Source organism: Prevotella sp. Sow4_E9_plate, assembly GCF_052116205.1.
Taxonomy (GTDB): Bacteria; Bacteroidota; Bacteroidia; order Bacteroidales; family Bacteroidaceae; genus Prevotella.
This window is the reverse complement of record NZ_JBQKLN010000023.1, coordinates 1-57,671: the sequence shown is the minus strand read 5'-3', so window position 1 is coordinate 57,671 and position 57,671 is coordinate 1. Positions and strand designations below refer to the sequence as shown.

Here is a 57,671-nt window from a genome sequence, read left to right as displayed (position 1 = left end):
AGGGCATCACATATACTTCTAAAGGTATAGCGTGCCTTATCAATCAAGATACGAATCATCCCAAATGGACACTTAGCTATGAAGAGATAGCTAAGCAACTCAATATATCTCTACCGAATGTTTCTACGATACAAATTGCCTTTACCAAAGTCCAGAATAATGGCCTTTGGCGCTTCGCCGTGTAGTTTGTCGGTCAAAAGGAAGGCAGCGAATATTCGATAGACGTAAATCCCGAGATAGGCAATATCGAATGGGTGATGAGTATTGAAGATATGCCTGATGGGGAAGTTACGCTGAAATTTGATTAATAGAATTGATGATTTTAATACTTTTTGATGATTACTCGATATCACGCTAAATACTATGCCCAACTGCTCTCGCAGAAATCTGTAGGCAACAATTTGCAGAATCTTTCGCAGTCTCTGCTTAATTCTGCTGTTGACATCAATCCACACCAGATTGATGCGGCTCTGTTTGCCTTTAAGTCTCCACTGAGTAAAGGTGTCGTCCTTGCTGATGAAGTGGGATTGGGAAAGACGATAGAAGCAGGACTTGTTCTCTGTCAGATGTGGTCCACAGGCAAGCGTAAAATCATCATTGTATGTCCAGCTTCTCTGAGAAAACAATGGAGTTTTGAACTTGCAGAGAAGTTTGGTATAGCTAGCGAAATCCTTGATGCAAAGGTCTTTAATGCGTATGTTGCGGAAGGTAAAAATCCATTCTCTTACAATCGGGTTATTATCTGCTCCTATAACTTTGCAGCCAAGAAGAAGGCAGAGGTATTGCGCCATGGCTTCGATTTGGCTATTGTGGATGAGGCTCATAAACTGAGAAATGTTTATAGAAAGTCTGCACGCACTGCAGCTGATGTTCGAGATGCCCTGGCAGGAACCAAGAAACTCCTGCTTACGGCTACTCCATTCCAGAATTCCCTGATGGAACTCTATGGTCTGACCACAGTCATAGACCCGAATTTCTTTGGCAGCGAAAAGACCTTCCGCCGTGATTATGGCAATGGTGAGAATATAGACGAGCTGAGATTCCGTATCAAGCCTCTCTTTACCCGTACACTTCGCAAGGATGTAAAGGAATATATCAATTATACCAAGCGTCTCCCTTTGACGCAGAAGTTTACAAGTACCGATGAGGAGTATGAACTGTATGAGGATGTTTCAGAGTTTCTGAGAAGAGAAGATATTTATAGTGTTCCAGCCGGACAGCGTAAGCTGACAACTATGATTATCCGCAAGATTCTGGCATCATCCATATTTGCACTTATCTCCACATTAACGCATATACGTGAACGTTTGGAAAGAATGCTCAAGAAGGAACAGATGGAACGTTTTGATGCCGATGAACTTCTCGGCGATGATGAACCTGATTTTATGGCTGATGTTGAGGAGGATACAGAGGATAGTTACGAAGAGACTGATATGTTTGATGAGGATGATGCTATCAGTATTCCTAAGTTAAAGGCTGAAATCGCTCTTCTCAATTCTTTCATAGCGAAGGCTAAGAAGATTCGCAAGGAGTCGAAGGCGGAAGCCCTGCTGGCTGCTTTGAAAGAAAGTTTCAAGATTCAGTCTAAGTCAGGCGCCCAGCGCAAGGCACTCATCTTCACGGAATCAACCAAGACCCAGGCTTTCCTCCGTGATAGCTTGGAAGCTAATGGATATGAAGGCAAGATAGTGCTTTTCAACGGCAAGGCCAGCGAACCGCAGACCAACGAAATATACAAGAAATGGTGCGATGCCCATCCTGACAAGGTGAGTGGTATCAAGGCTGCCGACAGGCGTGCTGCCATTGTGGATTATTTCAAGAATTCTGCCGAAATCATGATAGCCACCGAAGCCGCTTCTGAGGGATTAAATTTGCAATTTTGCTCCTTAGTCATCAACTATGACCTGCCGTGGAATCCTCAACGAATCGAACAGCGCATAGGTAGATGTCATCGTTATGGACAGAAATATGATGTGGTGGTGGTAAACTTCATCAATACTCGCAACTATGCGGATGTTCGCGTTTTTGATTTGCTTTGTAAAAAGTTTAAACTCTTTGATGATGTCTTCGGAGCCAGTGATGAAGTGCTTGGCAAGGCAGACAGTATAGACTTTGAAAGCCGCATCCTGCAGATTTACCAGCAGTGTCGTTCCAAGGAAGAGATTGATGCCGCATTTGAGAAATTGCAGAATGATATGCAGGAAGAGATTGATACCCGCATGGATGAAGTGCGTAAGCAGGTGATTGAGCATTTTGATATTAACGTGCAGGAACATTTGCGTACCACCAAGGATGCAACAGGTGCCTTTCTGAACCGTTATCAGCATATCTTCTGGGAATTGACCAAGTTTGTTCTCTCCTCTGAAGCTGTTTTCGATGATGCCAAACATACGTTCCGTCTTCAAGTACCGGTAGCTGGTTGTAAGAAGGGTGTTTACTGTATGCTGAATGCATCAGATTCCGAAGGTATTCCTTACCGATTGTCTCATCCGCTGGCACAGCATGTGCTGAATACGGCACTTTCGCTGGAAACGGAAGATGGTGCTGAAATCCATTTCTCAGAGAAGGCCATGCAGATGAATGCCACCTTGCCTGAATATCTCCAGGACCAGGAAGGTTATCTGATTATGGCGCAGCTGAAAGTTGCTTCGGTTGAAGAAGAGCAATATACTATCTTCACGGCCATGACAGAACAGGGCAGAACGCTTTCTCAGGATGACTGCGAAAAGCTGTTTTTGAATGGTGGTCGTGAATCGCCGGTAGAAGCTATTCCTCCTCGCATCCTCGACAGTTTGCAGCAGAACAGTGAACGCCGCTGCGCTGCAAAACTGAAAATGATAGATGAACGCAATCTCGGTTACTTCCAGCAGGAAGAGACTCGTATCTTCAACTGGGAACGTGATATGCTCAATGGATTGGAAGAAGAGTTGTCTACTGTCAAAAAGGCTATTCTTCAGGCAGAACGGGATGCCTTGCGGGCTGATAGCATACAGGCCAAGTTAGAGGCCCAGCAGCATGTGGATGACCTGAATCGCAAGAAGCGTCGCCTTCGTAACGAGCTGGATGACAAGGAGGATGATATCGGTATCATGCGTCGCAACATGATAGCAGAACTGCAGAAACGTATCATATCGCAGGCTGATTCTGCCAAGGTGTTTATCATACATTTTTCAACGAGAGTCTAAAAAATAAAAGCATATATGAATGAAAGAATGATAAGGTTCATTGAACTATTGAACCAGATGTTTGAATTGGATAAGTCTGATCTTGACTTCGGTATCTACCGAATCCTCAATATTCGACGCAAGGAAATTCAGAAGTTTTTTACCGAAGGGCTTCCAAGGCAAATCAGAGAAACACTAGAGCCTTTTGCTCAGGGAAATAAGGATGAACTCAGAAAGCAGATTGCTGAGATAGAACAGCAGGCTGCTGCCTTTGGTGCATCGCCTGAGAATAATCCTAAATACAAGGAATTAAAGGCTCAACTGCAGCAAGGCACAGATTTGAGTGCCTTGGAGAGTGACGTATATAGTGCGCTTTACAACTTCTTTAGCCGCTACTATGATGAGGGAGATTTCATCAGTAAGCGCCGCTACAAGGAAGGTGTTTATGCTATTCCTTACGAGGGTGAGGAAGTAAAGCTGTACTGGGCTAATCAAGACCAGTACTATATCAAGACGTCTGAGAATTTCAAGGATTATACTTTTACCGCTGGCGATTATACGGTTCATTTCCTTTTGGTAGATGCTACAACAGAGCAGAACAACAACAAGGAAGACAAGAATAAAAAGCGCGAATTCATGCTCTTTACAGAAGATGAAGAGAAGTATCCTGGCGTAAAGACATTCGAATATAACGAAGAGGAAAAGACCGTTAATATCCGCTTTATCTTTGATGTGCCTAAAGAAACAGAAGTGAAGACGGACGAGGAGGGTAAGAAGAAAAAGAAAGTAGATTATTCAGAAAAGAATAAAGTAGAAATTAAGCAGTGGCTCAGTACGCAACCAACTGCTGTTATGCTGGAATTGTTGCGAATTACGAATCCTGATGCCAAGGCTAAGGATCAGATTAGCTTCTTGGACAAGCACCTGAAGGCGTATGTGGCAAAGAACACCTTCGATTACTTTATTCACAAAGACCTGGGTGGCTTCTTGTCACGAGAGCTTGATTTCTTTATCAAGAACGAGGTGATGCACCTTGATGACCTTGATACAGAAAATGAGGCTCGTGTGGAGACTTATATCGCTAAGGTTCGTGCTATCAAGCAGGTAGGTCGTGTTATTATCAAGTTCTTGGCGCAGATTGAGAACTTCCAGAAGAAACTCTGGTTGAAGAAAAAGTTTGTCGTAGAGACTAACTGGTGTATTACGCTCGACCGTATTCCTGAGGAGTATTATGATGAAATCCGCCAAAATAAGGAGCAAGTACAGGAGTGGATTGATATGTATGCTATTGATGAAATTCAGCAAGATTTGGAGCATACAGAACCTTTCACCCCAGTACCTTCTGTGCTCTTTTTGAAGCAAAATCAGAACCTTATTGTGGATACCAAACACTTTAGTGAGGAGTTTAAGAATAGACTTCTTGCTGAGTATGATGATTTGGATAAGGAGACGGGAGGATTGATGATAAATAGTGATAACTTCCATGCGTTAAATCTTTTACAGACTAAGTATACGAATAGAGTTAATTGTATTTATGGAGATCCACCATATAATGCTAAGTCTAGTGAGATTCTATATAAAAATACCTTCAAGCATTCGTCTTGGATTACCATGATGCGAAACAGACTTGAATTAGTTTCGCCATTGAAGACTCAAAGAGGAGCGATTGTGACAGCAATTGACGAGAATGAAGGCTTTAATTTGATGAAATTATTGGATGAAATTTTCCCTTATTGGAATAAGACTGCGGTAACGGTTCTTCATAATCCTGCCGGTGTACAAGGGGATAATTTTTCTTACAGCCATGAATATGCATTTTTCCTTTTTGAGGATTATAAACATGTTATTGGTAAAGTTGAAAAGAAAGAAAAAACAACAGAACCATTTAGAGATTGGGGACCTACGGGTTTAAGAAATCCGCAAGGAAATACATTTTATCCGATTTTCGTCAATCTTTGTGGTGATAAGATTATTGGAATAGGAGAAGCTTGCCCTAGTAATTTCCACCCTGGTAAGCAAAATATTATTTGTGATGATAAAATTATAGTATATCCAATTGGAGAAGATGGAGTTGAAAAAAAATGGGTTTTTGCAAGAGATACCGTAGAAAGCATTATAGATGAATTATATCCGCAAGAGAAAAATGGTATAGTTCAGATAATGCGAGATAAATCTAAAGGAAGTTTTAAGACCGTTTGGTATGATGAAAAATATTATGCTAATGTATATGGTTCTAAACTTCTTAATAATATTATCGGATCTAAAAAGTTTGATTTTCCAAAATCTCTATATACAGTTAGCGATTGTGTTTATGCAATAAATGAAGTACAAAAAGGAGATTCTATAGTAATGGATATATTTGCAGGTTCGGGAACAACAGGTCATGCTGTCATAGATTTGAATAAAAAATTTCCAGAAGGCAATAGAAAATATATCCTGATAGAAATGGGGGCTTATTTTAATAAAGTGACTCATCAAAGAGTAAAGAAAATTATTTATAGCTCTGAATGGAAAAAAGGTAAGCCTTTATCACGTAATACTGGTGTTTCTCATATTATGAAGTATATGCTTCTCGAACAATACGAAGATGCTCTGAACAACATCCAGTTGAAGAAAGATGAAAGCTTGGCAAGCCTCTTTGGTGATGACTACACCATCAACTATATGTTTGACCTTGAAGCAAAGGGCAGCTTGTTGAATTTGGATGCATTTAAGGCTCCATTTAGCTACGAGATGAACATCACGGAGAAGAATGAGATGAAGCTTCGTAAGGTGGATGTCTGCGAGACCTTCAACTATTTGATTGGTCTTACTGTCAAGCATCAGGGCATCATCAGAACCTATGACAGCCTCCCTGCTGCAAAGCCAATGTACGAAGGTGCTGTAGATTTGGTAAAAGGTACCCAGTTTGCCTTCCGCCAGATAGAAGGAACGCTCCCAGACGGTCGTAAGGCACTGGTCATCTGGCGTACCATCAGCGATGATTTAATGGCCAGCAATGCAGCCCTGGATGCTTATTTCGAAAAGTATCGCATCAATCCGCTCGACCGAGAGTATGATATTATCTATGTAAACGGAGACAACAATCTGGAGAATCTTCGTACATCAGATGAATCATGGAAGGTGGTTCTGACAGAGCAGGAATTTAATAAACGTATGTTTGAAGAAATGTAATTATGGCTAGGACTAAAAAGAATCAGGTGCAGGAACTGCGCTTTGATGAAAAATTGGTACTCTTCAAATTCATGCAGCGAGAGTTGGGTATCACGGATATGAAGCAGCTGGCAAGACAGATGAACCTGCCGGAAGAAGAAGGTATCAATGAATCTACTGGTAACACCTTGTTCATTGAATACTTCTTCAAACTGCCTGGATGCAGAATACCGGAAACCAAACTGAGAGTGTATGATGAAAACATCAGACGATATACACAGAAAATCGGTGAAAACAGAGGCGGACTGACCTGGAAATATTTCCAGTATCTCAGCCTCCTTTTCACGGAGATTTACCTGGATCGTTGGTTTTCTGATAAGGAATCTTTCCAGCAGGAACTGACGGATTTCCTTCATGATGAAGATGACCGTACTTTGGGGCAGATTGGCTTCCAGGACTTCGATTTGGCAAAGATGAACAAACTTGCCTACATGTCGGCTACAGGTTCTGGTAAAACGCTGATTCTGCATGTCAATATCTTGCAGTTTTCATATTATCTGAAGCGAGCTAAACGCATCAATGCGAGCATAGATATCAATAATGTCATCTTGCTGACTCCGAATGAGGGCATGAGCCGCCAGCATCTGGAGGAACTGAAGATGTCGGGGATACCTGCCAAAATCTTTGTCAAGGAAGGGCCGTTAAAATTTGATGGCAATGAAGTACTGATTATTGATATAAATAAGCTTGATGATGTAGGCAAGGACAAGACGGTCAGCGTGGATAGTTTTGAAACCAATAATCTGTTGTTGGTGGATGAAGGCCATCGTGGTTTGGTAGGTGGAGAAAAATGGGTTGGCTACCGTCAGAAAATGGCTGAGGATGGCTTTACCTTTGAGTATTCAGCCACATTCAAGCAGGCACTGGCAGGCAAGAAAACAAATAAGAAAGACCGGGATATCGTGGAGGACTATCAGAAGGCAATCCTCTTTGATTACTCCTATAAGTACTTCTATAATGATGGCTATGGTAAGGATTATCGTATCTATAACCTGAAGGATGCCAATATCAGTGAGGATTCCCGTCTGCTTTACCTGACCGGTTGCCTTCTCAGCTTCTATCAGCAGAAGAAATGCTTCTTGGAATATGGCAAGGAGCTGGCTCCTTTCAGAATAGAAAATCCGCTGCTGGTGTTTGTGGGTAATAGCGTGAATAAGGCAAACAAGGATGAAAGTCTCACAGATGTTGAAGATGTCATCATGTTCATTGAACAGTTTGTTCGCTATAAGCGTCAAACTGTCCAGCGCATCAACCTGGTGGTGCAGCAGAATACGGGTCTTATCGATGCCAAGGGCATTGATATCTTCTCGCATGATTTCAATCCTCTCTACGAGTTGAATGGGGGTAATACGCCTGATGGACAGGTGCTCTATGAAGACATATTGCATCTGCTTTTCAATACGACGAGTCATGCAGATGAACCACGTCTTCACCTCGACCATCTGAGTAAGGCAGGTGAGATAGGCATGCGTATTGGCGAGGATGGTGATTACTTTGGCGTGATCAGTATCGGAGATACAACAAAGCTGATTAAATCCTGTGAAACCAAGGGAGTTGTTACGAAGAGTGAATCATTCAACAATGATTCGCTTTTTGAATCCATCAATCGCAAGGATTCCAAGATCAACGTCCTGATAGGTTCGAGAAAGTTTACCGAAGGCTGGAACAGTTGGCGAGTGAGCACCATGGGGCTTATCAATTTTGCCAAAGGTGAAGGTTCCCAGGCTATCCAGATGTTTGGTCGTGGTGTGCGTCTGAAAGGCTATAATGGTATGCTGAAGCGTAGCCGTGCTATCAATATTCCTGGTGTTCGGGCTCCAAAATACATTGGTAAATTGGAAACGCTGACTATCTTCGGAGTAAAGGCTAACTACATGGAGGAGTTCAAGGCATTCCTGGAGTTGGAAGATGTGCCAAGCAACGACCAGATTACGGAGATTACCCTGCCTACGGTGTCTCGTTATCAGGAAGCCAAAGCTAAAAAGCTCCGTGTAATAAGAGTTAAAAGCGGCAAGATATTCAAGAGAGATGCTGAACGCAAGCTGTTGGATAAGCCTAGCGAGAAATTCAAGAGTTATCTTATGAAGAATCCTATTTTGCTAGACTGCCGCAGCAAGGTACAGGCAATAGAATCCAGTGGCTCTATTGATATGCGCATAGAGGTGAATAACAAGCCTATAGATATGCCGGAAGAAAACATTCCGTTGCTTGATTATTATCGCATATTCGATGAAATCGAAATGTATAAAAATGAGAAACTCTACTTCAATATCACGATTGATAGAGACAGATTGCCTTCTATTCTTGGTGATAGAGAATGGTATCGCTATATCGTTCCTGCTGACTATCTGAAAATAGACAGCATCAAGCGCCGGGAAGAAGTAACTGACTTTGCGATTATGGCTTTAAAGATTTACATGGATAAATTCTTTAAGTTTGAGAAAGAGGCATGGGAAGACAAATACCTGGAGTATGGAGAGCTGGAGGCTACCGACAACAACTTTGTGGATGAATATAGAATCAATCTGACCGAAGAAGTGGGCGGCGATTGTGGTGAAGAACTCAACAGGTTCATTTCGGATGCTGCAACGATATTGGCAACAGATAGAGGTATATCGGAATATGAAAAGAGTACGCTTGCCAAACAGTTCGTTCTGTTCGATTTCCGCCATCATCTCTATGCTCCTTTAGTATGCGTAAAGAAGAACAATCTGAAGATACAGGTCTCTCCTGTTCAGCTGAATGAAGATGAGAAAACCTTCGTGGATCTTCTCGACTGCTACATGAAGAATCATGGTGCAGAATGGAAGGAAAAATCACTATTCTTGCTACGCAACAAGAGCAAGGTTGGTATGGGCTTCTTTGAAGCGGGTAATTTCTATCCCGACTATATACTCTGGATTGATACCGATGATAAGCAGTATATCAACTTTATCGACCCGAAAGGTTTGATGCATATTGTGCCTGAGAATCCAAAGATTAAATTCTATAAGAAAATCAAGGATTTGGAAGTACGTCTTGCGCCAAGTGCAGGCGATAAGCAGATTGTTCTCAATTCGTTCATCATGTCATCCACCCGAGGTGCCAATCTCAGGGAATGGTGGGGAATGAAGAAACCTTCAGAGCATGAAGCAATGAATGTCTATACACTTGACGATGCAAAATGTATTGAGAAGATGATTCAGAAAATCTTTCAGTAGATAATAATCGAGAGAGGAAGCGGAATATCAGAGAGCTTCCTCTCTTGAAAAAGCAATCAAGAAAAGTAATCATGTAAAGTGAACATCAAACCGATTAAGTATTTGGTGGAAGTTAATACAAAAGAACAAATTTAAATAGATAAACAGTTTACGGCTGTATAACTAACAGTAAAGTTGCGAGAGAGGTGGTATTCGCCACCTCTCGTTTTGAACTTTTTGTCGTAATATCGTGTTCAGCTCTCCTCTCTGTTAGGAGTATCTATAAAGACAGAGATCAAAGACTCAACTGGGCAAAGAAGAAACTGGTGAAGTACCTGAGAAGTAAAGGAGAAAGAGTACCTACGGGTATAACATTTACCAGGGTGGTAAATCTCATTACAGGAGAAGAATAAGCAAGGGGAGAAAGTGATGCACTTAATTGCGCACTTTCTCCCTTTTTTTGTATACTTTTCTGAGAATCATTAAAAAAATCATATACATTGTAAAAATTAAGCGTTTTCACGACTCTTGCAAATATCGAAAAAATTGTGTAACTTTGTACTCAAAATATAATAGACTATGGCAAGAGGTAATAGATATGATAAATCATACGCCGACAGGTATATGAGAAAGAAGCAGATCGAGAGGGTGGGACCACTTCTTGACCAGATGATCATTGATGATATCTCTCCTCTTAAATTGATGAAAAATGAGTTTGATATTGCAAATCCTACTGTCAGAAAACTGAGAAATATGAATCCCTCTGTATCACATAATACACTTAACAAATTCTGCTATATTATAGGTTATTATCTTCATCAGGAAACTGTGGCGGTGGAGAACTACCAGAAGCATGTTAAGGAACGGGAGCTATGGCTGAAAAAGCTCTTTGAGATGAAAGAAAGATACCATAAAATATATGGTGAATCGGCTGATGATGTAGGAGACTTGATTAGGAAGAAGATTGATTTGCGTAAGTTCGTAACGCAAGGAATCAAATAAATATAATATGTCGTCTCATACCAGCTATGAGCGGTAAGAGTTTAATAAACATATACTAATCTTTAAAATAATGGAACATTCATTATGTCTTTGGGGGCATGTCTGAGCTTTATGCCGTTCTATGTCCCCGATAGCAACGTCACCTTGTGAAAATCGCAGGGGCCAACTCCACTAACTTGTGAGGTAAGTAATGGTCATTTTTTCATGAAATTTTGTATATGAAAAAGATGGTGACAAGGTTCTTTCTCAGAACCTTGATTGCTCTTGCCAAGACGGGGGCAATCAGCCTAAGTGTAGTTATCGTAGTCTCTTTCAACGACAATTCTGCGTTGGAGATGACTACAAGTGCCCATAACCTTTTAAACCTAATGAGCTATGACAATCAAGATTGCAATTAATATAGAAAATGCACATGGTTGGCATATTGGTAATAACATCTTCGTTGGTACTTCTGGGAAGAAATCATCTGGTTCTTCATCAGAAGATAATCTCAATGATGCTGATTTTGAGGAGGTAGATGAGGATGAAAAAGGTGATGAACCTGATTATTCTCAAAAGGTTCCTTTAGGCCTTCCTTTTGCACCTCAGATACCTAAAGAATTGACTGGAGAGAAGGCTACACGAATCTTTTTGAAATTGTATAAGAAGGAGATTTTAGATGAGAATTTCCAACCTCTCCATCTCTCCGCCTGTAAGAAGGCGTATCTTGCTTATCAGATAGCCTGCAAATTGAATATAAATCATGTATGGAAAGTGTTTTCGGAATTTTGGCACATGAAGCCTTCTGTGATGAGAACACGATATAATGAAGCCATTTCTTCGCCTTCTATAGCAGAATTTTATGAAGAAATCAAAGAATGTTTACAATAATATGGATTTTTAGCAAGTAGTACTAGTACGACCGTACCTGGTACGTACTAGGTTCGTTCCAAATTTTTGCCGTATCTTTGCCCCGGAATTCAGAACCAACATGGTCTGGGTTCCGGGGCTTTTCCGTATATGGAAAATTGGTACCGCTTCCGGGGTACGGGATTTGGCGAATGGTCGCAGCTCCAACCAAGTTAATATATATAATGATGAAAGAAATGAAACCGTATTATTTCGAGCATCCTCAATATGGAAAAATGAGAGTGATGATGGTGGGAGACAAGCTCTTCTTCAACATGAGCGACTTGCAGCGTGTTTTCGACAAGACACCTAAGGAACTCTTTGAGATCGTGGCTGACACAGAGGGCGAGTTGAGAAACTTCCATATCGTGATGGAGCCAAAGGAGAGAGTTGAATTCAGAACCTTCTTCCTGGATCTGGAAATGAAGACTTCCAACCGCAGAAAGAAAAACGTTGCCGTGGATTATAACTTCTGCGACGAGGTGATGGTGGCAGATATGGTGAACCCACAGAAGCGTGGTGACAAGTTGGTTGCCAAGTGGTTGCTGGGATTCATCAAGAACAGTCTGAACAACAAGATGTTTGTGTATTGCTACAGTGCTGATGGTGTTTTTCTGCTGTCTGACAACTCAGAGGTTATGCCTACCGACGTACGTTTCAATGGCAGAGTCCTGACCATCAATGACCAGATTTTTGATTAATAACATATCTTTCTAAAACTTCAACATATATGAGCAAGAAAAGTTTTTCAGCAGCTGCTGAGGCTGCTACACAGGCGCTTTTGAACGCCCAGAGAGTAGATGCCAGTGTGATTACTGACGAGTGTGGTAACGTGGCTATCCGCAAGGCCCCTTGGAACGATACGGAGACTATTGCCGAGGAAGCCAAGGTGATTCCGGGCAGAATGGTATGCAGCGGAGGCGAATGCGGCGACAAGCTCGACTTCAAGCCTTATGCCGTGACGGGTGAGAAGAGATATACCGAGATTATCCATACTTCGCATGGCGCCCTGAGAACATCCCCTCAGCGTGTGTTCGCTTCCTTCTCCTTTCCTAAGGACATGAACAAGGCGGACATTATGAAGTATCTTTACAAGGAGGTGCTGGAAATCAAGGGCAAGGCTAAGCATTTCAAGGAGGAAGTGGCATGGGAACAGTACAAGTGATGGCATTGAATCCGGCTCGCAGGGGCAATATGGGAAGATTGAATTCTTCCCAGCCTCTGACGGTCTACGACAGCCTGACAGCCCAGAGGTGGCTGAAGGGCGTGATAGAACAGATACGTGGCGAGAAGCCGATAACCGGCATGGATGACGGCGACGGGACGGCGGTGAAGAAGGCTAGAGAGGCGCTGAAGAAGCAGTTGCCTATCCGTGCCATCCACTACTACAGGTTCAGAAACAACCACCGTTCTGCCGAGGATGCGGACCCTGAGAGTTTCCTCTTCCAGACCACCATCGATGTGGACGATATGGAGTATGTGGAGCAGGCGCTGGAGAAGGCGCGTGAGCTGAACTGCAGCGACAGCATCTGGAAAGGCAAGCTGCTGCATCTGGAGTATTCGGCAAGAAAGAAGCTGCATATCGACATCCGCATGCCGATGGGGATGACCATCGAGGAGACGCAGAAGGCGTATTGTGAGGCTGCCGGAATCCCGTATGATAAGAGCTGCATCACGCCCGAAAGAATCATCTTCATCACGGATAAAGGCTCCGAAATCTACCGTTCCAAGGACTGGTATGGGGTGCTGCCCGCAGAGGAGATTAAAGCCCGCAGAGAGGCTTTTCTGAAGCGTGGCCTGACGATTGACGGCAGGGGGACGGCTCGCTATAGCTTGCTTGCCGGGGATTGCAAATCCCCGGAACGCCTGGTGGGGGACTTTCAGGGGCAAGTACCTAATGATAGTAATCATAAAGTTCCAAGTTCAAATCTCAAAGTTCAAAGTAATCATAAAGTTCCAAGTTCCAAGTTCAATGTTCAAAGTGAAGACAATAGACTTCCGGGCACTAGTGGCGATAACGCTGTTTCTTCTGGCTCTGCTATTCAGCCTGCCCAACCTGGTGATAGCAATCGTGTTGATGATTCTCATCTCAGCCCTGCTGGAGATGCTCAGAATGCTGGCAGATTGGCAGCCACAGAAGCAGGTTCTGCCAGTGAGAAGAATCTGATAGCCTTCGACCTGTTTCAGGAATCTGCGGGACTGAAGGGGATGAATATTGACACCGTGGGGTCCAGACATTCCTCCCTGCTCGCCATCATGAGTGCCGGAGCATCACGAGTGATGAGCGAAGAGGAGCTGATGAAGGTGGTGGCAGAGAAGATGCCAAGCTATTATCAGGAACCTGACTGCCACCAGCTTATCCATGATTTCTATGCGAAATATGGCGACAGCTCGAAGCCGTTCTCTAGGGATGTGATTCGGGTGAATGCCTTGGCGGAGCAGGCGGCCAAGAGCTTGCTTGCCGGGGATTACAAATCCCCGGAACGCCTGGCGGGTTCAAATCTCAATGTTCAAAGTAACGGAGTTCAAAGTAACGAAGACGATGATTATCCTGCTCCTCCACCGATGCCGAAGAAGCTGCCGAAGCTGGTAGAACTGCTCATCTCGAATACTCCGGAGGACTATAAGGCGGCTGTAGCTAATGCCATCTTTCCTCCTCTCGCTACCCATCTCTGGAAGACCCGCTTTAATTATATTGACAACGTAGAGCACGAAGCAACCCTCATGTGCTGCCTGCTGGCAGGTACAGGAGCTGGAAAGAACTGTGTACAGATGCCTATAAATTTAATTATGGAGGATATCCGTAAGCGTGACAAGGACAACCTGAAACGTGAGAAGGAATGGAAGGAAGAAATGACTCGCAAAGGTGCCAACAAGGACAAGCGTAAGCGTCCGGAAAACCTTATCATACAGGAGATAGACCCCGATATGACAAACCCAGCCTTCGTGATGCGTACCGCCGAAGCACAGGAGCATTTCCTCTATGCTTCGCTCAACGAGGTGAACCAGTTTGATGCGCTCAAAGGTCAGGGCGGGCAGCAGTTTGTCATCATGTGTCTCGCCTTTGATCCTGGCAATATCTACGGGCAAACTCGTGTAGGAATTTCGAGCGTTACCGAGCGTGTCACCATCCGTTTCAACTGGAATGCCTCCACCACGGTCATCAAGGGGCAGCGCTATTTTGCGAAGGTCTTGACCGACGGTCCGCTGAGCCGTATCAATTTCTGCACGATTCCCGAAAGAGAGATAGGAGCAGAAATGCCGGTATATGGCATATACGACGATGATTTCAGAGCGCAGCTGAAGCCCTACATCGACAATCTGTGCATGGCTTCGGGTTTGGTGGATTGTCCTGAGGCTTTCGAACTGGCCAAACAGCTGAAAGATGAGAATGCAGATTTCGCAAGAATGTCGCAGGATAGAGTGTATGAAAATCTGAGTTTCCGTGCCAATGTCATCGGCTATCTGAAAGCCTGCGTGCTCTACGTAGCGAATGGCTGCAAATGGGAGCCGGAGATAGCGGATTTCATCCGCTGGAGTGAGCGTTATGACCTCTACTGCAAGATGCGCTTCTTTGGTGAAGCGATTGCCAAGGCTGACTATGACGGAGAAAAATCGAGCAAGAGAGGCCCTTCCAATCTGCTGCAGCTATTGCCCGATACCTTCAATTTCACGCAGGTTGAGGCATTGCGCCTGCAGTATAAGAAGTCGAAGAAAGGAACCAAGCAGATGCTCAGCAACTGGCTCTTCAGAAAGTATATCCGTAAGATAGAACCTGCCGGAGTACAGGACAAGACTGATTTCAATTTCAGTAATTTCAGTTTTGAGAAGCTTTGTTTCAGACAAGACGGTGTGAAAATAAATGTTGAATGATAAATATTTCTTGCGTATGGAAATAGTTGTTAAGCGAATTGCTAAGAAGAATACTTATACCATCGGCCGACTGTATCTGCTGGCTGATGGTGATGTGAAGCGCAAGGCGCTGTCGGGCAGGAATGCCGGCGACAAGCGCAGCTTCAGGAACAGTTTCGACATGGAGAAGCTGTCGAAGGACACTTACTTCTGTGATACCCTGGAACCGACGTGGCGCAACCTGAAGGGGATAGACTTGAAGCCGGAGGAGGTGGATGCCAGGTACAGCCGTCAGAGCGGCAAGGTGGCGAGAAAGATTCCGGGACATACAGCCATCCCCGAAGGTTCCTATCGGGTGCTCATCACCCTGTCGCCCCGGTTCAAGGAGTGGCTGCCGTATGTCCAGGGCGTGCCTGATTTTGAGGGCATCCGCATCCATGCCGGCAATTATCCCGACGATACCCAGGGCTGCATCCTGGTGGGCGAGAACAGACTGAAAGGCATGGTGGTGAACTCCCGCATCTGGCTGCATCGCCTGATGAAACGCATCAGGGAGGTGCAGAAAGAGGGCGAAGCCGTATGGATAACCATAGTTTAAATGATGACTGGCACAATCTCTTCTTCGTCAGGCCAATGAGGCAGATAGAGGAGCGGGCGAGGGGTTCCCCCCAAGCCCGTCCAGTCTATCTGTTTCACAAAGTCGAAATCGGGAGGACCGAAGTCAAAACTTCTGCCATAAAGTACGATGGCACCTCTGCCTTCGTCTATCTTCCACAATCCGCCGCCGTAGGTGCATTGCTCGCCTGGAGCCAGCATGTCGCGATGCAGGTAGACGTGGCCGAACTTCAGCACTCCGTCTCTATTGATGATGAATTTCTGAAACATCTCTATTTCTTCTCCCAGAACATTTTGTCGATGAAATCATAGCGCTTCTCCATCTGGGCATCAGACTTCACGACGGTATTTACGTCAATCTGAAGCACAGGGGCTACTGCCTTGCCGTTGGTGGATGGCCACTCAGGCAGACCCAGACCATTCGGATTGCCGGTCTTTACAAAGTTGACGTAATACTGGTTGAAGATGTCGCTGATCATGTAATCGTCAGGCTGCCAGTCGAATACGCGGTTGGTTGGCAATGTGCCCATTGCATACTCGATGTCGGCAGAGTGAACGGCACCCTTATCTCGTGGAGCAGGAGCTGCACCTTCCTTGGCATCTACCACGCCGCCAGCCAAAGCTGCCACCTTGCCCTTGATGGCCATCGCAGGACGAGGATGACAATAGCGGTAGCGGTAAACTGGCTGTCCGCCGGTCAACTTGTGCATGTTGCCCCACTTCCAGGTAGAATAATCCAGGAAGATATCTGAAGCCAGATCTACACCCGGCTGCTCCAACACATCCTTGTCGCTGTTGATTCCGTAAAGACGGAAGAGTTCATCGATGTTCTCTTCTCCGAAAGTAGCCTTGGCACCAGCCTTCAGATTTTCAACGGTAGGCTGTTTGCCCATCAATACCGCCCATGGAGTCATCTCCTGGTTGTTACCGCCAATGAGCAGAGGCACTTTGGTCTGTTCGCCCTTGGCAAATACCTCTATAGGCTGTTCTTTCATGAAATATCCGTCGATGTTATAGACCGGAACGGCTCTTATGCCCGCCAGCTTCATCAGTTTCTCGGCAGGCAGGGCACGAAGTTCGTCGAGGTTCTTCATTCCTACGTTCTTTTTCACCTTCTTGCCTGTTTCCTTACCCATCTTCTCGGCTATTTTCTGGGCAAGCTGCACGCCTTTCTCCTCGGCTTCCTTCTGGGTGGCAATCTTCTTGAATCCCATCACCGAACCGCTGGAACCCATAGCCTGGGCAAAGAGTCCCTGGCAGAGAGGGGAAGCCATCAGGGCGCTTACAGACATGGAACCAGCCGATTCGCCCACGATGGTGATGCGGTTAGGGTCGCCGCCGAAAGCCTCGATGTTATCCTTCACCCACTGGATGGCAGCCACCTGGTCCATGAAACCATAGTTGCCGGAACCCTTATAGGAGGTCTCCTTGGAGAGCTGAGGATGAGCGAAGAAGCCGAAGATGCCTTCACGATAGTTGGCTGTGATGGAGATGATTCCCTCGCGCGCCATTGCATCGCCCGCATATCTAGGTTCGCTTCCGCTACCGGCCATCAGTCCTCCGCCGTTGAAATAAATCAAAACCGGCAGATGCTCCTTCATGGTCTTTGCCGGAGTCCAGATATTCAGATAGAGACAATCCTCGCTGTTGGTCTTCGTACCGAAGTTCATATCGCCGAAGATGGGTTCCTGCATCGGGTTCGGTCCGAACTCCTTTGCCTCGCGAACGCCCTGCCATTTCTGGGCTGGCTGAGGAGCCTTCCAGCGGAGATTTCCTACCGGTGGGGCTGCGAATGGAACACCCTTGAAAACAGTGATGCCTGAGAGGTCTTTTCCTTCGAGAATACCTTCAGCAGTCTTTACCTGAGTCTGCGCCATCATTCCCATAGTAGGGAGCAGAAAGGCGATGGATAAAAGTAGTTTCTTCATATCTTAATCTTTAGTTTCTTAAATTTCATAGAATTGTTTTGCAAATCTTGATCATGCATTTCTGCAATGATAATGCAAAAATAAACAAAATCTCGGTAACTAGGTTTGTTTTGCTCAATCTTTTTTTATATTTTTGCACTAAATAAACAAAACAACATATTATTTAATCTTTAAACCCCTGATGATTATGATGAAAGGTTATGAACAGAAGAAGTATCCGGTAGCCACCAAGCGCTACGTGCAGTGGTTGGAACTTGAATCTGATGAGGAGGCTATCCGTGAATATCGCCGCCTGCATTCAGAAGGTGTGCAATGGAAGGAGATTCGTGACGGAATCCGTCAGGTTGGTATCCTGGAGATGGAGATTTACATCTTCGGCAACCGACTGGTGATGGTTGTAGATGCTCCCGTAGATTTCGATTGGGGCAAGAAAATGGCAGAGCTCGCCACCCTTCCTAGACAGGCAGAGTGGGAGGAAGTGGTAGGCAAGTTCCAGAAGTGCGGCAAGGGTGCTACGAGCGATGAGAAGTGGCACATGATGGAGCGCATTTTCTATCTCTACGATTAAGCACTCTCTATGATTAATTACTCGGATAATCTTTGGAGGGAAGGATTATATTCCTTCCTTCCAAAGTTTTTTCAAGAAATCGAGGATGTAGATACATTCGATTTCTCCTATCTTTCGATTTATCGGGTCGAGCGATACTATCATCTGTCGGCTTTCAGGGTAATCAGATGCAAAAGTCTTGAGACCTTTCAGATGCCTTGGCAATACTTCCTCTACAGATTTTATTTCAATGGCAACTCTACCGTCACCTATCACGGCATCCACTTCTTGTCCTGTATAGGCTCGCCAATAACTCAATTGTTCTGTACTTTCCTGGTAGGAAAGCCAGGCTCTTAATTCCTGTATTACCAAGTGCTCGAAGGCATGACCATATTCTGCAGTGCCTCTAACCAGTTCCTTGCGATGCAATAAATGGTTGGCGACACCTACATCAAAATAATAGAAGCGGGGAGCCTGTACCAATCTGCGCTTCTTCGTCTTGGTGTAGGCTGGAATGCGAAAACCTAAAAGAGTATCTTCCAGAATGTCGAAATAGTTGCCTACGGTATTTGCGCTTACTCCACAATCCTGGGCGATGTTATTGAGGTTGATGATCTCACCATCTGTCAGGGCTGCAACTTCTAGAAATCGCTGGAAAGAGTTGAGGTTTCTCACCAAAGCTTCTTCCTTGATTTCTTCTTTCAGATAAACATCAATATAGGCTGAAAGACGTCGATGCGGATTCTTTGCCAGGTAATGTGGGGGCAACATTCCATAATTGATGGCTCGTTGGAGATTGAAGTCCGGAATCTCGGCACTAACGAATGGAAAGAGGAAAACCGGATAAGCTCTTCCGCCTAAGGTGTTGTAACCCTTTCGCTTCAGTTTTCGGGCACTGGATCCGCATAGGATAAATACGATTCCTTTTTCCGACATCAGACGATGCACTTCGTTGAGTAGTTCAGGCATTTCCGGTATTTCGTCTATGATGACCAATGTTCCCGTCTCTTTATCTGAAAGCATCTCGTAGAGCAGGGAAGGACGGCGTTTGAATCGTCCTTTGATGGTAGTATCTAATAGGTCAATATAGATACAGTCAGGAAAAGTCTGGCGCAAGAAAGTGCTTTTTCCTGTTTGTCTGGCTCCAAACAGAAAAGTGCTGTCTTCTAAATCATTGTCAATATGGCATATACGTTTAATCATAATAGCTCTTTTTATAAGTTTCTATTGCGGATTTTCATAGATTATCCGCAATAGCGTTGCGGATTTTCATAGAATATCCGCAGCAAAGATACGATTATTTTAAGAAACGAACAAGTTTTTTGGGAGGATATTTTCTTTTTTCTTCTGTTTTCGGTCAATAATCTCTAAAAAGTAGTAGAAGTCTCGGTTTTTCTTCGTATCTTTGCCGCTGAATGCTGGGAATACGGACATCAACTGTTGGTAATGAGATGTTCTGATGTCAGCATCAATGATTGATAATGAAAAATTTAACTCATAACATAAAACAGTAAAATATGAAGAAAAACCTAAATGATTTCAAGCGTCTCTTGCTGACGGCTTGCTGCACCTTGGTGCTTTCGTGTGGCTGGGCAGCGGTCAACGAAAAACCTTTTGTAATCCCTGAACTCAAGCAATGGAGCGGGGCAGAGGGAATGTTTACCCCATCGGGCAAATACGTGGTGAAGGGCGGAAAGAACGCCCAGGAGGTGGCGAAACTCTTTGCTGCCGATTACCATGACCTGGTGGGAAAAACGCTCACGCCTAAGACGGGAAAGCCCTCTGCCGGCGACATCGTGCTGGTGCTCCAGTCTGATAAGAAATCAGCCCGACTGCTCGGCAAGGAAGGCTATCGCCTCACCATCGGCGACGTAACTACCATCACGGCTTCTTCGGTAGAAGGACTGGTATGGGGAACCCGCACCGTGCTGCAGCTTTCAGAGCAGCAGCGTTCGGCAGGTTTCGTGCTGCCAAAGGGTTCAGCCCAGGATACGCCTGCCTATGGGCTGCGAGGCTTCATGATGGATTGCGGCAGAAAGTTCATCCCGATGTCTTATCTGCGCTCGCTGGTCAAGATGATGTCTTATTACAAGATGAATACCCTGCAGATTCATCTCAACGATAATGGATTCCGACAGTTCTTCGGTAACGATTGGGCGAAAACTCCGGCAGCCTTCCGCCTGGAATGCGACACCTATCCGGGACTCACGGCGAAGGATGGCAGCTATTCCAAGGCTGAGTTCATCGAACTCCAGAAACTGGCAGAGCAGTATGGCGTCAACATCATCCCCGAGATAGATGTGCCTGCCCATTCGCTCGCCTTCACCCATTACAAGCCGGAAATCGGTTCCAAGGAATATGGCATGGATCATCTCGACCTCTTCAATCCCGATACCTACAAGTTTGTGGATGGGCTCTTCAAGGAGTATCTGGAGGGCAAGAACCCCGTGTTCCGGGGCAAGGTAGTGCATATCGGAACCGATGAGTATTCCAACGCCAAGAAGGAGGTGGTGGAGAAATTCCGCTATTTCACCGACTATTATATTAAATATGTGGAGTCGTTTGGCAAGCAGGCAGCCGTTTGGGGCGCACTTACTCATGCCAAGGGCGACACCAAGGTGAAGTCGGAGAACGTGATGATGCATTGCTGGTACAATGGTTATGCTGACCCGAAGGAGATGAAGCGCCTGGGCTACAAACTGGTGAGCATTCCTGACGGATTGGTTTACATCGTTCCGGCAGCGGGCTATTATTACGATTACCTGAATTGCCGGTATCTTTACGATTCTTGGACTCCGGCGCAGATTGGCAACGAGAAGTTCGAGGAGAACGACCCTGCCATTCTCGGCGGAATGTTTGCCGTATGGAACGACCATGCGGGCAACGGCATTACGGTGAAGGATATTCACGACCGACTGTTCCCTGCCCTGCAGACGCTGTCGGCAAAATGCTGGACGGGTGCTGCAACATCTTTCTCCTTTGAAGATTTCAATCGTTTTCGCCTTGCGCTCAGCGAGGCTCCAGCGGTAAACGAGGCAGCACGCTGGCAGAAGGGCAAGCAGCTCAGGATAGAGACTTTGAACCCTGGTCAGACCACGGGCGAGAAGGAAGTGGGCTATGGCTATCGGGTGGAGTTCACCATCGAGGGAGCCGATGAGCCGAAGGGCACGGTGCTGTTCTCATCAGATAATGCCACGTTCTATCTTTCTGACCCTGAAAGCGGTCAGCTTGGTTTTGCCCACGAGGGTTATCTCAACAAGTTCAACTACAGGGTAGAGAAGGGCAAGAAGGTAACTCTGGCGATTACGGGCGACAACAGGAAGACCTGTCTTTATGTGGATGGCAAGTTGCGCGAGGAGTTGGGTCCTATCACTCTTTATGCGATGCAGCAGAAAGACCTGGCTACATTCCAGAAGAGCGATGCTGCAGCCACTCAGCCTATCGTGTATAATCCTTCAGCCAAGATGTATTATCAGCGCACGCTGGTGTTCCCGCTCCAGAAGGCAGGCGATTTCAAGAGCCGGATTACGGGAGTGAAGGTGGAGCAGAAATAGTCTATAAATGCCCATAAATTGCAACCGCGGAGACTCTGGTGCGCTCTTGGAATGACATAGCTGTAGAAGTTTTGGATAGATATCAACATTTAATAGACAGACAACAAAATAGATTGGCCATTTAATCGTTATATTACTATATATGATTAAGGTATAGTTTTATTTTGAGAATAATATGAAAAAATGGCATTTATGGGTGGCGGCTTCCATCGGCTTGGTGGTCATCGCCGGAATGATGATTCGGGAGTTTGACGTGGAAGTTTTGAGCAGGATAGAATTGTCTCCGAGATTTTTTCTGGGGGTAGGTTTGGCTGTATTGCTCTTTGCCGTCCAGAATCTGATGCTCACTCTCCGTTTCCGACATCTTTGCCAGCGCAAGTTGTCGATAGCCGAGGCGTTTCGCATCAATGTACTTTGTGAGTTTACTTCTGCCGTTACTCCTTCGGCTGTGGGTGGCAGTGGCTTGGCTTTTGTCTATCTGAACCGTGAGGGGATATCGATGGGCAGAAGCATCTTCACTATGTTTGCAGCCCTGCTGGCTGATGAGGCATTCCTTGCCATCAGCTGCTGCCTGTTGTATTTCTGTGTTCCATCGCATCTGCTTTTCAGTCTGGCAGATGGAGTGGGAATTTCTACGGATACAACAAACGAATGGGTCAAGGGTGGAGTACAGGTAGTCTTCGTCGTCAGCACCCTTATTGTGGTTGTCTGGACAGCCATTCTCTATCTCTTGTTGCTGCATCGTCCCCAAATTTTGGGATGGGTATTGAAGGGGTGCTGCAAGATTCCTTTCCTTCGCAGATTCCTGCCCAAGGTAGAGAAGTTTTCCGAGGAGATGACGATGGCTTCGGAGGAGGCAAAGCTGGAGGGCGGAAGATTCTGGCTGCAGCTGATGGGTTATACTTCCCTGGCGTGGTTGTCGAGATTCGCCATCGTGGTAGCCATTCTCGTAGCCTTCCATTGTCAGGGCAACATGCTGGTGGCTTGGTGCAGGCAATGGGTGATGTGGATGATTTCCATCCTGAGTCCTACGCCTGGCGGAAGTGGCGTGGCAGAGTTGATGTTCCGCCTTTATTATGCCGATTTCCTGCCCGATGCCTCGGTAGCCATCCTCGCCGCCATGCTCTGGCGCGCCATCTTCTATTACCCTTTCCTGGTGATGGGCATCCTGGTCTTGCCGAAATGGATTGCTAGAAACTGACATAGAGTCGGGCACTGAGCGTCGTGAAATCTCCATTGTCATTTTTGATGTACTGGAACGATGGCTGAAGGGAAATGGATTCCGTCAGCTGTCTTTTCCAGGTTACTTCCAGCGAATATTCTGAACCCTGCTGGAAGCGGGCGTACTGGCCCGACAAGCCGCACTCGTTCTTCTCGTCCTGATAGGCACCGTCCAACTCTGCGTATCGGTAGCAGGCATTCTGATGACTGGTGTTCTCGGAATATTGCACCATGCACGAAATGTTCTTGTCGCCAGCCTTCCATACACTCTGCTCTCCATAGACCCACCAGGCACAGGTTGTTTTGCCCTTGGATTCATCGGCAGAAACCATTTCGCCATCCTCGTTTATCGGATATTGACGGGTATGAACGGCAGCACCTGTAAAATATTTTCCACCTTTATCGTTGTACTCCAACTGCGACATATTGAAGATTCCATCCTTCTTCGGGCGGACCAGGAAAGGATTGTCGTGGGCTTTCCAGCCATTATATCCCGCACCATTATACAGACTGTTTCTGAAAGTCCATTTTCCCTTGGTTACATCAAAGTAAAGGGTCAAGCCCGAATACGGATAGTTGGCTATCGGATAGCTGGAAGCAACGGTAGGAAAAATTCCCTCAGAACTGTTCTGGAAAAGAGCCGTAACATCAGAGGTGAAGAAATCCTCGTTCACGTTTCTCACACCCACAAACAGATGGCCCGAATTCCACTCGTGCATGTAGCCCAGCACGGCAAGCATGGCGAAGTTATTGTCTGCATCTATGTTCGAAAATCCCTGCCAGTCATCAATAATGCCATCGTTGGTCTTTGCCACATGCAGCGTAGCCGCCTCGAACGAATCCTTTCCTTTTCCTATCGGAACACTCAGTTCCAATCTCAGCTGATTGATCAGATTGGTATTCTTGTTCATGTCCCATTGCCATTCAGAAATATACTGTCCGTTAAAGCTCTGTGCATGAGCAAGGCAAATATTGATGCTGCCTAAAATAATAAAAAAAAATCTCTTCATTTTTTTTATGTTTTTATATTGTTTCTTGCGCACTTGCCTGCCGCTTGCGAGTATCTTTAATTCACGCTGCAAAGGTACTGGGTATTTCAAAATCCTGCAATACTTAATAAACGGTATTTTCATTTCTTCTAAATAGTGGAGGCTTTATCTTTATCCTCATTTCTAGGTATTTTTATTTATTCTAAACAGTTTGGGCTCCGTCTGACCCTCTATTTTCAGGTAATCAGAGGGAATTAATAATAATATTTTTTAAAAACTTTGCCTTATCAGATATTATTCGTACCTTTGCGTGGTCTTTAAACAGTTTTATCAGTAAGAAATCAGTTAAAAATCAGTTTAATCAGTTGGAAAGATGAAGAAGATATTAAATCCATATTTAAACAAGGAGGGTTACAACTGCGTTTGCTGTGCCCCCAACAATCCTGTAGGATTGCATCTTGAGTTTTGGGAAGAGGGTGAGGATGTGCTTACCATCTGGAATCCCGGCGAGAATTATCAGGGCTGGATCAATACCCTGCATGGCGGAATCATCAGTATGCTGATGGATGAAGTGGCAGGCTGGGTTATCAACCGCAAACTGCAGACCACGGGTGTGACGATGCAGCTCAACGTGAAGTATAAGAAGCCTGTGATGACCACCGATTCGCAGATTACGGTGCGTGGTCACATCGCCAGTCAGCGCCGTAATATCGTTACCATCCACCTGACTCTGGAGAACTCCAAAGGCGAGGTTTGTGATGAGGGCGAAGCCATCTACTTTACCTTTGGTCCTGATAAAGCCAAGGAGATGGGATTCGACTGTTGCAAGGTAGAGGGGGAGGAATAACTCTCCCCACTTGTTTGTAATGCTGGAGTCTTTCTTGAAGTTGATCATGCTCAGTCTGCGTTTAAGAGTTCCTTGAATCACAATTCCCCAGAAAGCCGTTTCCTGCCCATTTTGTGGTCTTCATTGATGACCGGCGCCTGCCATCTATTAAGACCAGCCTCGGTCGTCATAGATGACCGACTCTTGGCACAAGAAGACTGTTCTTTCGATTGCCGGTGCAAAGATACAATAAATCATCCGAGGATGCAATAGTTTTCCCCTTACTTGATTTCACTTTTCCCCTGTTTTGTGAAATGGGGTAATGGTAAATCATAGTCATCCGGTCATTAAGCCCCCGGTCATTAACGGTCATTAAGGAAAATCAGTTCTGGTCATTTAGTCCTATAGTATAATATTAAATGTATTTAATATTATACTATACACCATTTTCGCCGCCCCCCGAAAATCCTTAATGACCGATAATGACCGGGTTCTTAATGACCGGATTAGGCTTCTGAAAGTTATTCGGAAAGGATGATGTTTGTTTGTAAGATAGTGACAGTCAGTGGAATAGTTTGCACAGTGCTTCTGCAGAGTACCATGCTTTGTACAGCTAAAACCGTACATATTCCTCTTCGCTCTATCCCAGTTTTTTGCTCTTTTTATGAGAATCTTGGCAAAATATATCAAGAAGTTCCTCGTTTCCCCCCTTCATTCAGCCTTTTACCCCTCTTATTTTTGCCTTCTGAAGGGGTGAAAAGTGCCATCGGAACTACTTTTTCTTGCTCTTAAGAGCATTTTTCTCCTTCTTTCTCTGAATAAAAACAATCCTGCCTTTCTTGTCATTTTTGCTTGGGTAATGTGATTTTCTGTTGACAATGGAGTCTGGCTATTTAGGGGATAAGGTCGTTAAGGTCATTAAGGTCAAGGTCATTATCGGTCATTAAGGTTTTCCAATCCCTTAAAAGTCCTTTACGGTTTTTCATGAAAATCACCTTTACTAAAAAGGGGTGGTTTATGGGTAAAATCCATGTTTTATAAGGGTAAAATACCGCTTTTTTCGGAAAAGTGTGGTTTCCAGCCCTCGTTTTTATAGGAAAAGAGTGTAGTTTTTAACTATTGATTTATAGGAAAAGTGTGTTGTCTATATTTATAAAAGAGACTTCTTGGTTTGAATGCCAAGAAGTCTCATAAATCAATTTTTCAAAGCTAGTTCTTATTTTCTTATTTTCTGAATTTCCTCCAGTGGAAGCTCTGTGGCCGTTGATACTTGCGCTTCAGAAAGTCCCATTGACAAAAGGCGGTAAGCTGTGGCTATCTTTTCTTTCGCCATTCCTTTCGCCATTCCTTTTTCCATTCCTCTCTTCTCATCAAACTTTCTGGTGGCATATATATCACGCATATTCTTGATGTCCTCGTCATAAAGCTCAAGTTCCTCGCGGGAGAGCTTGCGGAGGTCGCCTATCTCTGCCAATTTGCGGAAGACTGGATACTTCTCGCTGAATGGCATCTGCTCAAACATGTTCATATTCTTCATTATATAAATCCAACAATCAAATATATCCATACACTCTGCCTCCGTATGCTTGTCGAACAATGGCAGTTGGAGGTAAACAATACGTATCCTGTCGGACACTCGCTGGCGTGTCTGCAAATCGGTAAGCACCAAGTCGGTACGAAACTCTTTTAGCATCGGACTTTCCGACACGAAGTCCATGAAACACACCGTATAGACTGGAGCCAAATGATAGTCCCAGATTCCACGAACGCCCTGCTGCACGATGGCACGTGCCGTGTAATACAATGCCCTGTCGGCAAAGTATTCCTGTTCTTTCTTCTGCATCTCAACGATGATATGCTTGCCCTCGTTTGTGACGCAATAGACATCGAAGACCACACCACGGTCATCGGGGCGCAAGCCAAGTTTTTCGGTCTTGGCAAACGTCACGTCCTTGATTACCAACTCGTCTTCAAACAGTCCGTTGAGGAATGTTATCAGGCATTCTTTAGTGTCCTCGCTTCCAAAGATTCGCTTGAAAGCCCAATCGACACGTGGGTCTATAAATCTTCCCATCTTCTTACGTTTTATAAGGTCGTGGACGCAATATTGCAATTCTGCTGCGAAGATACACTTTTTTATTGAAACTGCCAAGAAATTCTAGGATTTTCTTTCATTTTACGCTAATCTCAACCTCAATGAATTAAGCACTACGCTTACGCTGGAGAAGGCCATCAGGGCACTTGCCCACATCGGGGTTATCTGGAAATCAATGCCGAAGATATGAAGGGCGCCGGCTGCCAGCGGGATGCAGATGATGTTGTAGATGAACGCCCAGAAGAGATTCTGCCAAATCATGTGAACCGTCTTCTGACTCAGTTTTACGGCTTCCGAAAGCGCCAGGAGGTCGTCGCTCATCAGCGTAATCTGTGCTACATCCATCGCCACATCCGTTCCCTTTCCTATCGCCATGCTCACGTTGGCAAGGGCAAGGGCCTGGGTGTCGTTGATTCCGTCGCCCACCATCGCTACCTGCTTGCCTTCGTCCTGAAGTTTCTTTACCAATGCCTGCTTGTCGCCAGGCAGCACCTTGCTCTGGTAATGCTTGATGCCGGCTTTCTCTGCCCAGTAATGAGCCGCTTCCTCCTTGTCGCCACTCATCATATAGACCTCTATTCCCCTTTCCTGCAACTGCTTCATTGCTTCCTGGGCATGAGGCTTGAGGGTCTCTCTCGTCTCCAGGTCCAAATCCTCCTGCTTGGTGAAATCGATGTTCTGGTTAGGAATGGTGAGGGTGCCGGTCTTGTCGATGACGAGGGCGTTGATCTTGTGGAGATTCTCCAGCGCCGACGCATCCTTGATGAGAATCTGCTTCTGCGCCGCCTTGCCAATGCCCACCATCAGGGCGGTAGGAGTAGCTAAGCCCATGGCGCAAGGACAGGCGATGACCAATACGGCTACGGCAGCAAGGATGGCCTGCGGAAGAGCAGCGTTGCCGCCTATCAGCCACCATATTAAAAAGGTGATGAGGGCGATGGCTGCCACGGCTGGAACGAAAATCAGAGCCGCTTTATCCACGATGCGCTGCACGGGCGCCTTACTGCCCTGTGCCTCCTGAACCATGCGGATGATGTGTGCCAGGGCGGTGTTCTCGCCAATCTGCTTGGCTCTCATGCGGAGCTTTCCCTGACTCGGAATGGTGCCAGCCAGCACGTTGTCGCCTGCCTTTTTCATCGCCGGAGTCGGTTCGCCGCTGATCATTGCTTCATCTACATAGGCAGCATCGGGAGTCATGAAACTCTCTGCCTGGGTAACCACGCCATCCACCGGAATCTTCTCGCCGGCTCTTACCTCTATCATGTCGCCTATCTGAATGGTGGAAATCGGAACTTCCTCCATCTTGTAGTCGTTGGTGCCTTCTATCTTCTCGTAAGTCACCAGTCGGGCGGTTTTCGGCTGCATTCCCATCAGTTGTCGGATGCTGCTCGCCGTACTGTCCTTTGCCTTTTCTTCCAGGCATCTGCCGGTCAGCACGAAGGTGATGATCATCACGGAAGCATCGAAATAAGTGTGCCATTCTATGCCTCTCGCTCCCCATACCATTTCTCCGAAGAAGGTGTTGAAGGTGCTGAAGAGGAAGGCGATGAGGGTGCTGAGTGCTACGAGCGAATCCATGTTTGCCGTATGATGCAAAAGCTGTTTCCAGGCGGAAACGTAAAACTGTTTGCCGCAGTAGAGCAGGTTGGCGAGTGCCAGGAGCAGACAGATCTGGTTGGCGAAGGAACTCGAGTGATGAGCCGAAGCAACGCCATCTGAAATTATATTCTGTTCCATACCCAGGGAAATCCAACCCATGGAGAAACACATGGTCAGGATGGCGAAGAGCCAGGAAGCGAGGGTTCGGCGGCGCAGGAGGGTGAACTCACGGCGGTTGATTTCCTCCACGCTTCTGTTGCTTTCGATGACGAGGTCGTAGCCGGCGTTGCTGATTTCCCGTTTCATATCTTCCAGAGAGATAATGTCTGGGTCATAATCTACCAGGGCAGTTCGGCTCGCCAGGGAAACCGAGGCGGAGTTGATGCCCTCTAGCGACTGCAGCTTCTTTTCTACATTGGCAGAGCATACGCTGCAAGCCATGCCTATTACTGGAATTGTTTTCTTCATCTGTTTTTTATATAAATGTTATGAATTTTATAAGCAGAAGCTTTCATATCTGCTTTTCTGCCTGCAAAATTACATATTAATTATGACCCCCACAAGATTTATGGAAGAAATATCCTGATGGATAGATGAAAACCACTATAATAAGGTAGATGAAAAATGTGGTGGCTCAGGTAAAGGAACAAAAAAAGGCAGGTTCCAAATTGCCTTGGAATCTGCCTCAATCATTTATGGGAGATGATTATTTGACTTCGATATTCTTGGTAGCCTTAGCCTCCTCCTTAGGAGCAAGCTTTGGAATCTCAACCTCAAGAACACCATCAGCTACCTTTGCTGAAATCTTCTCACGGTCAGCGTCCTCAGGGAGTGTGTAGCTCTGCTGATAGTTGCTGTAAGAGAACTCGCGGCGCAGATAGTGCTCGTGCTTATCTTCATCCTTGTGTTCCATCTTGTTCTCGATAGCCACATTCAGGTTGCCATCGTTATCGATGTTGATGCGAACCCATTCCTTCTTCAGTCCAGGGGCTGCAATCTCCATCTGGTAAGCTTTCTCGGTCTCCTTTACGTTAATGGCAGGAGCGGTAGCATTCATACGTGGCATCAACTCTGTGTTGAAAAATGCATCATCAAAGAAGTTACTCAACCAATCTGAATTATTATTTCTACGTGCTAACAACATAATTAAAACCTCCAATTTTATTTTACTCGTCCTCTCGGTTCCTTGCGGTCCCGTCGGGATTTCTGCTTGTTATTTATTTATCTGTTCTTTTTGATTGCCTTCGCCTCAAAACTCCGTTGTCCTTTCGAACTCCTTCATCTTTTAGTTTCAGCTTTCACTCTTATGTTGAGCAACTTGCGTGCCAGTGTCGGATTGATGACAATATTGGCAGCAAAGTATAATTAATTTAAACTTTGCTGCCAAAATGGGAGGCGGTTTCAAAAATAAAAATGTAACTTTGTCACCGAGATTGAAAACAATCACAAGAACAAAGATTATAACATTTAAGACAAACCATCAGTCTGCCTCGCCAGAGTTTCGAGGGTTGGGATTCCCAGACCAATACCATGCGTGTGGTTCCCGGCAAATATTAAAAGAGAAAGCTCGCCAGGACTTCGAGGGTCTTGGTGAGCTTTTCTTCTGTCTTAACTCTTAGGCCTGCGTTTTTTTGAAGTTTTTTCAAGGAAATGGACTTTGAATCACTCTTTTTTATTATATTTGCAATCGAAAATCGAATTGAACCTTGACTAAACGATGAAATAGTTATGGAACAGAAGTTAAAAACAATATTTTATGCGATGGGTGCGATGATTCTTGCACCACAAACCCTCAGTGCTCAGTCTGTGAACATTGAAGGCCTAGACTCCTTGCGCTTATCAGGTTCGGTGAGTGTAGTGGAGCCTGAACTTCTGAAGAAGGGTGTACTCAATAATGCCCTGGATGCCTTGAGCGGACAGACGGCAGGTGTTAACGTCACTACCAATGGTCTTGACCGTATTGCTATGTTGAACTCCGTCCGGGTTCGCGGTACAACTTCTATCATGGGCGGCAATGATCCTCTGGTGATTATTGATGGTGTTACTTCTGATGTGGCGACGCTTGCTACAATCTATCCCGCCGATATAGAGAGCTTTACAGTACTGAAGAATGCCAGCGAAACGACACTCTATGGTTCCCGTGGTGCTTCGGGCGTTATCCAGGTAAAGACCAAGAAGGGTACGGGTAAGGGATTTCAGATTTCTTATGAGGGAAACTATGGTATAGAGACGATGTACAAAAGTATGGAGATGCTCAATGCCGCCGAATACATAGCTGCTGCACAGAAGTATGGGCTGGAGTATAACAATAAGGGATATGATACCAATTTCCGCAAGGCGATTACCCGAACCGGAAATATCCAGAACCATTATCTGGCCTTCAGCGGTGGCACTCCGCAGAGCAACTACCGCGCTTCTTTTGGCTATATCGACCATAGCACGATTATTCGGAGCAAGGGCTATCGTAATCTGGTGGCTAAGATTGATGTCACCCAGAAGGCGTTTGGCGATAAACTGACGGGAGATTTCGGCGTGTTCGGTTCGTCTTTCAAGAACAATGATATCTTCGACAGTCAGGCGCTTTTCTATTCTGCCGATGCCATGAATCCTACTTATCCTTATGATAAGCTGAACGGCAGTTGGGTGAAGAATGGGGCTGCATCTCAGGTGAATCCTCCCGGAATCTTGCTCAAGGAGCGTAATGATACGAAGAACATGAACTTCAATGCTCATCTGAAGTTGAACTATGATATGACAAATTCTCTGAGTGTTTCTGCCTTCGGAGCATACAGTTATGCTTCCAACGAGAACAACCAGTTCTGTCCTACCTGGGTTTGGGCGCAGGGCAATCTCTATCGTGGGGAGTTCAAGAGCGAGGACTGGCTTGCCAATGTATCGTTTAACTATCAGCATTCGTGGGGAATCCACAATCTGAAGGCAATGGTGGGTGCAGAATATCAGAAGGATATCCGAACGGGATTCTGGACTTCTGCGAAGGGAATCACCAACAACGACATGTATTACCATAACATAGGTGCTGCTGCATCACGGCCTTTCGGTGGGACAGACAGCAACTACGAAGATCCGGCCCTGGCTTCTGTGATGGGCAATGTCGACTACACCTTATATAATAAGTATAGTCTTTCGGTTTCCATGCGTGGCGATGGTTCTTCGATGGTGGGCAATGACCATACCTGGGGTTTCTTCCCATCCGTCTCTCTTTCCTGGGATATGAAGCAGGAGAAATGGCTCCGTTCTCTCCAGGAAATTACCATGCTGAAACTGCGTACGGGCTATGGACGCTCAGGTAATCTTGGCGGAATATCTTCTTATACCACTTTGAATACGGTGCGGCAGAATGGTATTGTTTCGGTGAACAGTTCTCCTACGGTTACGATGGGAATGATTAGCAATAACAATCCTGATCTGAAGTGGGAAACCCGCGCTACCTGGAATATCGGAGCCGATTTGGGATTGTGGAACAACCGGCTGGTTCTGACGGCAGAATATTACTATTCCAAGACCACCGACATGCTCTATGCCTATGATGTGCCTGTTCCGCCTTTTGCCTATGATAAACTGTTGGCAAACCTGGGTTCTATGAGCAACCAGGGTTTGGAGGTCGGCGTTTCCTTCACTCCTATCCAGAAGAAGGACATGGAACTGAACATCAATATGAATCTCTCCTGGCAGAAGAACAAACTCCTCTCGCTGAGTGGTGAATATGACGGAATGCAGATGTCGGCAGCCGATATTACTGCGATGGGTGTCTTGTCGGGTGCCGGTCAGCATGGTGGTTACAACAATGTGGTCTATCAGATAGTTGGTCAGCCTTTGGGGGTATTCTATCTTCCTCATTGCAAGGGAATTATAGAAGATGGAAATGGGCATTACCGCTATGATATCGAAGATTTGGACAAGAACGGAACCGTAGATTTGAGTGATGGCGGTGACAGATATATTGCCGGTCAGGCTACTCCTAAGGTAACGTTGGGTTCCAATATCAGTTTCCGTTATCGCGACTGGTATCTTTCATTGCAGATGAACGGAGCCTTCGGACATAAGATATTCAATGGTACGGGCTTAGCCTACACCAATATGTCGAGTTTCCCGGATTATAATGTGTTGAAGGGAGCTCCTGAGAAGAATATCGTTGACCAGAATGTTTCTGATTATTGGCTGGAGAAGGGCGATTATCTCAACTTAGAGAATCTCACGCTGGGCTATGATATCCCTATCCGAAAGGGCGTGGTGCAGTCGCTCAGAGTTTCGGCGAGTGTCAACAATCTTGCCACCATCAGCAGTTACAGCGGCTTGACTCCGATGATTAACAGCTACGTGGTGAACAGTACGATGGGTATTGATGATAAGCGGACTTATCCTGTTTACAGAACCTTCTCATTGGGTTTAAGTGTTCAATTCTAAAATCAGAAAGTTATGAAACGATATAGATTTTTATTTCTGCTGCTGGCGGCATTGTCTATGACATCCTGCCTGGACGAACATCCTAAGGATCAGTTGGACGAGGATGCCATCTATGGCTCTGCATCTGATATTTATATCAATGCCGTGGCTTCTCTCTATAATTATATAGGTGGAGCTAACGAGAGTGAGGGCATCCAGGGCACCTGCCGTGGCATTTACGATTATAATACGCTGACCACCGATGAGGCGATGATTCCGATTCGAGGCGGCGACTGGTATGATGGTGGCCTCTGGAATGCCATGTACCAGCATCGGTGGGGTGCCGATGACCAGTCTCTTTATGATACGTGGAAGTACCTTTATAAGGTTATCGTGCTGGCTAATAAGTCTTTGGATATTATCAGCAACAAGTCGGCCCTGCTTTCTGCCGCACAGCAGGAGGAATATCGGGCTGAGGTAAGAGCCATCCGGGCTATGTTCTATTACTATGCTATGGACATGTTCGGTCGGGTTCCATTGGTCCTTTCCAGTGCAGAACAGCTCCATTCCAGCCTGTTCCAAGGTCAGACAGATCGCAGTTCTATCTTCCAGTTTGTCTTTCAGGAGTTGCAGCAGGTATTGCCTTCACTTCCCGACCAGCACAGCAATAAGGAAGGCAATTATTATGGTCGCATCACCCAGCCGGTAGTCAACTTTCTGTTGGCGAAGTTGGCTTTGAATGCAGAAATCTATATGTATGATGACTGGACCCAGGGTTATGCGAGCCGTCCGAAGGGAAGTGAGATTCATTTCTCTGTGCCGGCTTCTGCTGCCTCTTTGCGCAATGGCGATAAGGTGGACTGCAGGAAGTTGAATGCCTGGGAAACCTGCATTTATTATTGTGATAAACTGGCAGAAGAAGGCTATGTCCTGGAGTCGGATGATTCATTCAATTTCTCTACGCATAATGAGACATCGAAGGAGAATATCTTCACGATTCCGATGGATAAGAATATCTATACCAACCAGTTCCATTATCTCTTCCGCTCTTACCATTATACGCATGGCGGTGTCTTGGGATGGGGAAGTGAGAATGGTACCTGTGCCACGATTTCTACGATGAAAGCCAATCATTATGGCGAGGCTGATGAAGATGCCCGTTGCAAGATGAACTTTGTGGCGGGAGTGGTAAAGGTAGATGGTCATGAACTGCTGATGGATAATGGAAAGCCGTTGGAGTATCAGCCTTTTGAAGTGGCTCAAAACCTGACCAACAGTAAGTTTGTCAAGACGGCTGGAGCGAGGATGGCGAAGTATGAGGTGGATAGAACCTCTTATATGGACGGCAAGTTGCAGAGTAACGATATAGTTCTTTTCCGCTATGCAGATGCTTTATTGATGAAGGCAGAGGCAAAGATCCGAAACGGAGAGAATGGTGATGAGGAGTTGAATAGGATTCGTGCCCGTGTGGGAATGCCTTATCGTAAGGCTACGCTCGATAACATTCTGGAAGAGCGGTTGCTGGAGTTGGTATGGGAAGGATGGCGTCGTCAGGATCTCATCCGTTTCGGCAAATTCACCGGTGCCTACGATCTCCGTACGCCTCTTCAGGGTGAATCCTCCGGCTACACCACCGTCTTCCCGATTCCTCAGAAATGCATTGATTTAAATTCTGAATTGGTACAGAATAAGGGATATGTCAATATTTTGAAGTAAAGAAACTTGAATAGAGTATATGAAAAGAGAAAAGCTAACCAGGACTTTGATGGTCTTGGTGAGCTTTTCTTCTTTTATTTCCCAAATCTGGAAGTATCTACTTCTTCATGCTGCTTGGCCTTGTAGCCGCCGAAACGATAGGTGAGGGAGAGGCCTATGATTCTGCCAAAGTACATTTTGTTGATGACGTGCTGACCTCGGTAGGTGTCGTGCAGATGATTGTCGCCTGTCTCGAAGATGTCGTTGCAGTAGGCTTTCAGCTGGAACTTGTCGTCCTTGAGAGGCTTCCAGGTGAGGGCAGCGTTGAGATAGCCTGAGGCTGGGATGTCGATGATTCCCTGGATAGCGTCGGTATGAACGGAAGCATCGAGGTTGAGAAGCACATGCTTGCCAAAGAGAAAAGTGCCGTTCCATTGGGCTTGACAGAACCATTTGCTGCGGTCGAATGGAAGATCATAGAAGTGGGAATTCTTATCGTTCTGATAAACGCCAGTGAAGGTAAGGCGATTCTGCCACCAGTTGCCTATGTTGATTGGGGCTGTGAGCATCAAGCCTACCTGGTTTACATGGTCGAAGTTGACATGCTTGTATTCCATCTCCTTCTTCTTGTCGCTCTGGTAAGGAAGCTGACGAAATTCATCTTTCGAGTTGTTGAAGAAGAGACTTGCCACGTATCTGCTGTGCAGAATATAGGTAAGCGAGAGGCTGAGGTCTCGTGATGGCTTCAACGTCGGGTTTCCTACAATCTTTCCATATCCGCCCGCATTATAGGTGGTGAAATTCTTCACCGACCAATAGGTAGGGTAGTCTCTGTCGCAATCCAAGTCGAATTGGATGATGTGTCCAGCTTTTGGAAGATAGGTGATGGAGAGTGTAGGGAAGAGGTTCCACTCATCCCAGATTGGGGTGTGGTAATATTCTTCCATGAGCGATGCTTCCATCGTGAGTTTTTGGCCGAACGACTTGCTGGCTCCGATATAGAAACACATTTGATCTTCGGTTTGAATGGTGTTGCCATCAGAAGACTTGTTGTTGTTTTCCTGCGAACTCTTGTCTCTTGATGTGGTGTAATTGATGCCGTAGTTCAAGCCCCAGTCTTTTCCTAAGTCGTGCTCCTGCTTGAGGTAAGCGTACCATTTGTCGATTCGTTGCTGACTTGTGATGTCGTAAATCTCATCGTAGAGACTGCTTTTCAGCCATTGTTCATCCGGTGAATTATAATAGGTGTATTCTGCTCCTGCCGAGAAGCCGAATGGTGTGGAGTAATCCAGGCGGAAATTGTGAAACTGACTCTTGGCATGGATTCTGAGAAGGGATGTGAAATCGCCATCATCATCTGAAGTTCCTCTCGTGTTATTGAGTTGTGAGGTGTAGGCAAAGCTGAGCTGATGATCCTTTGCCAGATGATAGTTGATTCCCAGTCGAATGTTGTGGTTGAGATGACGTTTGATATTGTCGCTATGTGTAGAGAAGGCATAGGAAGTGCCATCAGTCAAGGTGTGGGCAAACTCATTTTCATAGTAATAATATCTCTTGCCATGACCGAAGGAATAGAGCATGTCTATTTCCCATTTCTTGTTGGTGAAGAGCAAGGAGGTGCGCTCTGTGTAACTGTTGCGGTTCTGGTGGGTGTAGCCGCCGAAGAACTCGCCTTGCAGGGAGTGAAAGCCTGTGTTGTGCTTCAGCAGGAGGTTGATGACTTGTCCCTTTACCTGATAGCGGGCTGGGGCTGAATAGACAACTTCAGCGTTGGCGATGCGGCTGGTAGGAATTGTTTTCAGAAGCGAATAGAGCTGTTCGCTGGTCATGGTGGTAGCCTTGCCGTCTATCATCACGGTTACAGATTGAGCGTTGAGAGTCAAGGCATCATCTTGTTCGCTCACACCTGGCAGTTGCTTGATGGCTTCATAGGCATTGTCCACCGGATGGTTTTTGATGAGTTGAGGCAGGTCATAGGTCAATGTCGCCCCTTTTACCTTTACGATAGGTCGGTTGCCTTTTACCATCACATCGGGGAGGGAATGGATGATGCTGTCCATTCTCAGGGAATCATTTCTGTTTCCTTGTGCCCAGCCGGCAAGACTGATGGCCAGGCAAGCGCTTAATATAACCAATCTTTTCATATTCTTCTTATCGTTTTATCTTTTTATCGTTCTTTCGGAAGAAACCCTCCCGATTTCGGTTGCAAAAGTACTGCAAATATCTCGTGTCAGCAAGGAATTTTGATTATCAAGTCTTATCAGAAGTGTTATTTAGTCTTATCAAATCAGAAATAATTTCCTGAAAAGTATCTTACTTATCTTCTTTTTTATTACTTTTGCAAGCATGAAAGAGAAACGAAGAATATTCATATTGGCAGTTGTGGCTTGCTTTTGTACATTGGTAATGCAAGCGCAGGAAGTGAAGAGTGTTTCTTTGGATTCCGTTCCGAAGGCATCTTTACCTAAGGAAGGTATGTCGTTTAAGGAAGGTATGTCGTTGGAATATTCTCGTCCTTCGCTCGGTGGTTTTCCTGTACTTCAAGGCAAATTTTATTACTCTGAATCGAATGCACCTTGGATGTCGGAAGAAGGAAAACCTTTGGAGATTGCGCCGAATGCAATACCTCATATTTCTCTTCCTTCCCCGAATTTGGGTACGATGGCGGTATATTCTTCGGGTATTGAAGTCCCAGGACTGATGAATAGGCAGACTGCAGGGGTTGTTTATCAACAAAATTTCGGGCGTTTTGTTTTTTCTCCTTATGTCGGGATAGAAAAGATAAACACGGGAGTATATGGATTTGGCAATCTCACCAAAGCTTCTTTTGGTGGACGAATGGCTTATCAGGTAAACGACTGGCTCACAGTGGGATTCTATGGACAATATGTTCCAACGAAAACCTCTGATCCTCGAAGCGTCATCATGTCTCCTTTCAATCCCAAAAGCAGCTATGGTGGCTTCATGGAAGTGATGTTCAATCAACATTGGGGGATAGGAGCCAAGATGGGACGAGAGTTTGCGCCACAAAAGAATGGTAAATGGGGATGGAAGAATACCACGGAGGTTTATCCGATTTTCAGAAAATGAGTATTTAATTCATCTGGAAAAATCTTTAATACAAGGAAAGAATGAAGTTACATCTTAAATACATAGTTACGCTCGTCATCACGGCTCTGGTCTGCATCTTCGCATATCAGACCTATTGGCTCGTGGGGCTTTATCAGTCTCAGGAAAAGGAGGTTGAAGCAAAAATCAAGGGTGGAATGGAGTACGCTCACTTCATGGAGATGAAGAAGCGAATCGAACGATTGCGCAATGATGATAAAGGGCCTCATAGACAACTGACGGGTTCTGTTGCTTTTTCTATGGATGAAGACGATGATATTGATCAAAAGGTAAAGGTGAAAAAGGTTCGTGGAGGAAAGATCGTTCAGTCTGTTCAAACAACTTTTACCAAGCAAGAGAAGCGTAGTGAAGATGACAAGGACCAGGAATTGATGATGATGATGTCGGGCAAGCTGGCAACTATGGTACAACAGGCACTGTTTGGCAAATTGAATGAAATCGCCAAACCTGACATCAATGACTATGACAGTGCATGGGTTGCCAAGATGCTTTCAGACAGTTTGTTGGTGGGCGACGATATTCATCCGCTTCCGCATCAGATTCAGCTTTTTGCAGGAAAGAAGGTTTTGGCGAAAGTGACGACGAAGGGGTATGTGCCTTCCGCCAATGCCAAGCAATACCAATATGTGGTTTGTAATGAGGGGGAGGCGAATGAGGAGAAATATGTCCTTAGCCTAGAGCCGCTTACGATGACTGTGCTCAGCCAGATGGCAGGCATCCTTGCCACATCGCTCTTCATCATGCTTATCCTGGCTTTCGTCTTCTGGTTCCTTATTCATACGATGCTCAAGCAGAAGACGCTTGATGAGATGAAGAGTGATTTTACCAATAATATCACGCACGAATTGAAGACTCCGATAGCAGTAGCCTATGCTGCCACCGACTCCCTTCTGAACTACGGAATGCTCCAGCATCCTGATAAGGCGCGCAAGTATCTCACCATCGCCCAGAAGCAGTTGCAGACGCTCAGCGGATTGGTGGAACAGATTCTGTCGATGAGTATGGAACGACGGAAATCGATGCTTCTCAATATCGTGGAAGTTCCAATGAAGGAGGTGATTGAACCATTAATCTCCCAGCATCAGCTGAAAGTGAAATCAGGAGTAAGAACGGATAAAAAGGTGAATATTTCGTTGTCCGTAGAACCGGAAAATCTGATGGTTCATGCCGACCGGATGCATTTCTCAAACATCGTGAGCAATCTCATAGACAATGCCATCAAGTATTCTGAAGATAGCGTGAAGATAGAAATCAAGGCTTTCCAAAAAGCCGAGGATGAAGTGCTGGTTTCCGTATCAGATAATGGAATCGGTATTGCCCACGATAAATTGCCTTATATTTTCGACAAGTTCTATCGGGTGACGGATGGCAATAAATATACGGTTAAGGGCTATGGTCTCGGGCTTTTCTATGTCAAGAGCCTGATGGAGAAAATGGGTGGTTCTGTTTCCGTAGAAAGCGAGCCGGGAAAAGGAAGCTGCTTTACCCTGCATTTTCTTAAAGGTAAAAAGGTAAAAAGAACATAGTCCCCTTTGCACCCCCGTTCCCAGCGATTCCATCGCTGGTCCCCCAAGTCTTAATCTTAAAGGTAAAAGAAGCAATGAATAAGATAAAAGTATTACTGGTAGAAGACGAAACATCCTTGGCGATGATTCTGAGCGACACCTTGGAGGCACAGGGCTTCGAGATGCGCACGGCGCATGATGGCGAAGAGGGGCTTCGTATGTTTGATGACCAGAAGCCTGATGTGCTGGTTGCGGATGTGATGATGCCCAAAATGGATGGTTTCGAGATGGTGCGCCGTATCCGCAAGACGGATTCCCGTACTCCTGTGCTTTTCCTCACAGCTCGTTCGGCGGTGAATGATGTGGTAGAGGGATTTGAATTGGGTGGCAATGATTATCTGAAGAAGCCGTTTGCCATCCAGGAGCTCATCGTCCGTATCAAGTCGCTTTGTCATCGGGCTTCAGTAGGAAATATTTCTTCTGAAGAACAGGAAGGGGGGAATGTTTCTCCTGATAATCCGGATGCTGCTGATCAATGGCTCTCCATCGGTCGTTATCGCCTGAATGTTACCAGTCAGATTCTGCAGTTGGATGGTAAAGATACAGAACTGTCACATCGTGAATCAGAAATCCTTCGCATGCTTGTGGAGAGCAAGAACAATGTGGTAGAGAGCAAGGATATTCTCCTGAAACTTTGGGGTGATGACAGCTTTTTCAATTCCCGCAGTCTCCATGTTTTCATCACCAAGCTCCGCCACAAGTTATCTGCCGATGAAAATATCAGAATCATCAATTTGAGGGGAATTGGGTATAAAATGATTTATTAGAGAAAAATGACAATGGTTAAAAAGAAGAAGATAATAATTGCTTGCGACTCTTATAAGGGCTGCCTTTCGAGCAGAGAGGTGAATGAGGCGATTGCTTCGGGTGTAAAGGAATGGAATGCGGATGATGCTTCTCCCGAAATAAAGAAATTGTCTCCTGATGCTGCTTCTGAAATAAAGATATTGGATTCAGAAGATGCTTCTCCCGAAATCATTACCCTGGAAATGAGTGATGGGGGAGAGGGAATGCTCAATGCTTTTCTCTCGGCGATGAAGGGAGAGCGAGTGAGGATTCATGCCCATGATGCGCTGATGAGATGGATTGAGGCGGAATACGGAATCGTGGATGATACCGCGATTATCGAGATTGCGCAGACCGCAGGACTGGCTCTGATTGAGCCAGAACAGCGCAACCCGATGAAGGCTACTTCCTGGGGCGTTGGCGAGATGATTATGAATGCTTATCGCCGGGGCGTGCGCCATTTCATCGTGGGCTTGGGCGGAAGCGCCACATCCGATTGTGGCATCGGAATGCTTAAGGCGATGGGCGACGACTGGAAGGAAATCCGCCAGGAATGCAGTTTTGTGCTGGCTTCAGATGTTACCAATCCGCTCTGTGGTGAAAATGGGGCGGCTCATGTCTTTGCGCCTCAGAAGGGAGCAGATGCTAAGATGGTGCAGATGCTGGATGATAGGGCAAGGAAGTTTGCCGAGGTAAGCTCCAGGCATTTCGGATATGATAGGAGTGAGGTTCCCGGAGCTGGTGCAGCCGGAGGTTTGGGCTATGCTTTCCTGCAATATTTCAATGCTGAGGCTCGTCCTGGGGCTGAGCTTCTCTTGGATGAGATTGAGTTTGATGCGCTCATTCAGGATGCTGATCTCGTGATTACGGGCGAGGGACATAGTGATAAACAGACCTTGATGGGGAAACTGCCGCAAAGGATTCTGGAGCATGTTCTGAAGTGTAAGGAATCGGATAAAAGCCATGTGGCTTGCTCACAGCTTGCCGGGGATTGCAAATCCCCGGAATCTTCTTTCCCCCTTGTGTGGCTCGTGTCGGGTGGCGTGAGCGACAGGCAGACGATGCTGGATGCAGGATTTGATAGGGTTATTCAGGTTACTCCGGAAGGAATGCCGCTGGATGAGGCGATGAAGCCGGATGTGGCCCGTAACAACATCATAAAAGTGATAAAGAACAAATAAAACAAGAGAACTTTCGCATGTGGTTCTAGATGGGCTAAAAGCTCAAAAGCTCCTGCAAGACTCTCGCCCTTTACCTTTCCCTTCGGTCGGTGACCGTTGGTTCAGGGCGTGTAGAGCTTGCATGCGAAATTAGAACAAGAAAGTAATGAAGTATATAATTTTTGATTTTGATGGAACCATCGGCGATTCGCAGAGTCTCATTGTGAAGACCTTGCAGGATACGATGCGGGCAAGAAAACTGGAAGTGAAATCGGATGAGGCTTGTGCCAAGACCATCGGTTTAAGACTGGATGAGGCTTTCATCTCGCTCTTCGGAATGAGTGCTGAGGAAGGAATGGAATGTGCGGCAACCTATCGCGAAATCTTCCTGGATAACAAGAAGACGATGATCGTGCAGCCCTTCCCTCATGTAATAGAAACTCTGAGAGAATTACATCGCCAGGGTTTTATTCTGGGTATGGCAAGCAGCCGCAACCATTGCTCGCTCGACGGATACGTGAAGCAGATGCAGCTGGAAGATATTTTCTCTTCTATTGTGGCTGGCGATGATGTAGAGCATGTGAAGCCAGCACCCGACATGGTTTTCATGGCTTTGGGAGAAATGAAGGGAATGAAGAATCCCGTAACTTCAGCAGAATCAGGAGATGTGGAGGATTTGCTTGATGAAGTCTTGGTGGTTGGTGACATGACCTTTGATGTAGATATGGCTCACAATGCCGGTTGCAAGGCCTGTGCCGTAACTTACGGAAACGGAACCCGCGAGCAGTTGGCTTCTGCCGAATTTATCATTGATGATTTTGCAGAACTCCTGGGGCTGGTCTGAGATTAATTACAGAATTGTCGTATGTGGAGAAGTTAATGGAAATTAGGAAAGTAAGAGGGAAGTTAAGGGACAAATGTCCTACGTTTTACACCGGAAGACTATTGTCTCTTAACTTCCCGAACGACTGTAGGGAGTGATAACTTCTTTAACTTCAACCAATTTCCTCATTTGAGAAACTTGATTTATTTTACAGTGAGGTTCTGTGTCTTTACCTCTTTACTGTTTCCTCCCACCATAATCTGGAAGTCGCCTGGTTCAATCACATGCTTTAATTCTGCGTTATAGAATTTGAGCATTTCAGGAGTGATATCGAAGCTGATTTCCCTACTTTCTCCTGCAGCCAGATGGATTCGCTGGAAACCTTTCAGCTCCTTGACTGGGCGAGAGATGCTGGCTACCATATCACGGATATAGAGCTGAACTATCTCGTCGGCATCTCGGCTACCTGTATTCTTTAAGTTGATGGTGGCGGTAATCTTCCAGTCATCCGTATTGACTTCATGGCTGCTTAGCTTCAAATCGCCATACTCGAAAGTGGTGTAGCTCAATCCATAGCCGAATGGATAGAGAGGACCATTGCTTACATCCAGACAATTGCTGGCAAACTTGGCAAATTTCTGATTGTCATCTGGTACTGGTCTTCCCGTATTCTGATGATTGTAATAGAGAGGCTCCTGTCCGGTTGTCTTTGGCATGGAAGTGGTGAGCTTACCCGATGGCGATTTGTCGCCGAAGATGACATCGCAAAGTGCGTCTCCCACTTCAGAACCACCAAACCATACGTTCATGATGGCAGGAATGTGTTCTTTCTCCCATGACAAAACCGTAGGACGACCGGCAAAGTTGAGCAATACGATAGGCTTACCCGTCTTTGCGAGTTCTGCCAGAAGTTCCTGTTGCACATCAGGCATTTCCAGATTAGTGCGGCTTGCGCATTCACCGCTCATGTCGGCTGTTTCGCCCATAGCGCATACTATTACGTCTGCTTCCTTTGCTATCTGCAGTGCCTCGTTCTTCATCTTTACCTCATCTCCCCAGGCTATAGACTTGCCCAGTTCGCCGTTCTTCTGAAGTTCATGGTTGCGCCAGATATTGCTACCTTGAGCATATAATAAGGTGGCTTTGCCATTGAGCGCTTTCTCCATCGCCTCCTTGATGGTGGTGTATTTCTCAGGAGCTTGAGCTACACTCCATGTGCCGGCAATATTGTTGCGGGTATCTGCAAGAGGACCAATCAGAGCTATCTTTCCCTGCTTCTTCAGAGGAAGAAGATTTCCTTCATTTTTCAGAAGCACGAAAGTCTCGGCTGCTACGTCGCGAGCTATCTGTCGGTTTTCGGCAGAGTAGATGTCGGTCTTGTTTCGCTTGGTATTGCAGTAGCGGTAAGGATTGCTGAACAATCCCAGTTTGTATTTTGCCTCGAGGATGCGTCGGCAGGCGATGTTGATATCTTCCTCTGTCACCTTGCCCTCAGCCACGCTTTGTGCCAGATGCTTGACGAAGGCATTGGAGCACATATCCATATCCGTGCCTGCCAGGAGTGCCTGTTCTGATGCTTCTTTCAGATCCTTGGCAGTGCCGTGGTTCAGAATCTCGGCGATAGATGCATAATCTGTTACGAGAAAGCCCTTGAATCCCCATTGTTTTCTCAAAACATCAGTCATCATCCAGTGGTTGGCGGTGGCAGGGGTGTAATCTATCAGGTTGAACGAAGACATTACGCTGCCTACGCCAGCCTTTACTACGGCTTCGTAAGGAGGCAAGTATTGGTTCATCATACGTATGCGACTCATATCTACTGTATTGTATTCCTTGCCGCTCTCCACGGCTCCGTAGAGGGCAAAGTGCTTGAGACAAGCCATGATTCTATCGGCTTTCAATATCTCCTCTGTGCGCATATCGGCGCCCTGGTAACCCTGTGTGAGTGCGGCACCCATCACGCCGCTCAGGTAAGGATCCTCTCCGTTACCCTCGCTGATTCGTCCCCATCGGGCGTCGAGTGCAATATCTACCATGGGCGAGTAAGTCCAGTTGATTCCTGCAGCACTGGCTTCCTTAGCCGATACTTCGCCTACCTTCTTCATCGCTTCTGTATCCCAGGAGCAGGAGAGGGCGAGAGGGATAGGGAACATAGTCTCGTAACCATGGATTACGTCCATGCCCACCAGCAGCGGAATGCCCAGACGGCTATTCTTGATGGCGATGTCCTGGAGAGCCTTGATCTTGTCGAGTCCCTTGATGTTGAATACGCCGCCCATGTTGCCTTTTGCAATGTCGCCACCCACCTGGGTGTTCAGGGCTCCACCGGTAGTGATGTCGCCAGCCACCATCAGGTTGAGCTGACCGATTTTCTCCTGCAGGGTCATCTTTGCCATCAGCTGGTCGATATACTCCTTCATCGGCAGGATTTTACTTTTTTGAGTTGTAGTTGCAACTTTCTTCTTGCTTGCAGGTGTATGTGCGATGGCAGGAACCATCAGCGAGCCAGCCAGCAGAAATGATAGAGATATGAATGCTGCTCTCATATTTATATTGTTAGTTTAAAACGTTTATATTGTTAGTTTTTAAAATCTTAGAAGCAGAGTGCTGCTTATGGATGATGGTGTTTACACCAGTTGCTGGAATAAAAAAGGAGAAGACCCGATGGGGGCTTCTCCTTTTTATTTCTCCATCAACTTATTCCTCCATCAACTTGCGATAGCGACCTTTCTTGATCTCTGTATCGCCCAGGCGGCGCGCCTTGTTGATTTCATACTCAGAATAGCTGCCCTCGAAGAAGAAGACCTCACCATTGCCCTCGAAGGCAAGAATGTGGGTACAGATTCGGTCGAGGAACCAGCGGTCGTGGCTGATAACCACAGCACAACCGGCAAATGCTTCCAAACCTTCCTCCAAGGCACGCAGTGTGTTCACGTCGATATCGTTGGTTGGCTCATCGAGGAGCAACACATTACCTTCCTGCTTCAATGCCAAGGCCAACTGCAGACGGTTGCGCTCACCACCCGAGAGAACACTGCAGAGCTTGCTCTGGTCGGTGCCCGAGAAGTTGAAACGGCTGATATAAGCACGTGCATTCACGTCTCTGCCACCCAGACGCAAGGTTTCGTTGCCCTGGGAAATCACCTCGTAAACGGTCTTCTGAGGGTCGATGTCCTTGTGCTGCTGGTCAACATAAGCCAGCTTCACGGTCTCACCCACCTCGAATGTGCCGCCATCTGCCTGATCCAAGCCCATGATGAGGCGGAAGAGGGTAGTCTTGCCGGCTCCGTTAGGACCAATCACACCTACGATGCCGTTAGGAGGAAGCATGAAGTTGAGGTCGTTGAAGAGAACCTTCTCGCCGAACGCCTTTTTAACGTGCTGAGCCTCAATCACCTTGTTGCCCAGACGAGGACCGTTAGGGATGAAGATTTCCAGCTTCTCCTCGCGCTCCTTCTGCTCCTGGTTGAGCATCTGCTCGTAAGAGTTCAGACGAGCCTTACCCTTAGCCTGACGGGCCTTAGGTGCCATGCGAACCCATTCCAACTCGCGCTCCAATGTCTTGCGGCGCTTAGAGGCAGTCTTCTCCTCCTGAATCATTCGCTTGGTCTTCTGGTCGAGCCATGAAGAGTAGTTGCCCTTCCATGGAATACCCTCGCCACGGTCCAACTCCAGAATCCACTCGCTCACGTCGTCGAGGAAGTAGCGGTCGTGGGTTACGGCGATTACGGTACCCTCATACTGCTGCAGGTGCTGCTCCAGCCAGTCGATGCTCTCAGCATCCAGGTGGTTGGTTGGCTCATCGAGCAGGAGTACATCCGGCTTCTGCAGGAGCAGGCGGCAGAGAGCCACGCGGCGGCGCTCACCACCCGAGAGATTGGTAACAGGCCAATCGCCAGGAGGGCAATGTAGGGCAGCCATCGCACGCTCCAGCTTGGAGTCGATGTTCCAGGCATCAGTAGCATCAATGATATCCTGCACCTCAGCCTGACGCAGCATCAGCTTGTCCATCTTATCAGGGTCTCCGTAATATTCTTCGAGACCGAACTTATTGTTGATGTCCTCGTATTCTGCGAGTGCATCATAGATTTTCTGCACACCCTCCATCACGTTTTCCTTCACGGTCTTGTTCTCGTCGAGCGGAGGATCCTGAGGCAAGTAGCCCACAGAGTAGCCTGGGCTCCAAACCACCTCACCCTGGGTAGGTTGCTCAAGTCCTGCGATGATTTTCATCAACGTAGATTTACCGGCACCGTTCAAACCGATGATGCCGATTTTTGCTCCGTAGAAGAACGATAGGTAGATGTTCTTCAGAATCTGTTTCTGGTTTTGTGGGATAATCTTAGATACGCCCACCATCGAAAAGATAATCTTCTTGTCGTCAACTGTTGCCATATAATATTAAAATGTATGATTTTTAATTTTTCCGCAAATTTAAGAAGAAAATCGCAAATTACCAAATAAAAAGCGCATGAAGTTAGCTGTTAATTCATTTTTTTATCGTACCTTTGCACTCGCAATTGGTTTGCTGCCACCTTCTGCCGCCTCAGGCAGGATGAGTGCGTAGTGATTAAAAGGGAATCGGGTGAGAAGCCCGGACAGTCCCGCTGCTGTAAGCGTCTTATTGCGGCAAGCACCATGGTCACTGACATTTTTTCGGGAAGACCGCTTGCCATGAGTTTTGCATCTTTTTATGTTTACATAGAGTAAGATGCTGGGAGGACGCAAGTCAGAAGACCTGCCGTTGCCATCGGAAACAATATGATGAAAGAGTGTCTTTAGGATAAGAGATTTCGATGATTCTATCCAACCCCGTGGGATGGGTTCGTGATGGAGACACAGATAATAATATAAAAGATAGAATGAATGAAGGCATTGAGGATATTTTGTCTCGGTGGCTTGCTACTGTTGTATGCACAAGTGGGTATGGGGCAAGATTCCATTCGTACCGAGCACTTGCAGGAAGTAAAAGTGAATGCTCGGCAGCACTGGATACTTACGAGCACATCGCCTCTCCAGCTTTTGGACAAGGGGGATATGTTGAGGCTTGGCGTTACGGATATGGCCGACGCTTTGCACCGCATGCCAGGCATCAATCTGCGCGACTATGGTGGGGCAGGAGGAATGAAAACGGTAGCTGTGCGTGGATTCGGAGCGGGACATACGGGAGTGAGTTACGATGGTGTGCTGCTCAGCGAATGTCAGGGCGGCGAAATTGATGTGTCCCGTTATTCGCTTGACCAAGTGCAGACATTGCGACTCACCATTGGTGACAACGACGACATTTTCATTTCGGCTCGGCAAGCCTCGGTGGCAGCTTTACTTGCCATCGAGACCATGAGCGAGATTCCCATCGACAAGCAGCCTCACCTCTCTACTCAGTTGCAGGTGGGATCCTTCGGATATGTCTCGCCTTATCTGCGCTATGTGCAGAGATTGTCTGATAGGTTCACCCTCCAGGCGATGGGTGAGTACACCTATGCCGAAAACAACTATCCTTTCCTCTTGCGCAACGGTAAATATACTACCCATGAGCGAAGAACCAACAGCCGGATGAACTCGGGGCATGGCGAACTGAATATGCACTGGATGATGGGCAGACGATCCGATGGCATGAGCCGGAACCAATTGTGGGCAAAGCTCTACTATTATGACAACGACCGACAGTTGCCAGGCATCGTGAGATTTTATACCGATGTAACAGCCGAACAGTTGCACGACCGCAACGCCTTTGCTCAGGCGAGATGGCAAGCCAGAAGTCTTGATGACCGTTGGATGCTGAAGGTGCAAGCCAAGATGAACTGGGCGAGTTCTGCCTATCAGGACACGCTCGTGGCAAATCGGCGCAATGATGCTACCTACTGGCAGAGGGAATATTATACTTCGGCAGCACTGATGTGGATGCCGGATGATGGCTGGGCGGTGGATTACTCTGCCGACTGGATGATGAACTCGCTCAACAGCACCCTCGCCACCGATCTGCGACCTCATCGACATGGCATCCTGCAGTCGCTCTCTGCCCGATATGCGAAGGGAAGATGGGTAGCTCTAGCCAGAATGCTGGCTTCGGTTTACCTCAACAGCGTGGGGCGCAAGATAGAGACTCAGCCAGGCAGTGCCAATCCTACCAAGGCAGGACAGGCTGCCAAGGATGCACGCCGGCTTTCGCCATCGCTTTCGCTTTCTTATCGGCTCCTGGGGAATGGTACTGCCAGCGATGAACTTTATCTCAGGGCTTCGTACAAGGACATCTTCCGGGTTCCTACTTTCAACGAGAACTATTTCTTCCATTACGGAAGTTCTGATCTGAAGCCTGAGAAAACCCGACAGTTGAATATCGGGCTTACGTGGAAAAAAACTTCTTCAGAAGATGGGGGAAACGGCGAATCCCTGCGTTACAGGGGATGGAATCTTCAAGCAACGCTGGACGGCTACAACAATCGGGTGACCGACAAGATTGTGGGCGTTCCTTACAATATGTTCGTTTGGCGTACCGTAAACCTGGCACGGGTTGATGTCGTTGGCGTGGATGCTTCTTTGCGTGGCACTTGGCAGATGGCTCCGGGGCAGCAACTCTCGCTGCAAGGGTCGTATAGCTACCAGCATGTGGTGAACCATACCGACCGCTCGTCCAAATATTATGGCAATCAAGTAGCCTATATCCCTCTGCACTCGGGCAGTATTGCTTTGGGGTGGGAGAATCCCTGGGTGAATGTCTCACTCCATGGACAGGGAATGAGCAAGCGATGGGCCAACAATGAGCATTATGAAGGCACCGAAGTGGATGGCTACTGGGACATGGGGTTGACGCTCTATCGTCAGCTGGACGGACTGAGTCTTTTGGGGAAATCCCTGAGAGGTGTGAAGGTCAGGATGGATGTGAAGAACCTGCTGTCGGAGCAGTATGAACTTGTAGGGCATTATCCGATGCCTCGCCGCAGCTGGATGTTAAGCATCGGATATAACTTCTAGATAGTAACAAAGTAGATTCAAATATAAACTGAAAAAAGACAATGAAAAAGTATTTATTAGGTTTGGCGGTGCTCTTGATGGGTACTGCAGTGATGACATCATGTAGCGACGACAACGATGGTCCTGAGACTTATCTCCAGGTGTATAGTACGGGCGCTTATGTCGTGAATTCAGGTAACATGTATAACAAAATTGAGAGCTCTCTCACAGCCATCGACTATGCTTCAAGCACAGCCACACAGAACGTATTCAAGGCTGCTAACGGTCGTTCGCTCGGTAATACTGCCAACGACGGTATCGTTTATGGCAACAAGATTTATCTTGCCGTAGACCAGAGCAACACCATCGAGGTAATCGACAAGAAAACCAAGCAGAGTATCAAGCAAATCAAAACCACAGAGTTGCTAGGCAATGCTGAGGGTGCAGAGCCTCGCCATATCATCGCCGACGGTGGCAAGGTTTATTTCACCACATACGGTGGCTATGTAGCAGCCGTGGACACCACAAGCTTTGCTCTTCAAAAGAAGTGGCAGGTGGGCAGCTATCCAGAGGGCATGGTCATCGCCCATGGCAATATCTATGTAGCCAACAGCAACTATGGTGCTGGTGGTGGCAACATCTCTTGCATCAATCTTTCCAACGACAATGTAGAGACTAAGAATATCGAGGGCGTGAACAATCCTACCAGCATCTATTATGCATCTAATGTTTTGTATGTTCTCGACAACCAGTATTATGATGCTTCTTATAATGCTTATGGCGAGAATGCCCTACGTGCAGTGAGTTTCGCCGAGGGTAAGTCACAGAAGGTGGCAGACGGCAACTATGCTGTATGCGTAACCCCTGGGGCTACAACACGTATGCAGGCGGCTCATCCTTATTTCTATGTGCTCAATGCACCTTATGGCGGCACTCCTAGCGTGAGTGCGCTTGCAGCAGGAAGTACACAAGCACAGGCGATGACGCTCTCTGAGATGCCTGTGAGCCCATGCGGCATTTTCGCCGATCCATTGAACGGTCATATCTTCGTGCTCTCTTATAAAATGGGCGATAATGGCTATGCCGACTATAATGGCAATGGCTACGTAGTGGAGTATGACAGCGCTGGTCAGAAGCAGCATGAGTATGAGACTGGCGTAGGTTCTTGCGCTATGTTCTTTGACTCTGCCTACAAGACAGCATACGCAGAATAAGATGTCGCGAGACAGATGATTATATAACTTATCCAATCCATGGGGAAGTGTCGTTTCGGCGCTTCCCTTTTTTATGTGTGTCGGACAAAGTATATTTTTTCTCTAAATTAATGCCACATCTATCACACTTGCACTTAACTATTTGATTATAAACTGATAACGCGTGGCAATAAGCGCTTTTTTATTGCCACCTTATTGCCACGCATTGCCACGGTAAAGAAGAAATTACGTCCCGATGTAGCATCTGATACGTCCCGACGTAATAACCGTTATGTCCCGACGTACAGTCAGATACGTCGCGATGCAGTTTCCAGAACGTCCTGGCTGCCATCTGGTAAGGCTTTTCCAACTTTAAGTGAGTCTCTTTTGGACTTCAAGTAAGCCTCTTTTGAACTCCAAATGAGCCTCACTTGAATTGTACGTAAGTGTTATTCCAACTTTACGTAAGTGTTCTTTATCGGTAAATAACTCTCCGTCGGTAGAGGAATTAGACTTGGCTGCAATACGCTTTTTTCTTGAATTACCAAGGAAAAAAATATTTTCGTCATAAAATCAATAGATTTATTTTGTATTGTCTTCGAATTATATTATCTTTGCAAGCAAACTTTAAAAGAAAGGATATTTTATGGATGCAACTTATATTGACCTGACCATTCGCCTGTCTCTCGCCCTGCTTTTAGGAGGTGCGATAGGAATAGAGCGAGAATATCGTGCCAAGGAGGCTGGTTTCCGTACTCACTTTCTCGTGGCATTGGGAAGTGCGCTCTTCTGTGTTGTTTCCCAGTATGGATTTGGATTTGATTTAAAGGATTCTTCCCGTGTGGCTGCGCAGGTGGTTTCGGGCATTGGATTCCTGGGCGCCGGAACGATTATCTTCCAGAAGAACGTAGTGAGAGGTCTTACCACGGCGGCTGGTTTGTGGGTGACAGCGGCTATTGGTCTGGCGTGCGGTACGGGAATGTATATGGCTGCAGCTATTACCACGGCGATGGTGCTGCTGGGACTGGAAGTATTGAACTACTGGATTCCGCAGTTGGGAACAACTACCGTCGACTTGACCTTCTCCGCGCCATCGCGTGAAAGCGTGAAGGAGTTTATCAAGCAAATCAAGCAGAAAGGCCTGGAAGTTCATTCCTATGAGCTGAAAGAGCGCCGCTTCTCGAAGGAGGAATTCCTGGAAGCGAACATAGAAATCAAGGCAAAGCGCGATTTCCACACCATGGAGATTCTTGATTACATGAAAGATTTCTCGGATGTCACGATTTCAACGATAAAATAAAATAGGTTAGGAGGAAAAAATGAAGGAGCCAAGAACATTTGTCTTAGCTTCTTCACTTTTTTATGATGTTTTTTAGAAAATCCTTTTATGAAGTTTCAAAAAATCCTTTGAAATCATTAGAAAAACCTAGCCAGATAGTCATAATGCTCGCCTTCTTCCACGAGTTCACCATGCAACCCGCAGGTTTCGGCAATGGACTTGAGTAATGGGAAATCTACGTAGAGCCAATCGAAACGGTCGCCTTTTACATTCTTGTAAATCATCTGATAATCCACTTCTCCGTAATAGGCTCCATTCAGATTGATGTCGAAACTTCCATCCTCATTCTCGTAGATATATTTCAGATCAGAGGAATCGATGAGAATCTGACCGCCCGGATTCAGCAACGCTTTCAGACGCAGGAAGAGAGCAGGGAGATTTTCTATTTTTCCGGCAATTCCCGTTCCGTTCATCAGAAGGAGAATCGTATCGAAACCGCCTTCAAACTGTTCCTGGTTCTCTTCGGAATGAGTCTCCTGGTGCTCTCTGGAATGATTCCCACTGCTCAGATGCGGATCGAAGAGATTGATGCATTCCGCATCCTTCACCCCTCTCAGCTTCATCGCTTCGCAGCTCAAGGGCGAAATATCAATCGCCTTCACCGCCAGTCCCTTCTTCTGAAGTTCGAGCGTATGGCAACCGCTTCCGGCACCGATATCCAGCACCCGTCCCTTGGCTAGCTGCAGGGCTTTCTGCTCCAGCATCGGCATTTCCCGGGTGCTTCTGAACAGATGTTTCACTGGCATTTCGTCTTCCTCGAACATCGAAGAGAGCACTCTCAGTCGGGCTGCTTTCCCATGCTGCTGGAAGTCGAGAATAGCTGCGCCCATCGGGTCTTTATCTGCTGATAATATTTCTGTATTCATTTTCTTTCTATCTGTTTTATCTTAAGTTTATTGAATTCTTCTGCAAAAATACAATAAAGTTTGGATAAAACAGATATATTTCAGAAAAAACTAATCAGTTTTTTACTCGTATCTGATTGCCTCGATAGGGTCGAGTCTTGCAGCCTTCTTTGCCGGATACCAGCCGAAGAAGACGCCCGTGAAGGTACAGACGGCGAAGCTCATGATGATGCTCCAAGGCTCTATCTGAGTGGCAATATGCAGGAAGGCATTCAGACTCAGCGACAGACTCACTCCCAATATCACTCCGATGATTCCGCCGGTCACTGAGAGCAGAATCGCCTCGATGAGGAACTGGTTCAGAATATCGATACCCCTGGCTCCCACACTCATTCGGAGACCGATTTCGCGGGTTCGCTCGGTAACTGAAACGTACATGATGTTCATGATTCCAATACCGCCCACCAACAGGGAGATTCCAGCCACACTACCCAAAAGGATGGTGATGGTGGACATGGTGGAATTCATCATGCTGGAGATTTCCTCCTGCGAACGGATGTTGAAATCATCCTCATCTGCCTCGGTGGTCTCGGTGGCGTCCTTCAGCTTATGGTTGCGACGGAGGATTTCTGAAATCTGATCCTGAGCCGGCTGAGATGCTTCCTCGGTAATGGCAGAACATACGATTCCGCCCAGATAGGTCTGTGCCAGGATTCGCTTCATCACGGTGGTGTATGGGGCGAGTACGAGGTCATCCTGGTCCATTCCCATGGAGTTGTAACCCTTCTTCTGGAGCACACCTACTACACGGAACGGGATGCTGTTGAAACGTACTACCTTGCCGATCGGGTCGCTGCCGTCGGGAAAAAGATAATCCACTACGGTCTGACCCAGGATGCAGACCTTGGCAGCTGCCTTGATGTCGGTATCGGTAAACATTTCTCCATCTGCCACCTTCAGCTGTCGGATGCTCAGGTAGTCCTGATTCACGCCATAGATGGAACTCTGCGTATTGTTATTGCCATAAATCCACTGTCCCGAACTGTTTACGGTAGGCGAAATGGCACTGATGTAATTACAATCCTCCTTGATGCTCTGGTAGTCTGCCTGCTTCAGGGTCTCCATCGAGGAAGCATCCTGTCGCACACCGCCTCTCATGTCTGCACCCGGCGAAATCATAATCATATTACTACCCATCTCGGCGATGTTCGCCTTGATGCTCGCCTTACTACCCTGTCCGATGGCAAGCATCGTAATCACGGCTGCAATACCGATGATGATGCCCAGGGCTGTGAGGAAGGAGCGCATCTTGTTGGCTGCTATCGCTCGAAGGGCTATCTTTAAAAGATTCTGATAATTCATTTACTTTGAACTTATTTACTTTGAACTTTGAGCTTTGAGCTTTGAACTTTATGATTAGTAAAGCTGTTGAATTCTTCACTCTTCACTCTTCACTCTTCATTCTTCACTTCTTCATTCTTCACTCTTCGTTCTTCACTCTTCGTTCTTCACTTCCCTTATTCGTCCGTATTGGCTGGCAGGGCGGCAAGGCCTTCTGCTGCCGAAAGGATGTTGTCATTATAGGTATCGCTGATGATATGTCCGTCGCGCAATTCTATGTTGCGGCTGGAATATTTGGCGATATCCGGGTTGTGGGTTACGAAGATGATGGTTCTGCCCTCAGCATAGAGCTTCTGGAAGAGAACCAGGATCTCGAAGCTGGTTCTCGTATCCAGATTACCCGTTGCCTCGTCGGCGAGAATCACGGCAGGATTGTTCACCAGCGCACGGGCGATGGCTACACGCTGCATCTGTCCACCCGACATCTGGTTGCTCTTATGGTAGAGTCTCTCGCCCAATCCTACAGCCTTCAGAGCTTCGATGGCACGCTGCTTGCGCTCTTCTGCGCTGATGGCAGGATTGTACATCAGCGGCAGCTCTACATTCTCTACGCTCGTGGTCTTTGGCAGGAGATTGTAGTTCTGGAAGATGAAGCCGATCTTGCGGTTGCGCAGGATGGCTCTGTCGTTACGGCTCATCTTGCGCACGCTCACGCCATCCAGGTAATATTCACCCTTGGAAGGGGTGTCGAGGCAGCCCAGCTGGTTGAGCAGGGTGGATTTGCCGGAACCCGACTTACCCATGATGGTGACGAACTCGCCCTCGTAGATCTTGAAGCTTACGCCTTTCAGGGCGTGGACGGTTTCATCACCCACAAGAAAGTCGCGACGCACGTTGTCGAGCTCTATCACCACTTTCTTGTTCTCGTTGTTATTTGATGTTTCAGACATAATTTTTCTTTTATGGGATTTGATAGGAGTTAAGGAGTTAAAGGAGTTATCGCTCCCTGCGGTCGCTGAGGAGTTAAGACAATAGTCTTTTGGCGTAGTTTTCAAGCAGCAAAACATATGTCTTAACTCCTTAACTCCTTAAATATGTCCCTCCTTATAGAATTTCAACATATTGATATTGAGGATGGCGAGGTATTTGGCCTGGAGCTCGTTCTGCTTCGCCTTGAGCAGGTTATCCTTTCCTGTTCGGAGCTCAACGATATTCTTCAATCCCAGCTTAAACTGCTCGCTCAGCAGATCGTAACTGGTCTGAGCACTCTCGCTGCTAACCTTAGCCGCCTTGAACTGACTCTGGTTTGTTGTTGCCTGCAACCAGTAATTCTCAATGGTAGAATAGAGCTGAGTCTGCTGGTTCTTCAGGTCGAGCTGAATGCTTTCGCGCTGAATCAACGCTTTGTTCACCTGTGTCTTGGTAGAGCGGTTCTCAAAGAGAGGAATGCTGACACCAATGCCGCCTCCAACATTGAAGTTGGTCTTCAGCTGCTTGCCCAAGCTTGTACTGTTCATGGAAGTATTGCTGGTTGTAATACCACCGTTGGCGCTGATGGTAGGCAGTTTGCCCGCCTTTGCAATCTTGATGCTCAAATCGTTCTGTGCCAATTGATTCTGGAAGGTCTTGAACTCAGGACGATTGTCGAGTGCAGCTTCATAAATACCATTCAGGGCAGGAACCGCAGCGAGTGCCATCTCATCGGTAGTGTTAGGAATCTCGATGTCGAACGCCTCATCGCTTGTAATCTGAAGCAGTTCTTTCAGCTGTCGCTTGTAGTTCTTCACATTGCTTTCAGCCTGTACGATGTTGAATTCATCCTGTGCTCTCTGAGCGGTGAGCTGTGCCAGATCAGCCTTGCTCATCTTTCCAATTTTCACCATCTCCTTGCCCCGTTCTTCGTTCTGCAAGCTCGACTGATAGCTCTCCTTGTTCACCTGGATAGCCTCAGTAGAATAGAGAATCTGAACATAGAGCTGTGCAATCTGTTCCTGCAGCTTGATAGCCTGAGTGGCAGAATCAAGGTCGGCAGCCTCGGCAGCAAGTTTGTTCAGCTTAATCTGATTGTGATTCTTGTTTCCGTTCCAGATGGTGTAGTTTCCCGATACGGAATAATTTCCATTGTAATAAACCTTGTCTATACTTGCTCTCGAGAAACCGTCTCCGCTGATTCCGCTAGCTACCCACGGCGTATAGTTCACGCTTTGGTTGGTGCTGGCGCTGAGCGACGGAAGCAGAGCAGCTTTCGACTGCAGATAATCTTCTTGGGCGCTGGCCTTGGTGAGTTGCGTCTTCTGAAGAGCGATGTTGTTGGCAAGCGCATAGTCGATACAGTCTTTCAGCGACCATTGTTTTGCCTGCGTAGCCAATGGTGCCGCCACAAGAAGCAGAGCAGCCATTGCGTTTTTTACTTTTCCGTTCATAATCTTCTTCTATTTTCTTTTTATCCCGTTTTATTTATTTCAGAAAGATATTAATCTGATTGCATTTAGACGGAAAAGTTTATCTTAAAGTTTCAATTTTAACAATCCTTGTGATTTTTGTAAAAAATGGAAAGGGAGGGGGAAAGAAAAATCCGTGGTTATCTGGTATCCGTTAGGCGTCCTGCCGGATTTGCAATCCGGCATCAAAAAATGACCTAACCTTTTATACTCTGTGGATTTGCAATCCGCATCAATCACCTTATTTATTTGCTATTTCTGATGATTTCCTCAGCTTTTTCCTTTTCGCTGTCAAAGCTGAATACTTTATAGATGAGGCCTGTATTCTGAAGATCCACGATATGTGGCGCCATCATTTTGAGCGCTTTCAGCTGTTCGTCGTCGAAAGGGAATATCTTCATGATGCGGACCACCTGGGCGCAGGAATAATAGCAGCCGAGGCTTGCCACATCTATCAGGTCGAACTTGTTGTCGTTGAAGCTTGCTTGCTTTACCTTATTATATAGTTTGGAGAAGGAAGCATCATCGAGGCTGTAGCCGTAATCCATTCTGTCATCGGGATCACATCTTCCATCGTAGAGGGGTGGAGTAGGGTGTTGAGGCTGCTGAGCATTCGACTGCTGGCTGTTCGGTTCTATGATCCTCGTGTTGTATTGCACCACCTTCCCGTTTCTGTCGAAGAAAACCGTGATGTACTTGGAATCTCCAAACAGATAATTATATTTGTCATATTCCCATTTGTCCCCGTACATGTCGAAACTGGTGAGCTTAGGTTCTCCAAGAATGGCGATTACCTCCTGCTTGGTCATTCCCCGCTCCACGTTTCTTTTTCCCTTAGCCGAAGCTGACAAGCATACGGCAAACATCAATATACTAGTGGCGATAAGCGCCATTACTTCATTTCTTTTCATAAGCGATACTGTTTTTGAAAGTTATAATCTTGAGCCCCTTTAAAAAAGAGTGCTCGGTCATTATCTTGTTTGCGCCTGCAAAAGTACTACTTTCTTCCGAAAAGAAACGAGAAGGATTCCCTAAAGTAGAAGGGGAAATCCCTATTCAAGCAATGGGAAGCGTTTGATCAGATTCAGTGACCTGGAATAGAAGTATAAGGAGTCTGTTTCTAGAACCTTCTGACTACAGTGAGCAGACCTGCTGAGCATAGTCAGCAGGTCTGCTCACTGTAGTCGGAAGGTCTGCTGAGCCTAGTGACAACCCTCTTTAGTTGTACGACTATACACCCTTTAGTTGTACGACTATACACCCTTTAGTTGTACGACTATACACCCTTTAGTTGTACGACTATACACCCTTTAGTTGTACGACTATA

Annotated in this window: 39 protein-coding genes and 1 riboswitch (1 of these 40 running past the window's edge); of the genes, 24 read left to right on the top strand and 15 right to left on the bottom strand. The window is 46.4% G+C overall.

Going from position 1 to position 57,671, the window contains the following annotated elements; genetic code table 11:
* The 10 genes from ACTQ53_RS10370 to ACTQ53_RS10325 form a co-directional block, all read left to right on the top strand.
* Positions 1–185, top strand: the 3' portion of a protein-coding gene (locus tag ACTQ53_RS10370) for a hypothetical protein (RefSeq protein ID WP_294971844.1). Its footprint begins 133 nt before the window's first position; the window shows 185 of its 318 coding nt (coding positions 134–318); its start codon lies off the left edge, out of view; it ends in the stop codon at positions 183–185.
* Between the two features lie 150 nt (positions 186–335).
* The gene (locus ACTQ53_RS10365) at positions 336–3,185 is read left to right on the top strand and encodes an SNF2-related protein (protein ID WP_441932968.1); all 2,850 of its coding nucleotides are present in this window, start codon (positions 336–338) and stop codon (positions 3,183–3,185) included.
* Positions 3,186–3,212: 27 nt separating this feature from the next.
* On the top strand, positions 3,213–6,338 hold the full coding sequence (locus ACTQ53_RS10360) for a DNA methyltransferase (RefSeq protein WP_441932967.1): 3,126 nt from the start codon (positions 3,213–3,215) through the stop codon (positions 6,336–6,338).
* A gap of 2 nt (positions 6,339–6,340) precedes the next feature.
* The gene (locus ACTQ53_RS10355) at positions 6,341–9,577 is read left to right on the top strand and encodes a DEAD/DEAH box helicase family protein (protein WP_441932966.1); all 3,237 of its coding nucleotides are present in this window, start codon (positions 6,341–6,343) and stop codon (positions 9,575–9,577) included.
* Between the two features lie 558 nt (positions 9,578–10,135).
* The gene (locus tag ACTQ53_RS10350) at positions 10,136–10,558 is read left to right on the top strand and encodes a hypothetical protein (RefSeq protein WP_294971834.1); all 423 of its coding nucleotides are present in this window, start codon (positions 10,136–10,138) and stop codon (positions 10,556–10,558) included.
* A gap of 375 nt (positions 10,559–10,933) precedes the next feature.
* Positions 10,934–11,428: a hypothetical protein gene (locus ACTQ53_RS10345; protein ID WP_441932965.1), complete on the top strand. Its 495-nt coding sequence runs from the start codon at positions 10,934–10,936 to the stop codon at positions 11,426–11,428.
* A gap of 215 nt (positions 11,429–11,643) precedes the next feature.
* Positions 11,644–12,147, top strand: a complete 504-nt coding sequence (locus ACTQ53_RS10340) for a spore coat protein (RefSeq protein WP_441932964.1) — start codon at positions 11,644–11,646, stop codon at positions 12,145–12,147.
* Positions 12,148–12,176: 29 nt separating this feature from the next.
* Positions 12,177–12,611: a hypothetical protein gene (locus ACTQ53_RS10335; protein ID WP_294971827.1), complete on the top strand. Its 435-nt coding sequence runs from the start codon at positions 12,177–12,179 to the stop codon at positions 12,609–12,611.
* Positions 12,593–15,319 (top strand): hypothetical protein, encoded by a 2,727-nt coding sequence (locus ACTQ53_RS10330; RefSeq protein WP_441932963.1) that lies wholly within the window; start codon positions 12,593–12,595, stop codon positions 15,317–15,319. The genes ACTQ53_RS10335 and ACTQ53_RS10330 overlap by 19 nt, the downstream gene beginning before the upstream one ends.
* A gap of 16 nt (positions 15,320–15,335) precedes the next feature.
* Entirely contained in the window at positions 15,336–15,896 is a 561-nt protein-coding gene (locus ACTQ53_RS10325; protein WP_441932962.1) for a DUF5675 family protein, read from the top strand.
* Here the strand turns inward: ACTQ53_RS10325 and ACTQ53_RS10320 are convergent.
* Together ACTQ53_RS10320 and ACTQ53_RS10315 are read right to left on the bottom strand one after the other, a co-directional pair.
* Positions 15,893–16,183, bottom strand: a complete 291-nt coding sequence (locus ACTQ53_RS10320) for a hypothetical protein (RefSeq protein ID WP_217761899.1) — start codon at positions 16,181–16,183, stop codon at positions 15,893–15,895. The two genes, ACTQ53_RS10325 and ACTQ53_RS10320, sit on opposite strands and share 4 nt — an antisense overlap.
* Positions 16,184–16,185: 2 nt before the next feature.
* The gene (locus ACTQ53_RS10315; protein WP_295345897.1) at positions 16,186–17,841 is read right to left on the bottom strand and encodes a carboxylesterase family protein; all 1,656 of its coding nucleotides are present in this window, start codon (positions 17,839–17,841) and stop codon (positions 16,186–16,188) included.
* A gap of 190 nt (positions 17,842–18,031) precedes the next feature.
* On the opposite strand from ACTQ53_RS10315, the gene ACTQ53_RS10310 reads away from it, so the two are divergent.
* Entirely contained in the window at positions 18,032–18,409 is a 378-nt protein-coding gene (locus ACTQ53_RS10310; RefSeq protein WP_441932972.1) for an L-rhamnose mutarotase, read from the top strand.
* A 45-nt stretch (positions 18,410–18,454) separates the two neighbouring features.
* Here the strand turns inward: ACTQ53_RS10310 and ACTQ53_RS10305 are convergent, their stop codons facing one another.
* A complete protein-coding gene (locus ACTQ53_RS10305; RefSeq protein ID WP_441932961.1) occupies positions 18,455–19,591 on the bottom strand; it encodes an ATP-binding protein in 1,137 nt (378 codons plus the stop codon).
* A gap of 314 nt (positions 19,592–19,905) precedes the next feature.
* On the opposite strand from ACTQ53_RS10305, the gene ACTQ53_RS10300 reads away from it, so the two are divergent.
* The gene (locus ACTQ53_RS10300; RefSeq protein ID WP_441932960.1) at positions 19,906–21,942 is read left to right on the top strand and encodes a family 20 glycosylhydrolase; all 2,037 of its coding nucleotides are present in this window, start codon (positions 19,906–19,908) and stop codon (positions 21,940–21,942) included.
* A 175-nt stretch (positions 21,943–22,117) separates the two neighbouring features.
* Positions 22,118–23,143 carry a lysylphosphatidylglycerol synthase transmembrane domain-containing protein gene (locus ACTQ53_RS10295; RefSeq protein WP_441932959.1) on the top strand — a complete coding sequence of 342 codons (1,026 nt, stop codon included), beginning with the start codon at positions 22,118–22,120 and terminating at the stop codon, positions 23,141–23,143.
* Here the strand turns inward: ACTQ53_RS10295 and ACTQ53_RS10290 are convergent.
* Entirely contained in the window at positions 23,133–24,173 is a 1,041-nt protein-coding gene (locus tag ACTQ53_RS10290) for a carbohydrate porin (RefSeq protein WP_441932958.1), read from the bottom strand. The genes ACTQ53_RS10295 and ACTQ53_RS10290 overlap by 11 nt on opposite strands.
* A gap of 352 nt (positions 24,174–24,525) precedes the next feature.
* Here ACTQ53_RS10290 and ACTQ53_RS10285 point away from each other — a divergent pair, with 352 nt between their 5' ends.
* On the top strand, positions 24,526–24,999 hold the full coding sequence (locus ACTQ53_RS10285; RefSeq protein ID WP_006848268.1) for a PaaI family thioesterase: 474 nt from the start codon (positions 24,526–24,528) through the stop codon (positions 24,997–24,999).
* 1,195 nt (positions 25,000–26,194) lie between these two features.
* Here ACTQ53_RS10285 and ACTQ53_RS10280 read toward each other — a convergent pair.
* The 3 genes from ACTQ53_RS10280 to ACTQ53_RS10270 all read right to left on the bottom strand — a co-directional run bounded on the left by ACTQ53_RS10280 (position 26,195) and on the right by ACTQ53_RS10270 (position 29,816).
* On the bottom strand, positions 26,195–27,052 hold the full coding sequence (locus tag ACTQ53_RS10280) for an Rpn family recombination-promoting nuclease/putative transposase (protein ID WP_295345888.1): 858 nt from the start codon (positions 27,050–27,052) through the stop codon (positions 26,195–26,197).
* A gap of 102 nt (positions 27,053–27,154) precedes the next feature.
* Complete coding sequence (locus tag ACTQ53_RS10275) at positions 27,155–29,140, bottom strand: heavy metal translocating P-type ATPase (protein ID WP_441932957.1); 1,986 nt, start codon at positions 29,138–29,140, stop codon at positions 27,155–27,157.
* A 238-nt stretch (positions 29,141–29,378) separates the two neighbouring features.
* Positions 29,379–29,816 (bottom strand): Hsp20/alpha crystallin family protein, encoded by a 438-nt coding sequence (locus ACTQ53_RS10270; RefSeq protein WP_264967282.1) that lies wholly within the window; start codon positions 29,814–29,816, stop codon positions 29,379–29,381.
* A gap of 626 nt (positions 29,817–30,442) precedes the next feature.
* Here ACTQ53_RS10270 and ACTQ53_RS10265 point away from each other — a divergent pair.
* Positions 30,443–33,097, top strand: a complete 2,655-nt coding sequence (locus tag ACTQ53_RS10265; protein WP_441932971.1) for a SusC/RagA family TonB-linked outer membrane protein — start codon at positions 30,443–30,445, stop codon at positions 33,095–33,097.
* Between the two features lie 12 nt (positions 33,098–33,109).
* Positions 33,110–34,792, top strand: a complete 1,683-nt coding sequence (locus tag ACTQ53_RS10260; protein ID WP_441932956.1) for a RagB/SusD family nutrient uptake outer membrane protein — start codon at positions 33,110–33,112, stop codon at positions 34,790–34,792.
* A gap of 74 nt (positions 34,793–34,866) precedes the next feature.
* Here the strand turns inward: ACTQ53_RS10260 and ACTQ53_RS10255 are convergent, their stop codons facing one another.
* Positions 34,867–36,915: an outer membrane beta-barrel protein gene (locus ACTQ53_RS10255; RefSeq protein ID WP_441217974.1), complete on the bottom strand. Its 2,049-nt coding sequence runs from the start codon at positions 36,913–36,915 to the stop codon at positions 34,867–34,869.
* Between the two features lie 202 nt (positions 36,916–37,117).
* On the opposite strand from ACTQ53_RS10255, the gene ACTQ53_RS10250 reads away from it, so the two are divergent.
* The 5 genes from ACTQ53_RS10250 (at position 37,118) to ACTQ53_RS10230 (ending at position 42,255) form a co-directional block, all read left to right on the top strand.
* Entirely contained in the window at positions 37,118–37,861 is a 744-nt protein-coding gene (locus ACTQ53_RS10250; RefSeq protein ID WP_441932955.1) for a hypothetical protein, read from the top strand.
* Positions 37,862–37,902: 41 nt separating this feature from the next.
* Positions 37,903–39,426, top strand: a complete 1,524-nt coding sequence (locus ACTQ53_RS10245) for a sensor histidine kinase (RefSeq protein ID WP_441932954.1) — start codon at positions 37,903–37,905, stop codon at positions 39,424–39,426.
* A 74-nt stretch (positions 39,427–39,500) separates the two neighbouring features.
* The gene (locus tag ACTQ53_RS10240) at positions 39,501–40,232 is read left to right on the top strand and encodes a response regulator transcription factor (RefSeq protein ID WP_441932953.1); all 732 of its coding nucleotides are present in this window, start codon (positions 39,501–39,503) and stop codon (positions 40,230–40,232) included.
* Positions 40,233–40,238: 6 nt separating this feature from the next.
* A complete protein-coding gene (locus tag ACTQ53_RS10235) occupies positions 40,239–41,432 on the top strand; it encodes a glycerate kinase family protein (RefSeq protein ID WP_441932952.1) in 1,194 nt (397 codons plus the stop codon).
* Between the two features lie 145 nt (positions 41,433–41,577).
* Positions 41,578–42,255, top strand: a complete 678-nt coding sequence (locus ACTQ53_RS10230) for an HAD family hydrolase (protein WP_441932951.1) — start codon at positions 41,578–41,580, stop codon at positions 42,253–42,255.
* Between the two features lie 182 nt (positions 42,256–42,437).
* Here ACTQ53_RS10230 and bglX read toward each other — a convergent pair whose 3' ends face one another.
* Together bglX and ettA are read right to left on the bottom strand one after the other, a co-directional pair.
* Positions 42,438–44,780, bottom strand: a complete 2,343-nt coding sequence (bglX, locus tag ACTQ53_RS10225; protein WP_441932950.1) for a beta-glucosidase BglX — start codon at positions 44,778–44,780, stop codon at positions 42,438–42,440.
* A 151-nt stretch (positions 44,781–44,931) separates the two neighbouring features.
* Positions 44,932–46,629, bottom strand: a complete 1,698-nt coding sequence (gene ettA, locus ACTQ53_RS10220) for an energy-dependent translational throttle protein EttA (protein WP_441932949.1) — start codon at positions 46,627–46,629, stop codon at positions 44,932–44,934.
* Between the two features lie 112 nt (positions 46,630–46,741).
* Positions 46,742–46,994, top strand: a riboswitch (cobalamin riboswitch).
* 106 nt (positions 46,995–47,100) lie between these two features.
* Between ettA and ACTQ53_RS10215 the strand changes: the two genes are divergently transcribed.
* The 3 genes from ACTQ53_RS10215 to ACTQ53_RS10205 all read left to right on the top strand — a co-directional run bounded on the left by ACTQ53_RS10215 (position 47,101) and on the right by ACTQ53_RS10205 (position 51,678).
* Positions 47,101–49,206 (top strand): TonB-dependent receptor plug domain-containing protein, encoded by a 2,106-nt coding sequence (locus tag ACTQ53_RS10215; RefSeq protein ID WP_441932948.1) that lies wholly within the window; start codon positions 47,101–47,103, stop codon positions 49,204–49,206.
* A 41-nt stretch (positions 49,207–49,247) separates the two neighbouring features.
* The gene (locus tag ACTQ53_RS10210) at positions 49,248–50,399 is read left to right on the top strand and encodes a YncE family protein (RefSeq protein WP_441932947.1); all 1,152 of its coding nucleotides are present in this window, start codon (positions 49,248–49,250) and stop codon (positions 50,397–50,399) included.
* Between the two features lie 625 nt (positions 50,400–51,024).
* Positions 51,025–51,678, top strand: a complete 654-nt coding sequence (locus tag ACTQ53_RS10205; protein WP_153125516.1) for an MgtC/SapB family protein — start codon at positions 51,025–51,027, stop codon at positions 51,676–51,678.
* A gap of 116 nt (positions 51,679–51,794) precedes the next feature.
* On the opposite strand, the gene ACTQ53_RS10200 is transcribed toward ACTQ53_RS10205, so the two are convergent.
* The 5 genes from ACTQ53_RS10200 to ACTQ53_RS10180 all read right to left on the bottom strand — a co-directional run bounded on the left by ACTQ53_RS10200 (position 51,795) and on the right by ACTQ53_RS10180 (position 57,255).
* Entirely contained in the window at positions 51,795–52,583 is a 789-nt protein-coding gene (locus ACTQ53_RS10200; protein ID WP_441932946.1) for a class I SAM-dependent methyltransferase, read from the bottom strand.
* A gap of 102 nt (positions 52,584–52,685) precedes the next feature.
* A complete protein-coding gene (locus ACTQ53_RS10195; protein ID WP_295404276.1) occupies positions 52,686–53,924 on the bottom strand; it encodes an ABC transporter permease in 1,239 nt (412 codons plus the stop codon).
* A gap of 155 nt (positions 53,925–54,079) precedes the next feature.
* Entirely contained in the window at positions 54,080–54,853 is a 774-nt protein-coding gene (locus tag ACTQ53_RS10190) for an ABC transporter ATP-binding protein (RefSeq protein ID WP_117662095.1), read from the bottom strand.
* Positions 54,854–54,991: 138 nt separating this feature from the next.
* The gene (locus ACTQ53_RS10185; protein WP_295345870.1) at positions 54,992–56,326 is read right to left on the bottom strand and encodes a TolC family protein; all 1,335 of its coding nucleotides are present in this window, start codon (positions 56,324–56,326) and stop codon (positions 54,992–54,994) included.
* A 263-nt stretch (positions 56,327–56,589) separates the two neighbouring features.
* Entirely contained in the window at positions 56,590–57,255 is a 666-nt protein-coding gene (locus ACTQ53_RS10180; protein ID WP_441932945.1) for a DUF4476 domain-containing protein, read from the bottom strand.
* Positions 57,256–57,671 lie beyond the last annotated feature (416 nt).

What these genes read in the sequence shown, in the direction of transcription:
- ACTQ53_RS10365 (WP_441932968.1), top strand. Translation starts at nt 336, where the DNA reads ATGATTACTCGATATCACGCTAAATACTATGCCCAACTGCTCTCGCAG.
- ACTQ53_RS10360 (WP_441932967.1), top strand. Translation starts at nt 3,213, where the DNA reads ATGATAAGGTTCATTGAACTATTGAACCAGATGTTTGAATTGGATAAG.
- ACTQ53_RS10355 (WP_441932966.1), top strand. Translation starts at nt 6,341, where the DNA reads ATGGCTAGGACTAAAAAGAATCAGGTGCAGGAACTGCGCTTTGATGAA.
- ACTQ53_RS10350 (WP_294971834.1), top strand. Translation starts at nt 10,136, where the DNA reads ATGGCAAGAGGTAATAGATATGATAAATCATACGCCGACAGGTATATG.
- ACTQ53_RS10345 (WP_441932965.1), top strand. Translation starts at nt 10,934, where the DNA reads ATGACAATCAAGATTGCAATTAATATAGAAAATGCACATGGTTGGCAT.
- ACTQ53_RS10340 (WP_441932964.1), top strand. Translation starts at nt 11,644, where the DNA reads ATGAAACCGTATTATTTCGAGCATCCTCAATATGGAAAAATGAGAGTG.
- ACTQ53_RS10335 (WP_294971827.1), top strand. Translation starts at nt 12,177, where the DNA reads ATGAGCAAGAAAAGTTTTTCAGCAGCTGCTGAGGCTGCTACACAGGCG.
- ACTQ53_RS10330 (WP_441932963.1), top strand. Translation starts at nt 12,593, where the DNA reads ATGGGAACAGTACAAGTGATGGCATTGAATCCGGCTCGCAGGGGCAAT.
- ACTQ53_RS10325 (WP_441932962.1), top strand. Translation starts at nt 15,336, where the DNA reads ATGGAAATAGTTGTTAAGCGAATTGCTAAGAAGAATACTTATACCATC.
- ACTQ53_RS10320 (WP_217761899.1), bottom strand. Translation starts at nt 16,183, where the DNA reads ATGTTTCAGAAATTCATCATCAATAGAGACGGAGTGCTGAAGTTCGGC.
- ACTQ53_RS10315 (WP_295345897.1), bottom strand. Translation starts at nt 17,841, where the DNA reads ATGAAGAAACTACTTTTATCCATCGCCTTTCTGCTCCCTACTATGGGA.
- ACTQ53_RS10310 (WP_441932972.1), top strand. Translation starts at nt 18,032, where the DNA reads ATGAAAGGTTATGAACAGAAGAAGTATCCGGTAGCCACCAAGCGCTAC.
- ACTQ53_RS10305 (WP_441932961.1), bottom strand. Translation starts at nt 19,591, where the DNA reads ATGATTAAACGTATATGCCATATTGACAATGATTTAGAAGACAGCACT.
- ACTQ53_RS10300 (WP_441932960.1), top strand. Translation starts at nt 19,906, where the DNA reads ATGAAGAAAAACCTAAATGATTTCAAGCGTCTCTTGCTGACGGCTTGC.
- ACTQ53_RS10295 (WP_441932959.1), top strand. Translation starts at nt 22,118, where the DNA reads ATGAAAAAATGGCATTTATGGGTGGCGGCTTCCATCGGCTTGGTGGTC.
- ACTQ53_RS10290 (WP_441932958.1), bottom strand. Translation starts at nt 24,173, where the DNA reads ATGAAGAGATTTTTTTTTATTATTTTAGGCAGCATCAATATTTGCCTT.
- ACTQ53_RS10285 (WP_006848268.1), top strand. Translation starts at nt 24,526, where the DNA reads ATGAAGAAGATATTAAATCCATATTTAAACAAGGAGGGTTACAACTGC.
- ACTQ53_RS10280 (WP_295345888.1), bottom strand. Translation starts at nt 27,052, where the DNA reads ATGGGAAGATTTATAGACCCACGTGTCGATTGGGCTTTCAAGCGAATC.
- ACTQ53_RS10275 (WP_441932957.1), bottom strand. Translation starts at nt 29,140, where the DNA reads ATGAAGAAAACAATTCCAGTAATAGGCATGGCTTGCAGCGTATGCTCT.
- ACTQ53_RS10270 (WP_264967282.1), bottom strand. Translation starts at nt 29,816, where the DNA reads ATGTTGTTAGCACGTAGAAATAATAATTCAGATTGGTTGAGTAACTTC.
- ACTQ53_RS10265 (WP_441932971.1), top strand. Translation starts at nt 30,443, where the DNA reads ATGATTCTTGCACCACAAACCCTCAGTGCTCAGTCTGTGAACATTGAA.
- ACTQ53_RS10260 (WP_441932956.1), top strand. Translation starts at nt 33,110, where the DNA reads ATGAAACGATATAGATTTTTATTTCTGCTGCTGGCGGCATTGTCTATG.
- ACTQ53_RS10255 (WP_441217974.1), bottom strand. Translation starts at nt 36,915, where the DNA reads ATGAAAAGATTGGTTATATTAAGCGCTTGCCTGGCCATCAGTCTTGCC.
- ACTQ53_RS10250 (WP_441932955.1), top strand. Translation starts at nt 37,118, where the DNA reads ATGAAAGAGAAACGAAGAATATTCATATTGGCAGTTGTGGCTTGCTTT.
- ACTQ53_RS10245 (WP_441932954.1), top strand. Translation starts at nt 37,903, where the DNA reads ATGAAGTTACATCTTAAATACATAGTTACGCTCGTCATCACGGCTCTG.
- ACTQ53_RS10240 (WP_441932953.1), top strand. Translation starts at nt 39,501, where the DNA reads ATGAATAAGATAAAAGTATTACTGGTAGAAGACGAAACATCCTTGGCG.
- ACTQ53_RS10235 (WP_441932952.1), top strand. Translation starts at nt 40,239, where the DNA reads ATGACAATGGTTAAAAAGAAGAAGATAATAATTGCTTGCGACTCTTAT.
- ACTQ53_RS10230 (WP_441932951.1), top strand. Translation starts at nt 41,578, where the DNA reads ATGAAGTATATAATTTTTGATTTTGATGGAACCATCGGCGATTCGCAG.
- bglX (WP_441932950.1), bottom strand. Translation starts at nt 44,780, where the DNA reads ATGAGAGCAGCATTCATATCTCTATCATTTCTGCTGGCTGGCTCGCTG.
- ettA (WP_441932949.1), bottom strand. Translation starts at nt 46,629, where the DNA reads ATGGCAACAGTTGACGACAAGAAGATTATCTTTTCGATGGTGGGCGTA.
- ACTQ53_RS10215 (WP_441932948.1), top strand. Translation starts at nt 47,101, where the DNA reads ATGAAGGCATTGAGGATATTTTGTCTCGGTGGCTTGCTACTGTTGTAT.
- ACTQ53_RS10210 (WP_441932947.1), top strand. Translation starts at nt 49,248, where the DNA reads ATGAAAAAGTATTTATTAGGTTTGGCGGTGCTCTTGATGGGTACTGCA.
- ACTQ53_RS10205 (WP_153125516.1), top strand. Translation starts at nt 51,025, where the DNA reads ATGGATGCAACTTATATTGACCTGACCATTCGCCTGTCTCTCGCCCTG.
- ACTQ53_RS10200 (WP_441932946.1), bottom strand. Translation starts at nt 52,583, where the DNA reads ATGAATACAGAAATATTATCAGCAGATAAAGACCCGATGGGCGCAGCT.
- ACTQ53_RS10195 (WP_295404276.1), bottom strand. Translation starts at nt 53,924, where the DNA reads ATGAATTATCAGAATCTTTTAAAGATAGCCCTTCGAGCGATAGCAGCC.
- ACTQ53_RS10190 (WP_117662095.1), bottom strand. Translation starts at nt 54,853, where the DNA reads ATGTCTGAAACATCAAATAACAACGAGAACAAGAAAGTGGTGATAGAG.
- ACTQ53_RS10185 (WP_295345870.1), bottom strand. Translation starts at nt 56,326, where the DNA reads ATGAACGGAAAAGTAAAAAACGCAATGGCTGCTCTGCTTCTTGTGGCG.
- ACTQ53_RS10180 (WP_441932945.1), bottom strand. Translation starts at nt 57,255, where the DNA reads ATGAAAAGAAATGAAGTAATGGCGCTTATCGCCACTAGTATATTGATG.